The sequence below is a fragment of the Actinosynnema sp. NPDC004786 genome (assembly GCF_053601135.1).
This window is the reverse complement of the sequence record NZ_JBSGBG010000018.1, coordinates 42,699-98,097: the sequence shown is the minus strand read 5'-3', so window position 1 is coordinate 98,097 and position 55,399 is coordinate 42,699. Positions and strand designations below refer to the sequence as shown.

Below are 55,399 nucleotides of genomic sequence, written 5' to 3'. Positions count from 1 at the left end.
GTTCGGCGAGCGGCTGATCTACGTGCGTGAGCGGAAGAAGCGCCACGCCGTGCTGCTGCACTCTGATCTCGACTGGGAGCCGAAGCTCGTGACCGGTCCGCCCAAGGCGGGTGGAACCGACGAGCAGCTCCCGGCGGACGTCCGCCGGTTCCTGGACGACGTCCCCGTGGTGGGCGATTTCATCCTGGACCACCCCGAAGCGATGTGGCTCAAGGCGTGTCTGGCCGCGACTCAGGACTGGTGACACGTCACCCCTGAGCCGGGGTCGGCACGGGTTCGTCGGGGTGATGGGCGTGCGCTGGTTAGAGTGCGTCCGTGACGAGCATGTGGGGCGCACCGGTGTGGAAGAGGTGGCGCGGGTCGCGCCGCGACCCGGAGCAGGCCCGCTTCCTCACGCTCGCCTCGCTGCGCTGGGTGCTGCGCCACCGCGCGTACACGCCCTGGTACCTCGTGCGGTACTGGCGGCTGCTGCGGTTCCGCCTCGCCAACCCCCACGTGGTGCTGCGCGGCATGGTGTTCCTCGGCAAGAAGGTCGAGCTGCACTGCCGCCCCGGCTACGGGCGGCTGGAGATCGGGCGCTGGGTGCACATCGGCGACGGCAACGCCATCCGCTGCCACGAGGGGTCGCTGAGGATCGGCGACAAGGCCGTGTTCGGCAAGGACAACACGGTCAACTGCTACCTGGACGTGGAGATCGGCGCGGCCACGCTGATCGCGGACTGGGTCTACATCTGCGACTTCGACCACGTGACCGCGGACATCACCCGGCCGATCAAGGACCAGGGCATCGTCAAGTCGCCGGTCCGCATCGGACCCGACTGCTGGCTCGGCACGAAGGTCACCGTCACCCGCGGCACCCGGATCGGGCGCGGGTGCGTCGTCGGGGCGCACGCCGTGGTGCGCGGCGACGTGCCGGACTTCAAGATCGCCGTCGGCACGCCGGCCCGGGTCGTCAAGGACCGGCGGGCCGACTACGAGGCCGACGCCGAGCGCCGCGCCGCCGTGGAGGACATGGCCCGCAAGGCGCAGGAGGCCCTGGAGCGGTCACGCAACGGCTCGTAGCCACGCGCAGAAGTGCGGCCCGGCGGGCACGCGCGGCCGGCAGGATCAGCCGGACCCCGCCGTACCCCACCGTGGAGCGCCCGTGTCACGACCGGACCTGTTCACCTACACCGGCGCGCTGCGCGTCCTCGGCAGGTACGAGCGGCCGTTGTTCGACAAGGTCGACGTGGCGCTCGGCGGCGCGATCCTGCTCGGCGGCGTGCTCGGCGCGCCGGACGTGCTCGGCCTGATCGACCCGAAGAACGAGGCCATGTCGTCGCTGCGCAAGGTGCTCGACAAGGTCTCCGCCCGGCTCACCGGCCTGTCCGGCGCGCACCGCCAGGAACTCGTGGCCGCCGCGCACACGGTGATCGCGGTGAACTCGGTCTTCGACGCGTTCCGCGACCAGGTCGGCGACCGGTTCGACCTGCTGCGGGTCACCGACGCCGAGAAGTTCCGGGCGCTCGGCGTCGAGCCGACCGGGTCGACCGAGGCGGGCGCGCTGCCCGCGCTGTCCGAGCTGAACGTCCCGGCCCCCGACGCCACGCGGGGCTTCCAGCAGAACCTCGACGGCCCGCTGAGCACGTTCTTCTCGGCGGCGACGGCGGCGGTGGCCGAGTTCCTCGGCGGGCTCGCCGCCTGGCAGGCCCTCGCGGGCGGGCGCGACCTGGTCGTGCCGTCGCTGGTGGTCGAGCGGAGTCGCGAGCAGTACGTGCACCACTTCCTGGGGCTGGCGGCGTCGATCCCGGAGTTCGAGGTGTGGACGTTCATCGGCGAGCACTCGGCCACCCGCGCGGCCGTCGAGGCGGGCAACGACCGGCTGGCCCGGGCGCTGGCCGCGCAGACGGAGTCGCTGGAGCGGTTCGCCCGGCTGCTGGCGCGGTCCGCGCCGGGGCAGCTCGGGCCGGACCGCTCGTACCGGGCCAAGCTGGAGAAGGCGGCGCTGGCCACGCTGGGCAAGCCCTTGCTGCGGACCAACCCGGACACCCAGCCGGTCAACGCACGCTTCCCGTCCGTCGAGCGCGGGTTCGTCGCGCCCGGCTACCGCGTCACCGTGCACGACGAGAAGTCCGTTCCGTCGTCGGAGGAGTGGTGGTCGTCCAACACGGTGGTCGAGGAGGACATCGACGCCTTCCTCGCGGCCCACCTGGCGAGCCCGACGAGCACCGCGCGGCCGCTGCTGGTCCTGGGGCACCCCGGCGCGGGCAAGTCGCTGCTGATGGAGGTGCTCGCGGCCCGGCTGCCCGCCGCCGGCTACACCGTGGTGAACGTCCAGCTCCGCAAGGTGGACGCGGACGACAGCGTGCGCGGGCAGATCGAGACGGCGTTGACCGACGTGCTCGCCGAGAAGGTGGACTGGGGCAGGCTCGCCGACGAGTGCGGCGACAGCATCCGCGTCGTGCTGCTGGACGGCTTCGACGAACTCGTGCAGGCCAGCGGCGTGACGCAGTCCAACTACCTGCGGCAGGTCCTCGACTTCCAGGAGCGCGAGGCCGACCTCGGCCGGCCGGTGGCGGTCGTCATCACGTCGAGGACGCTCGTCGTGGACCGGGCCCGCATCCCGCACGGCGTGCCGATCGTGAAGCTGGAGGAGTTCGACGACGCCCGCATCGGCAAGTGGCTGGACGCGTGGAACCGCGCGAACGCCACCACCCCGGGCTTCCGCCCGCCGACCCCGGCCGACCTGCTCCGGCACGGCGACCTGGCCCGGCAGCCGCTGATCCTGCTGATGCTCGCCATCTACGCCGCCGACACCGGCAGCCGGCCGGACGACGAGGACCTGTCGCCGGCCGAGCTGTACGAGCGGCTGATCGACTCGTTCGTGGTGCGCCAGGCGCGGGACAAGGGCCGGGTGCAGCCGTCCGCCGCGCAGGTCGCCAAGCGGGTCAAGCAGAGCAAGTGGCAGTTGGGCATCACGGCGCTGGCCATGTTCAACCGCGGCCGGCAGTACGTGGAGGACGCCGAGCTGAAGCGCGACCTCGCGCCGTTCGCCCCGCCGCCGGAGGTCGTGCAGCGCACCACCTTCGACGACCCGCTCGACACCACGGACCGGATCGTCGGCGACTTCTTCTTCATCCACTCGGCGCAGGTGAACCAGCGGGACGACGCGGCCGGCCGTCGCCGGACCTACGAGTTCCTGCACGCCACGTTCGGCGAGTACCTGATCGCCGAGGTGACGGTGAAGCTGCTCCTGGCGATCCTGGACGACCGGGCCCGGCGCGAGTCCCAGCCGTTCGAGGACTTCGGGCTGCTGGACGACGCCCGGCTGTTCGCGCTGATCTCGCACCAGGCGTTCACCAAGCGGCCGCCGGTGCTGGACTTCGCGGCCGGGCTGTTCGGCGCGCTCGACGGTGAGGTGCGGGCCGGCCTGGTGGTCGTGCTGGACGAACTGATCCGTTCGGTGCACCACCGGGTGAAGCACGACCGGTACCCGACCTACGACCCATCCGGGGCCACGCTGGTGACGCGGGTGGCCGCCTACTCGGCGAACCTGGTGTGCCTCCGCGTCCACCTGGACGGTTCCCCGGTGCCGCTCGACAGCCTGTTCGGGGAGCTGCGCGAGTGGCAGTCGATGGTGCACCTGTGGCACTCCGGACTGGACGCGGACGGGTGGGAGAGCCTGTTCGACACGCTCACCCTCGATCACCAGGGAGATGCCCGGTTCATCACCCTGCGGGGGGCCGAGACAGGCGGGGAGCACGTGTTGGCGGCCCGGTTGCTGGGCGACCCGGCGGCCGAAGGCGCGCTGCGCACCGGGATCCACTTCGTGGGGATCGACATCGCCTCGGGGAGTGCCGAGCAGGAGTTGCTGACCGAGCTGTCCCGTTGGGTCATGTGGAACACGGGGATGGCCGACCTCAGGGTCACCCTGCCGTTCGACGTGAGGGAACTCGACCGCATCCTGGAGCAACTCGACGCCGGCGTGCCGCTGAACAGGCGGGCGCACACCATGCTCCTGTTCGCGTTGTCCCGCGAGTCGTGGCGACTGCCCACGGAGATGGTGTCGCGCGCAATCCGCCTGCTCGTCATGGACAAGCCCTCGTACGACAGCGCTTCCGAGATGTGCTCCGTCGTCTGCGCCCACCCGCGCTTGCTGGACGAGGTCAGCGGCTTGGTCGAGCACCTGGTCGACGCGGTGATCGCCGACCCGGCCAGCCGCCTGACCTGCCTGGTGATCGCCTGGCGCGCGAACGAGGCCGCGGGCGGTCGCCTGACAGGTCTCCGGCAGCTCGTCGACCGGATCGACAGGTCCGCGCGCCGCATCGAGGACGGGAAGTGGAACGACGCCTACTTCCCCGTGGAGTTCTTCGACTACCTGGCGGCTCCGGTCGGGGCGAACTGGGCGTTCGACCGCAGGCTGCTGGAGGAGTTGCGGCGGACGTCCGCAGGGGTCCTGGGCCTGGTCGCGCCGCGCCCCTTCTACGAGGTGGCCAAGAGGTTCATGGCGGGCAGCGCGCCGGAACAGGACATCCTGGACTTCGTCCACGAGTACGCCTACCACGCGCACGGGGTGAGCGAGCCGTACGAGGACCTGCCCGCCGCCATGCTCGCCCTGAAGCGGATGGCGGAGGGCTAGAGGAACACGTTGCCGGTCGGGATCTTGGGACGCCCCAGCGGCGGGTGGTCGCGCACGGTGGCGGCCCGGTAGACCGACGCCGTCCCGGCGGCGATCTTCACCCAGTCGAAGTCCGTGGCCAGGCGGGACTTCGCGGCCTTCGCCCGGCGCGCGGCGGCGGGCCGGTCGTCCAGCACGGACCGGACCGCGCCCGCCAGCGCCTCCACGTCGCCGGGCGCGAACGACAGGCCGGTCACGCCGTCCACCACCACCTCGCCGAGACCGCCGGCGGTCGAGGCGACGAGCGGCGTGCCGGCCGCCGCCGCCTCCAGCGCCACGATGCCGAACGGCTCGTACCGGCTCGGCAGCACGACGGCGTCCGCCGCGGCCAGCGCCGCCGCCAGCGCCCGGTCGGACAGGTGGCCCACGAAGTCCACCGCCCGGCGCACCTTGTGCTTGCGCGCCTGCTCCACCAGCCAGTCGCGGTGCGTGCCGGTGCCCGCCACGACCAGCCTCGTGCCGGGGTGGGCGCGGCGGATGCGGGGCAGCGCGGCGATCAGGTCCTGCACGCCCTTCTCCCACTCCAGCCGGCCGAAGAACAGCAGCAGCGGCGCGCCTGGGGCGCTGTGCGCGGCACGGGCGGCGGCCACGTCCGACGACCGGACCCGCCACCGGCGCGGCTCGATGCCGTTGTGCAGCACCGTGACCGACGACGGCTCCACCTCGAACAGGTGCGCCACCTCGGTCCGCATCGCGGCCGAGCACGTGATCAGCGCGTCGGCCCGGTTCGCCAGCCACCACTCGACCGAGTGGACCTGCTGGTTCAACGTCTGCGACAGCCACCCGCTGTGCCGCCCGGCCTCGGTCGCGTGCACGGTCGCCACCAGCGGCGCGCCGCACTGCTCCGCCAACGCGATGGCGGGGTGCGTGACCAGCCAGTCGTGGGCGTGCACCACGTCCGGCCGCCAGTCGCGCAGCAACGCCGACCCGGCCCGCGTCATCGCGTGCCCCATGGCCAGCGTCCACGCCACCAGGTCGCGCTCGAACACCAGGTGCGTGGGGTCCTCGGCGACCCGGATCAGCCGCACGCCGTCGACCACGTCGTCCGTCGTGGGGTGGGTGATCGCGTCCGTGCCGGCGGGTTGGCGGCACAGCACGACCACGTCGTGCCCCTGCGCGGCGAGGTGCCCGGCCAGCGCGTGCACGTGCCGACCGAGCCCGCCGACGACCACCGGCGGGTACTCCCAGGACAACATCAGCACGCGCATGGGCCATCCTCGCATCTCGGCTCCGCTACCCTGGCGGGACCAGGGAGAAGTGGGGGCACGGTCATGCAGCCTTGGGTCTGGACGATCCTGTTCTGCGCCGCGTTGCTCGTGATCGGGTTCGCGGTGGACCGGAGGGCCCGCGCGCGGCGCGCCGGCCTCGAACGACCGGCCGACACCCGGGGCCGCTCCAAGGCGGACCCGGTGGTCCGGGCGCGGACCGACAACCCCGGCGCGGCGGGCGTCACGCACCGGCAGCACGGCGATCCCGGCGTGGTGGGCGGCGTCAACTAGCCAGCCCTCGCGCGTCGAGCCGGCCGAACGGCCCGTCCACCCGGCGCAGCTCGGCCGCCCGGTCGTGCCCGCGCCCGGCCCGCCGCAGGGCGACCAGCTCGCGGAACCGGTCGGCGTGCGCCCTGGCCCGGTAGCGGGCGTAGTCGGCGGCCGAGTCCTTGGTGACCATGAACGCCCAGTCGCTGGACAGCGCCAGCAGCGCCTCCCGCACGGCCTGGTCCGCGACCGGGTCGCGCACGACGCCGGTCACGTCCAGCGCGAGCAGCTCCCGCTGGACCTCCTCGTTGCCCTGCACGATGTCGGCCACCTGCGGCCCGTTCCACACGTGCCAGTCCTTGCCCGAGCCCCACGACGACGGCGGCACCTCGACCGGCGCGCCCACGTGCCCGGCCTCGACCGCGCCGCGCAACGTGGTCACCCGCACGCCCGCCTCGGGCAGCAGCCGCAGCACCGCCTCCAGCCAGGCCGGCCCCTCGTGCCACCAGTGCCCGTACAGCTCGGTGTCGTACGCGGCCACCACCAGGGACGGCCGGCCGTGCTGCTCCTTCAACGCGCGCAGCCGCCGCACCACCGTGTCCACGAAGTCCGCCGCGTGCCGCCGCACGGCCGCCGCGGCGGGCTCCGGGTCGTACGGCCGCTTGTCCGCCGGGTCCACGTGCTTGCCCGTGACCCGCGACGGCTTGAGCCCGCTGGGGTGGTCGTAGGTGTGGAAGTCGCGGTAGGCCGGGTCGCCGGGGTAGCCGACCTTGGGCGACCACACCCGGTACGACACCTCCAGGTCGCGCCCGAACGCGATCACGTCCGACGTGCCGACCGGGCGGCCGGCGGCGGTGTCGCCGCGCAGCGACGGGCCGTCCACCAGGAACCGCCGCACGCCCGCCCGCGCGTAGTCGTGCTCCATGCCCGGCGCGTACGCGCACTCGGGGGCCCAGATGCCCTCGGGCGTCGAGCCGATCCGCAACGCGGTGTCGGCGAGCCCGGTGCGGAGCGAGAACGCCCGCAGCCGCGGGTCGAGCAGCGGCTGGAACGGGTGCGCGGCCGGGCCGCCCAGCAGCTCGATCGCGCGCGCGTCCACCAGGGACCGCAGCAGCGGCGAGAAGCCGTGCCGCCACCGCGCCTCGAACCGCTCCAGCGCCCACGCCGACGCGCGGTGCTCGCGCGCGGCCAGGTCCGGCAGCCGGAACGACGCGCCGTGCGCCCGCAGCTGCCAGTTGCCTAGCCAGTCGTGCAGGCCGCGCAGGCAGTGGGGGTCGTCCAGCTGCGCCGCCAGGACCGGCGTGACGCCCAGCGTGAGCACGTCCTCGCGGCCCTCGGCGGCGAACCGCTCCAGCAGGTCCACCACCGGCAGGTACGAGTGCGCCCACGCCTGGTACAGCCACTCCTCGCCGACCGGCCATGCGCCGTGGTGCGCGAGCCACGGCAGGTGGCTGTGCAGCACCAGGCAGAACGTGCCCTCGTCGCGGGTCACGGGCGCACCGCCACGGCGACCAGGTCCAGGCTCGCGTCCAGGTCGTCGGTGGTGACCTCGAAGTCCTCGTCGCGCACCGACGCCACGGCGGCCAGCAGGTCGTCCGGCCACGTGCCGCCGTCCACCACCACGGCCACCTGCGCGTCGATGACCGACCCGCCGAACCGCTCGTCCAGCGCCCGCAACGCCGGGCCGTGCCGCAGCCCGGCCAGCAGCTCGACCCGCAGGCCCGCGCCGACCAGCAGGTCGCGCAGCTCGGCGGCGGCCAGCTCGCGGGTGTGGAACGGGTTGAGCGGGGTGTCGCGGCCGGGGGAGAACGTGATCCGGTTCGGCGTGGTGACCAGGAGCCGCCCACCGGGCCGCAGCACCCGCGCGCACTCCGCCAGGAAGCCCTCCTGGTCCCACAGGTGCTCGATGACCTGGAGGTTCGCCACCACGTCCACGCTCGCGGAGCGCAGCGGCAGCGACGCGAGGTTGCCCCGCAGCACGGTCAGCTCCGGGTACGCGCGACTCGCGTGCGCCGCCGTCGGCTCGTCGTAGTCGAGCGCGACGACCCGCGCGGCGTGCCCGGCGATGAGCGCCGCGCCGTAGCCCTCGCCGCAGCCCGCCTCCAGCACGACCGCGCCCGCGCAGTGCCGGACGAGGTGCCGGTAGGCCGCCTCGTGGCGGCGGAACCAGTAGTTCTCCTCGGCGATCCCGGGCACGGTGCGCTCACCGGTGAGGGGCAGCGGCTCGACGGTCACCCGGCCAGCCTAGTTGCTCGTTACTCGCGGGTAGGCAGGGCCTGCCCTGTCGACCTTCACTGTTTCGTGTGAACCCCGGTTCCTCCGAGTGTGGGAAATTGTCGCCAGGTGCGGTGTCAATGCCGCGAATGCGTTCGATAAAACGACCCGATCGTGTGACTTGAATCGACTTCAGCTGGATCTTCCGCGATCGTGTTTCCGCAGCCAGCGGCGCGCATTGCCGCCGTTGTGCCGGGGTAGTCGTGGGTGGTCAGGTGCCGGTGGGGTGCTTTACGCTCGTACCCTCGGCCAATCTTCGAACGAGCGGGGCCGCCATGGTTGCGAAAGAGCCGGAGATTGTTCCGCTGCACGCTGGTTTCGACGTCGTCTACCGCGGTTTCCACCGCCGCCAGGTGATCGAGCACCTCGAGAACCTGGACGAACAGCTCAAGTACTGCAACCTCGACCGCGCCGAGGCGCTGGCCCAGGCCGCCGACCTGCGCAAGCTGCTGGAGATGACCCGCAACGACCTCGACCAGGCGCGGGCCCGGATCGAGCGGTTGGAGATGTCGCCGGACACGACGGCCGGCGCGTCCGAGCGGTTGCACCGGATGCTGACCCTCGCCGAGGACGAGGCGAACGACCTGCGGTTGCGCGCCGAGCGCGACGTGACGGCGTTGCGCGAGCGCACCGAGGCGGAGCTGGCGCAGCGGCGGCGTCAGCTGGAGGACGAGCTGGCCGCCCAGCGGGCCGAGGCCGAGGAGGAGGCGCGGCAGCAGCGCGACGCCGCCGGGCGGCGGGCCGCCGAGCTGGACCAGCGCGAGGTCGACCTGGAACGCCGCCGGGCCGAGGTGGAGGCGCACCTCGTGGCCCGCGCGGAGCAGGTCGAGGCCGAGTGCGCCGCCGCCGTGGCGAAGGCCGAGCAGGAGGCGGAGCAGGTGCTGCGGGCCGCGGCGGAGCGGTGCGCGCGGCTGGAGGCGGAGTCGGACGACAAGCGGGCCAAGGCGCAGAACTTCTTCGAGCTGACCATGAACCGGCGTCGCCACGAGGCCGAGCAGCACTTCGCCGAGCAGGAGGAGCTGGCCAAGGCGCGGGCCGCGTTCCTGATCAAGCTGGCCGCCCGCGAGGCGAACCGGCGCATCGACGAGATCCAGCGGCAGTCCGACGAGCTGCGCGAACTGCGCCACACCGTGGCCGCCCAGGTGGCCGCGGCCCGGGTCGCGCTGGACGAGGCGGCCGACCGCGTGCCCAACCTGATCCCGGAACAGACCACCGTCGAGCAGGCGAGCGGCGAGCAGGTGGCCGGGCAGCGGGAGGCCGGGCAGCAGGAGGCCGGTCAGCAGGTGAGCGCCCGGCAGGCGGGCGGCGACGGCAGGCGGGTGGACGCTTGACCGCGGCCGGCCGTGCGGGAACGGGAGTGGGGACGCGGTGATGTACGAAGCGGCCGTGGTGTTCGGGTTGTGCGCGTTGTCCTTCGCCGCGGGCTGCGTGCTGACGGCGGTCATGCTGCGGCGCGACCAGCCGCCGCCCGAGCCCGTGCCGGAACCCGCGCCGGCGCCGCGCGAACCCGAGTTCGCCGCGCCGTTCCCGCCGGAGGAGTACGTGACCAGGCCGATCCACCGCAACCCGGTGCTCGGCATGCCGACCGCCCTCGCGCCCGCACCGGCGCCGACGCGCCCGACCCTGGTGCTCGTGCCCACCCCGAGACCGGAGGCCGGCGACCGCGTGCCGCAGGACGAGGTGCGCCGGATGCGCGTGGTCCGCCTCGCCGCCGAAGCCGGGGGGACCGATCCCGCCGGAGCGGAGCCCGTCGAAGCGCGGCCCACCGGGACAGCCGAGCCGGCGGAACCCGAGCCCACCGCCGAAGCCGTGCCGGCTTCAGCCGAACCCGCGAAACCCGTGCCCGTCGCGGAACCCGTCGCCGCCGCCGAAGATCCGGCCGGACCGGAGGACGCCGCCGACCCGGCACGTCCCGCACCCGACCCCGGCACCCTCCCGCGCACGGCAGGAGCGGCCCGCCGCGACACCGGTCGCTAGCGGGCCGCCCCACGCCAAACCGCGGTCAGTGCCTGCCGCGGAACCGACGCAGCACCTGCTGCGCCTTGGCCTTGTTCCGGGGGTCGCGAGCCGCCTGCTTGACCTGCTCGGCGACCCGACGGCCCTGGGGACTGCGGGCGAAAGCGGCGAGCTTGCTGAACAGAGATGCCATGTACAACTCCTTCCCTGTTCGGCCAACGTTCAAACCCCGCAGGGAGTTCCTAAACGGGCGAAACGGTCACGCCGAGCGCGCCCGGGCCCACGTGCGCGCCGATCGCGGAACTGACCTGGGTCACCAGGAACCGGCGCACGTTGGGCAGCTTCGCCCGCAGCAGCTCCAGCACGGTCCCGGCCCGCTCGGCCGCGTCGAAGTGCTCGACCGCGATGTCCACCGCGTCCCGGCCCGCCTTCCCGGCCGCGATGTCGACCAGCTTGCGCACCGCGCGCTCCGCGCCGAGCGCCTTGTCCAGCGGCGCGATCCGCCCCTCGGCCACGGTCAGCAGCGGCTTCATCGACAGCGCCGAGCCGACCAGGGCGGCGGCCCGGCCGATCCGCCCGCCCCGCTGGAGGTACTCCAGCGTGTCCACGTAGATCAGCTCGGTGCTGCCCCGCACGACGTGCTGCGCGGCGGCCAGGACGCGGTTCACGTCCCCGCCCGCGGCGGCCGCCGTGGCGGCGGCCACGACCGCGTACCCGAGGCTCATGCCGCACGTCCGCGTGTCCACCACGTGCACCGGCACGCGCACCTGGCCGGCGGCCCGCCGGGCGGCCTCCACGGTCTGCGACAGGCCGGTGGACACGTGCAGCGACACGATCGCCTCCGCGCCCGCCGCCTCCGCGTCGGCGTAGGACCAGAAGAACGCGCCGGGGTCGGGCGGCGCGGTGGTGACGTCGAGCCGGTCGCGCAAGGCGTCCACGAGCTTCGGCACCGGCACGCGGACCTCGTCGTCCACCCAGTCGCCGATGCGCACCTGGATCTGCGCGACGGTCACGCCGAGCTTCTCGGTCAACTGCGGCGGCAGGCACGCGGTGGAGTCCGTGACAATCGCTACTCGCCGGGACATGCGCTCGAACCTAGCCCAATAGGGGGAGCGTCTGTAACGCCGTCGTGCGGAGAAGCGACATTGTCCGAATGGCCCGGAACGGCCAGTGAGCATCATCACCCGGTGGTGGTGCTTGCTGCTGTTTGCACCTCTGCTACCGGTGGGTAACATGCGGGTGGCCGACACCACCATGCCAATGCGGCGATGACATGGCAGGGTCACGAGCAATCCGGCGGCCACCGGCAACCACCGTCGCCGCACTCACATCGCCGCCCGTCCGCAGGAGGTCGAAGAGGACCCATGAACATTGTCGTCCTGGTCAAGCAGGTGCCCGACACCTGGTCCGAGCGCAAGCTCGCCGACTCCGACCACACCCTCGACCGCGAGTCCGCGGACGCCGTGCTCGACGAGATCAACGAGCGCGCCGTGGAAGAGGCGCTGCTGCTCCAGGAGGCGCACGGCGGCGAGGTGACCGTCGTCGCGATGGGTCCCGACCGCGCGACCGACGCGATCCGCAAGGCGCTCTCCATGGGCGCGGACAAGGCCGTCCACGTCTCCGACGAAGCCCTGCACGGCTCCGACGCGCTCACCACCGCGAAGGTCCTGGCCAAGGCCATCGGCACGATCGAGGGCGTCGACCTGGTCATCGCGGGCAACGAGGCCACCGACGGCCGCGCGGGCGCGGTGCCCGCGATGCTGGCCGAGCTGCTGGGCCTGCCGCAGGTCACGCAGGTGCGCAAGCTCACCGTCGAGGGCGGCACGGTCAAGGCCGAGCGGGAGACCGACGAGGGCGTGGCGCACCTGGAGGCGAGCCTGCCCGCGGTCGTCAGCGTGAACGAGAAGATCAACGAGCCGCGCTACCCGTCCTTCAAGGGCATCATGGCGGCGAAGAAGAAGCCGGTGAGCACGCTCACCGTCGCCGACCTGGGCCTGGACGCGGGCGAGGTCGGCCTCGGCGCGTCGTGGTCGCAGGTGCTGGAGTCGGCTCCGAAGCCGCCGCGCGGCGCGGGCCAGCGTGTCGAGGACTCGGGTGACGGCGGCGCGAAGATCGCCGAGTACCTGGTCGGCCAGAAGCTCATCTGAAGGCGAGGAGAAGCATGTCCGAGGTACTCGTCCTCGTCGACCACGTCGACGGCGAGGTCAAGAAGGTCACCTATGAGCTTCTATCCGCCGCGCGCCGTCTCGGCGAGCCGGCCGCGGTGGTGGTCGGATCGCCCGGCACGGCGGGCAAGGTGAAGGAGTCCCTGGGCCGCTACGGCGCGGTGAAGGTGTACGCGGCGGAATCCGAGGACGCGGTGAACCACCTGGTCACGCCGAAGGTGGACGCGCTCGCCGCGATCGCGGGCACCGCCTCGCCCGCCGCCGTGCTGGTCTCGGCGACGCTGGAGGGCAAGGAGGTCGCGGGCCGCCTCGCCGTGCGCCTGGGCTCCGGCCTGCTCTACGACGCCGTGGACGTCGACGGCGAGGGCGTCGCCACGCAGTCGATCTTCGGTGGCGCGTACGTGGTGAAGTCCAAGGTCACCAACGGCGTGCCGGTCATCGCCGTGCGCCCCGGCGGCGTCGAGGCGTCCGAGTCGCCCGCCGACCCGGTCGAGCAGGCCGTCGAGGTGCCCGCCGGCAACCCGGCGCTGGTCACCAGGGTCACCGGCCGCGAGCCGGTCGTCGGCGGCGACCGCCCGGAGCTGACCGAGGCGTCGGTCGTCGTGTCCGGCGGTCGGGGCGTGGGCAGCGCGGAGAGCTTCGCGGTCGTGGAGAAGCTGGCCGACAGCCTCGGCGCGGCGGTGGGCGCGTCCCGGGCCGCGGTGGACTCCGGCTACTACCCGCACCAGTTCCAGGTCGGCCAGACCGGCAAGACGGTCTCGCCGCAGCTCTACATCGCCCTGGGCATCTCCGGCGCGATCCAGCACCGGGCGGGCATGCAGACGTCCAAGACCATCGTCGCGGTCAACAAGGACCCGGAGGCGCCGATCTTCGAGATCGCCGACTTCGGTGTGGTGGGCGACCTGTTCGCGGTCGCGCCGCAGCTGACCGAAGAGGTCGCCAAGCGCAAGGGCTGACCCGAGCCCGCACCCGGGGGCCGCTCCGCACCGCGCGGGGCGGCCCCCGTCGCGCGTCCGGCCTCACCGGGGTTTAACCGACCTGCCACTGAGGCGTCATCGGAACGACCTGCTCCCGGTCGCCAAGCGGTCGGTAGACCAGACCCATGACGCAGCCGCAACTGCTTGTCAGCACCGGTGACGCCGCCTCCGACGCGCCGCGCTACTCCCTGCTGGTCGCGCGCGACAGCGACGAGGTCGTGGCCGCGCAACGGCTGCGCCACCAGGTGTTCGCCGCCGAGATGGGCGCCGTGCTGCACACCACCGTGCCGGGTCACGACGTCGACCGCTTCGACGCGTTCTGCGACCACCTCGTGGTGCGCGACGACCGCACCGGCGACATCGTGGGCACCTACCGGATGCTGCCGCCGGAACGCGCCGCCGAGGCTGGCGGCCTGTACTCCGACGGCGAGTTCGACCTCACCGCCCTGGACCCCCTGCGGCCGTCGTTGGTCGAGACCGGGCGGTCGTGCGTGCACCCGGACCACCGCAACGGCGCGGTCGTGTCGCTGGTGTGGGCCGGGATCGCCCGCTACATGCTGCTGTCCGGGCACTCGTGGCTGATCGGCTGCGCCTCGGTGCCGCTGCACGACGGCGGGTCGTTCGCGGCGGGCGTGTGGGACGCCGTGCGGGCCAGGCACTACTCCCCGGACGAGTACCGCGTCACGCCGCGGACGCCGTGGGACGTCGACGCGCCGGCGCGCCCGGACCGGACCGTGCTGCCGCCGCTGCTGAAGGGCTACCTGCGGCTGGGCGCGTGGGTGTGCGGGCGGCCCGCGCTGGACGCCGACTTCGGCGTGGCCGACCTGCCCGTGCTGCTCGGGATGGACCGGGTCGACCAGCGGTACCTGAAGTTCTTCCTGGGGGAGACGGCGTGAACAAGCACGCGTGGATGCCCGTGTCGCCGTGCGGCGACGGGTGCGTGGACCACTCGACCGCGTCGGTCGGCCCGGTCCGGGCGGCGTGGCGGGTGGTGGCGGCCTCGGCGGTGCTGCTGTGCGGGCCGCTGGTCGTGCTCGGCGTGCTGTGCGTGCGCGGACGGGCGCGTGCGGTGGTGCTGCGGCGGTGGTTCCGGGCGCTGCTGCGGGCCTTCGGGGTGCGGTTGCGGGTCGTCGGGCCGGTGTTCCAGGAGAACCCGGGACGCGGCGTGCTCGTGGTGTCCAACCACGTGTCCTGGTTGGACGAGCTGGCGATCGACGCGGTGCAGCCGATCCGGATGGTCGCCAAGCGGGACATCCGGGACTGGCCGGTGCTGGGCCGGCTGATCACCGCCGCCCGCACGGTGTACCTGGACCGGGAGCGGCTGTCGCTGCTGCCCGGGACGGTGGCCGAGCTGGCGGCGGCGCTGCGGGACGGCGCGGCGGTCGGCGTCCACGCCGAGGGCACGACCTGGTGCGGCGTGGCGTCCGGGCGCTACCGGCCCGCCCTGTTCCAGTCCGCGCTCGACGCGGGCGTGCCCGTGCGACCCGTGGTGCTGCGGTACCTGCAGGGTTCGGCGACGTCCACCCGGCCCGCGTTCATCGGGTCCGACACCCTGGTCGACTCGGTGCGGCGGGTGCTGCGCTCGCGCGACCTGGTGGTCGAGGTGCACGTGCTGGACGAGATCGCCCCCGGCCGCGCCGCGAACCGCCGTGAGCTGGCGGCCCTGGTGCAGCAGGAGGCCGAACGGGTCGCCTACGGCTCGCTCGACCTCCCCGCGCCCCGACCGCACGCCACCACATCGACCGCCGAGGCGGCCTGAGCCGGGACCGGGCGAGCGACGGACGACCACCGCGCCGACGCCGGTGGTCCGGTCGTCGGCGAGGCTTCGACCTGCGTCATATTGCCTTGACCTCGACCCCGGTGGAGGTTGAACCATTGAGCCGTGACGACGACGAGCGAGACCCCCGCGAGGAGCAACCTCTGGACACCCGAACGGCGGGGGCCGACGCTCGGGATCATCCTGCTCGTCACGTTGCTCGCGTTCGAGAACATGGGCGTCAGCACGGCGATGCCGCGCATGGTCGCCGAGCTGGACGGCAACGAGCTGTACGCGTGGCCGTTCCTCGCGTTCCTCGCCGCGAGCGTCGTCGCCACCGTGCTGTCCGGGCGGCTGAGCGACCTGCGCGGACCGCGGCCGTCCCTGCTCGTCGGGCCCGCCCTCTTCCTGGTGGGCCTGATCGTCGCGGGCCTGGCCCAGGACATGCCGCAACTGCTCGCCGGCCGGGTGCTCCAGGGCATCGGCGGCGGGGCGCAGGTGGTCGCCGTCTACGTGCTGATCGGCCTGGTGTACCCGGAACGCGACCGGCCCGCCGTGTTCGGGCTGCTGGCCTCGGCGTGGGTGGTGCCGTCGTTGGTCGGACCGGCGCTGTCCGGGTGGCTGACCGAGACGCTGAGCTGGCGCTGGGTGTTCCTGGGGCTCGCGCCGTTCGTGCTGCTGGGCGTGCTGCTGCTGGTGCCCGTGCTGCGGAACCTGCCGCCGCACACCCCCGACCGCAACACCCGCCGCGGGTTGCCGCTCGCGGCGCTGGGCGCGGGGTCGGGCGTCGCGGCGGTGAGCTGGGCGGCGCAGCACCCGACCGGTCTGGACCTGGTGATCGGCCTGGCCGGCCTGGTCGTGCTGGCGCCGTCCCTGCGGGTGCTGCTGCCCCGGGGCACGCTCACCGCCCGCCCCGGCCTGCCCGTGACGATCCTGTCCCGCGGCCTGCTCGCGGGCTCGTTCTTCGCCGTCGAGGCGTTCATCCCGCTCACGTTGACCTCCGTGCACGGGTACTCGGCCATCGCCGCCGGCATCCCGCTCACGCTGAGCGCGCTGGGCTGGTCCACGGCCGCCTGGTGGCAGTCGCGCAAGCCGGAGATCCCGCGCGAGAAGCTGGTCCGCTGGGGGTTCGCGATCAACGCGGCGGGTATCTCCGGAGTGACGCTCATCGCACCGTCCTGGGGTCCGGCCTGGGCGACGCCGGTGCTGTGGGCGGTCGCCGGCGCCGGGATGGGGATGGCCATGTCGAGTCTGAGCGTGCTCACCCTGGGCGCGTCCACCGAGGTCGACCGGGGGTTCAACTCCTCCGCGCTGCAGATCAGCGACATGCTGGGGTCGGCGCTGCTGGTCGGCCTCGGCGGCGTGCTGGTCACCACCTTCGCCTCGGCCGCCGCGCCCACGGCCGCCGTGGTGCCGTTCGACCTGCTGATGGCGGGGGTCGCGGTCCTCGGTGCGGTGCTCGCGGGCCGGCTCGGCCGGGCTACCCTGGGAAGCTGATGGCCTACTTCGACCACGCCGCCACGACCCCCATGCTCCCCGAGGCGATCGAGGCGATGACTCGGGCGTTGTCCACGACGGGCAACGCCTCCTCGTTGCACACCTCGGGCCGGCGGGCGCGGCGGGCGGTCGAGGAGGCGCGGGAGGACATCGCGGACGCCCTCGGCGCGCGACCGTCCGAAGTGATCTTCACCAGCGGTGGCACGGAGAGCGACAACCTCGCGGTCAAGGGCGTGTACTGGTCCCGCCGCACGTCCCGCCGCCGGCGCGTGGTGGCGTCGTCGGTGGAGCACCACGCCGTGCTCGACGCCGTGCAGTGGCTCGTGGACCACGAAGGCGCCGAGGTGACCTGGCTGGAGCCCGACGGGCTCGGCCGCATCCGGCCGGAGGCGCTGCGCGACGCGCTGGACGACGACGTCGCCCTGGTCACCGCGATGTGGGCGAACAACGAGGTCGGGACGATCAACCCGGTGCGCGAGCTGGCCGCGCTGGCCGCCGAGCGCGGGGTGCCGTTCCACACCGACGCGGTGCAGGCCGTGGGCGCGGTGCCGGTCGACTTCGCCGACTCCGGCGCGGCGGCGCTGACGCTCACCGGCCACAAGGTCGGCGGGCCGTACGGCGTCGGCGTGCTGCTGCTGGGTCGTGACGTGGCGACGACGCCCGTGCTGCACGGCGGCGGGCAGGAGCGGGAAGTGCGGTCCGGCACGCTGGACGTGCCGTCGATCGTGGCCTTGGCCGCGGCGGTGCGGCACGCGGTGGACCACCGCGCCGGGACCGCCGCCCGGGTGGCCGCGCTGCGCGACGAGCTGGTCGAGTCGGTGCGGCGGGTCGTGCCGGACGTGGCGGTGAACGGCGACCCGGTGCACCGGCTGCCCGGCAACGCGCACCTCACGTTCCCCGGCTGCGAGGGCGACAGCCTGCTGATGCTGCTGGACGCCAAGGGCATCGAGTGCTCCACCGGCTCGGCCTGCACGGCGGGGGTGGCGCAACCCAGCCACGTGCTGCTGGCCATGGGCGTGGACCCGGTGCTCGCGCGCGGCTCGCTGCGGTTCTCCCTCGGCCACACGTCCACGGCGGCCGAGGTGCGGGAACTGGCCGAGGTGATCGGTCCGGTGGTGGAGCGGGCCCGCACGGCGGGCATCGCGGGGTTGAAGCGGCTGGCGGGCAAGGCGACGGCGGAGGTGTGACGGGCATGCGGGTGCTGGCGGCGATGAGCGGCGGGGTGGATTCCGCCGTGGCTGCGGCGCGGGCGGTGGAGGCGGGTCACGAGGTGATCGGCGTGCACCTGGCGTTGTCGGCCAAGCCCGGCACGCTGCGCACCGGCGCGCGGGGCTGCTGCACCATCGAGGACGCCCGGGACGCGCGGCGCGCGGCGGACGTGCTCGGCATCCCGTTCTACGTGTGGGACTTCGCGGAGCGGTTCACCGAGGAGGTCGTGGACGAGTTCGTGGCCGAGTACGCGGCCGGCCGCACGCCCAACCCGTGCCTGCGGTGCAACGAGAAGATCAAGTTCGAGGCGCTGCTGGACAAGGCCATCGGGCTGGGCTTCGACGCGGTCTGCACCGGCCACTACGCCCGTCTGTCCACTGTGGACGGAGTAGTGGAGTTGCGCCGTTCGGCGGACGACGGCAAGGACCAGTCGTACGTGCTGGCGTCGTTGACGCACGAGCAGTTGGCGCACGCGATGTTCCCGCTCGGCGACTCGACCAAGGCGCAGGTGCGGGCCGAGGCCGCCGAGCGCGGCCTCCAGGTCGCGGACAAGCCCGACAGCCACGACATCTGCTTCATCCCCGACGGCGACACGCGCGGCTTCCTGACCAGCCGGCTCGGCGAGCAGCCCGGCCTGCTGGTGGACGACGAGACCGGCGCGGTGCTCGGGCGGCACGTCGGCGTGCACGAGTTCACCGTGGGCCAGCGCAAGGGCCTGGGCATCGACGCGCCCGCGCCCGACGGGCGACCCCGGTACGTGCTCTCGCTGGAGCCGGTGAGCGGCACCGTGCGGGTCGGCGCGGCGGAGCGGCTGAAGGTCACCGAGATCGTCGCGCGGCGGCCCGTGACGAGGATCTCCTTCGACGGCCCGGTCGAGTGCGTGGCCCAGGTCCGGGCGCACGGCGGCCTGGCGCCCGCGGTGGCCGAAGTCGTGGACGGCGAGCTGCTGGTGCGCCTGCGCGAGCCGCTGAGCGGCGTCGCGCCTGGTCAGGCGGTCGCGGTGTACCGGGAGGACGCGGCGGCGGGCGATCTCGTGCTCGCCAGCGCCACCATCGCCGCGACTCGGTGAAGTCCGGCTTGTGGTTTTGTCGGTGTCGCCTGCGACACTGCGTGCGTGCCGTATGACAACGCACGACGCCGGAGGTCGCTGGTGGACATCGGGACCCGGGTGAGGGTGCTCTCGAGCAAGCTCGACCACCCGTCCGCGCAACGTCTCGACGAGGAGCAGTTCGAGCGGCTGCGCGCGGAGGTGCGCACGCTGCGCTGGGTGGTCCGGGAGCGCCTGCACCGGCCCGAGTGGGCCGAGCTGATCGAGCAGGTGGAAGCCATGGTCGAGCGGGTCGAGAAGCTCGACCCGGCGCTCGCGCGCGAGGTCGAGGTGCCGCCGCAGGCCGGCATGGCGCAAGGGGGCGTGGCGCGCCCGCGCGTGTCGCCGGACCTGGGGCGGGTGACCGAGAGCCGTTGACCGGACGGATGGGGGAGTTGTAGGCCGCCGCGGCAGGCGGTGGGAGACGAGGGCGACGGTCCGGGCACCGCGGTGCCCGGACCAGGTCGCAAGGCGGCCCGCCGTGCGCGGGTGCCGCGTGCTAGGGCGTCCAGTCCGTGTTCGCGCCGCACAGCACCACGCACGGCAGCTCGCCCGGCACCCGCCCGGCCAGCCACGCGGCGAACGGCACGGCCGCCGCCGGTTCCACGGCCAGCCGGAACTCCTCCCACAGCCGGTCGCGGGCGGCGAGGAGTTCGGCGTCGGTCACGAGCACGGACGTCACCGGGTGCGTGCTCAGGATCCCGAACGGGACCTCGCCCACCCGCGTGGCGCCCAGCGCGGACGCCGCGACCGAGTCCACCTCGGCGTCCACCGGCCCGCCCGCCGCCAGCGCGTGGTGCAGCGCGCAGCACCGCTCCGGCTCGACCGCGACGGTCGGCAGGCCGGAGGCCAGCGCCGTGCCCGCGGCCAGCCCGCCGCCCCCGACGGCGACCGCGATCGCGTCCACGTCCGGCGCGTCCGCCACCACCTCGGCGGCGACGGTGCCCTGACCTGCGACGACGGTCGGGTCGTTGTACGCCTCGACGTAGAAACCGGGCGTCTCGCGGGCCGCCAGCACCGCTTCGGCGTACGTGTCGCCGTGCCGGATCAGCTTCGCGCCCGCCGCCTCGATCCGCCGGACCTTGCCCTCCGGCGCGCCCACGGGCACGAACACGGTGGCGTGCAGCCCGAGGAGCTGCGCGGCCTTCGCCACGCCGAGGCCGTGGTTGCCGCCGGACGCCGTGACCACACGATCGGGTGAGTCGGCGGCGATCAGGGTGTTCAACGCGCCGCGCAGCTTGAACGAGCCGGTGAGCTGGAGGTGCTCCAGCTTGAACACGACGGGCCGGCCGTCCACCTCCGTGCGCCAGGTCGGCGTGCGGCGGGCGTGCGGGCGGATGCGGTCAGCGGCGGCGGCGACTTCGGGGGTCATGCACCCAGCATGCGCTCAGCCCGTGAACCACCTGTAGACCCCCATGACGAGCGTCACCGCGCCGACCACGAAGCAGAGCAGCACGACCACCAGGCCGACCAGCACCAGCACGTTCGTGCCCCACGAGGAGTCGCGGTCGTCGGCCACCGACAGCTCCGCGCGCAACTGCTCGTTCGCCGCCTCCTGCAACGCCACCAGCCGCTGCCGCGCGGTCTCGGTGGCCGCGCCCGCCTCGCCGCCGACCCAGTTCATCGCCGCCAGCCGGGCCATCGGCGTGCGGTAGGCGCGTTCGAACGCCGCCACCTCGGCCTCGTCGCGCACCTCGGACAGGTAGCTCCAGCGCCCGGCCTGCGCCGCGTCGCCGAGCAGCCGGTACACCGCCGCGAGCCGGTCCCGCAGGTCCAACCGGTCCGGGTAACTGGTGACCAGGCCGACCAGCCGCTGCCGTGCGCGCAGCACACTGGCCAGATCGCCGCGTTCAACCTCTTCGGCGGCCCTGCGGAGCGTCAGCTCGACCGGCATGGACCACATGGTCCCAGCCGGCGCAACCGTAGGATTTCCGGGTGATCGCGGTGTCGGTGGTGACCTTCGGCCTCGCCTGGTGGCTCGGCCTGTACCTGCTCGTGCGCGATCACCGCAAACCCCTGCTCCGGCGGGCGGCGGTCGGGCTGCTCGCCTACGCCCTGGTGATCGCCCTCCCGCTGCCGGCGGTGGCGCTGGCGGTGCCCGCGGTGGCGTGGACCGGGGTCGTCGTGTGCTGGCTGCCGGTGCGGTACGACCGGTGGTGGCGCTGGAGCGCGGCGCCGTTGCTGGTCGCGGCGTACTTCGTGCCCCTGGTGGTGTTGGCCCCGTTGGCCGTCGCGGTGGTGCTGTGCCTGCGGCTGCGGCGGGCGTTGCCGGGCGCGGCGACGGTGCTGTTCGGGCTGAGCTGCGCGCTGCTGCTGGTGGACGTGCTGCCGGAACCGCTGGTGATCGCCTCGGCCGGGGTGGACCTGCTGGTGTTCGGGGTGCTCGTGGCCGTGGCGGACGCGTTCGACGAGGGCGAGGCGATCCGGGCGGACGTGGTGCGGTCGCTGCTCACGTCGGCCGGGTTGGCGGCGGTGTTCGGCGGGCAGGTGGCGTTGTTCCTGGACGACCGGCTGGTGCCGCTGCTGTACGGCACGGTCGCCGCCGCGATCGCGGTGCAGGTGCTGGCCAACCCGCTGGCGCTGCTGGTGGACAAGGTCGCCGTGCCGGAGGTGGCCGCGACCCGGGCCGAGCTGCGCGAGGCGGCCGACGCCCTGCCCCGGCGCGCGCCGCTCGACCAGGCCGAGCTCGTCAAGCTGACCAGGCGGGCGTTGAGCAACTACGGCGACCTCGGCAAGCTGGTCGCGAGCCCGTTGACGGAATTGCCGGTGATCGACGCCCGGCTCGCCGCCCGGGGCGCGTCCGACCAACCGCTGGAACGTGCGGCGGAATTGAAGGCGTTGTTGTCGGAGGGCATCCACCGGCTCAAGCCGCGCGACGGTGAATTCGGCACCAGCGACGAATGGCGGCACTACAACGCGCTGTACTTCTACTACGTGGTCGGGATCCGGCCGTACAGCAGGCGGACCAAGCGCGAGGACCTCGACCCGGTGGCGCGGCGGGCGTTGGCGTGGTTCGTGGACCAGGTGCCGGAGCGGACGCTGCACAACTGGCAGAACGCGGGGGCGAAGCTGATCGCCGAAGACCTGGCCGCGCAGGTCGAGGCGGTGTGACCGGCAGTCGATGGCAGCGTTCGGCGTACCGCCGGCAGGAGCGCCGGGCCTAACTTCCGGGCCATGACGACAACTCGCGTGCACCACGACGGCCTGCTCCGCTTCGCCCTCAAGCTCGACGGCGTCGCCTCGGGCGGGCTCGGCCTCCTCGCCCTTTTCCTCGACCTGCCCACGGGATTGCCGCGCGGTCTGGTGATCGGGCTCGGCGCATTCCTCGTCGCTTACGGCGCGGGCGTTTTCGCGCTCGGCCTGCGACCCGTTCGGCCAGTGGTCGCGGTGGTGATCGTCGGTAATTCGGTGTGGGTGCTGGACAGCTTCCTCACCGCTTTTGCCGGGTGGTTCCCCGTGACCGGGCTGGGCGTGTTCCTGATCGTCGCCCAGGCGATCGCGGTGGCGGGCTTCATCACCCTCCAGGTGCTGGGTCTGCGCCGTTCGGCCTGAGCGTCCGGCTGCGGCCGCGGAACTCGGCCACCACCTGGTCACCCCGGCGCACGGTGATGTCGTAGATGCCGCTGCGCCCGAACCGGGCCCGTTCCACCGCCTCGGCCACCAGCTCGTCCCCCGCGTGCACGGGGGCGATGAAGTCGATCTCCGCCTGCGCCGCCACGGTCACCGAGCCGTGGCGGTTGCACGCGCAGGCGAAGGCGGTGTCCGCGAGCAGGAACACGTACCCGCCGTGCCCGATGCCGTGGCCGTTGACCATCAGGTCGGTGATGGTCATGGCGAGCCGGGCGGTGCCCTCGCCGAGTTCGAGCGCCCGGATGCCGAGCGCGGTCGACGCGGCGTCGTTGGCGAGCATCTCCGCGGGTCCGTTCATGCCTGCACCTTAAGGTTCGCTGGTGCTGGACATCATCCGTGCGATCGGGCTGTTCGCCGTGACGAACGTGGACGACATCGTCCTGCTGGCGCTGTTCTTCGCCCGGGGCGTGCCCGCGTGGCGCGTCGTGCTGGGCCAGTACCTCGGCTTCGCCGCCATCCTGGCCGTCTGCGTGGCGGCCTCCCTGGGCGCCACCCTCCTGCCCGCCGCGGTCCTGCCGTGGCTGGGCCTGCTGCCGTTGGCGCTGGGCGTGAAGGCGGCGTGGCAGGCGTGGCGGGGCGGCGACGACTCCGAGCCGGCCGCCACGGGCGCACTGGGCGTGGCCGCCGTGACGTTCGCCAACGGCGGCGACAACATCGGCGTCTACGTCCCGGTCTTCACCACCACCGGCATCACGACCTACGTGGTGGTCTTCCTGGCCCTGGTCGCGGTGTGGTGCGCAACCGCCCGCCACATCGCCACGCGTCCCACCATCACCAAACCCCTGACCCGCTGGGGTCACATCCTCCTGCCGGTCGTGCTGATCGGCATCGGCGTGCTGATCCTGGTGAGCGGCTAGCGTGCAGCGGTGGGGCGTTCCGCTGAACGCCCCACCGCAGCACGGTCAGGCCGTGAAGCCCTTGAAGATGTTGGTGAATTCGTACTGCGACTGACTGATGCTGCTGCACGTCGGCGAGATGCCGCCGCCGGGGCAGCCGCCGTTGTCACGGCCCACGGACCAGAAGCCCAGCAGGCCGATCCGGTTCGTGTTCGCCCAGGTCACGAGCTTGCGCGCGTGCGCCTGGGTGAAGACCTTGCCGTTGAAGTTGCGGCCGATCATCGGGGTCACGCCGAGCAGTCGCTTCAGCTCCGCGTCCGACTTGGCGGGCCAGATCTGCTTCATCTGCCGCAGGCTGCTCTCGGCGGCGGCGATGACGGCGTCGCCCCAGTCCGGGCGGGACGAGCCGAACTCCATCGTCATCGGGTTCACCAGCACGGTCAGGCCCTTGGCGGCGGCGTTCTGCAGGATCTGCACCGAGTACGGGTCCATGCCGTAGTCGTCGCCCTGCACGCGCATCGTGTAGCTGATCGACGTGCCGCGCTCGGTCTGCAGGCGCTTCAACGCCGTGTTGACCATGTCGTGCGGGATGGAGGCTTCGACGTCCACGTCCAGGTGGTTGCTGCCCACCGCGTCGAGCACCTTCTTGTACGCCGCCAGCAGCGCGTCCGCGGTGGAGCACGAGTACTCCAGGTACGGTCCGGCCGCGCCGCCGGTCGCCACGACGACGTCACCGCCCAACGCCTTGAGCGCGCGCACGTCGTTGATGATCCGGCTGTCGTTCAGCGGGATCGTGCCGCCCCACGCCGGGTTGCAGCCGGTGCTGTCCGCGAGCGCGAAGGCGAGCGTGAACACCTTCTGCCCCGTGGCGCGGGCGACCGACTCCAGCGACGGCGTCGGCATGGTGATGTCGACGTACGGCGCGGACTTCAGGCTGCCGGGCGGCGGGGGCTGGTCCGAAGTGGTGGTGGTCGTCGTCGTAGTGGTGGTCGTGGTCGTGGTTCCACCGCCGGCGCACGGCTGGCCGTTGAGCTTGCAGTTGGCGGGCAGGCCCGTGCCGTTCACCAGGAACCCGAACGACGTGGACGCGCCGGCCGCGAGGCTGCCGTTGTACTCGCGGTTGGTGAACGTGTGGTGGGTGCCGCTGCTGGTCAGCGCGGCGTCCCAGTACGAGCCGGGCGTGGTGCCCGCCGGCAGGTCGAACTCGACCTTCCACCCGGACAGCGCGGCCGTGCCGGCGGTGATGGTGAACTTGCCCTGGTACCCCGAACCCCACGTGGAGTCCTGGGTGAACACGGCGGTGGGGGTCGGCGCGGCGCCCGCGGGGGCGGCCAGCAGCAGACCGGCGGTCAGGACCGCGGTGACGCCCGCCGCCAACGCGGCCAGGCTCTTGCGCTTGCGGGACATCGGCACCTACTCCCGTGCAGGGGGGACGGGGTGGAGGTGGTGTGGGGGCGCGGGGCGCGGCACGCCCCCACACCACGTCGTGGCGGCGCCGCTCGACACTGTCGGCACCGACACCGTGACGGTATGTGGTCTGGACCATGTCGTCAATGGGTCTAGACCTTTTCGCCGTCGAACGGCCGACCGGCGGTGGTGGGAGACTGTGCGCGTGGATGCCCTCCCTTGGTCCGCCGGCGCCGCCACCGGCATCGGCTCGCTACCCGGAAACGACCCGCTGGAGGCCGCCAGGATCGTGCTCGGCGAACTCCCCGACCTGCCCCACCTGCCCGAACTGCCCGCCCGCGGCGTCGGCGCGGACATGATCGGCCGCACCGCGGCGCTGCTGGTCGACCTGCCGGTGGAGGTGGTCCCCTCCGGCTGGCGGACCACCGCGCACCCCGGTCGGGACCACCGGCGCGCGGTGGACCTGCTGCGCCGTGACCTGGACGCGTTCGAGGAGGCCGCCGACCCCGTGGGGCCGCGGGTGGTGAAGGTGCAGGCGGCCGGGCCGTGGACGCTCACCGCAAGCGTCGAGCTGGCGCGCGGCCACCGCGTGCTCACCGACCGGGGCGCGTTGCGCGAGTTCACCGAGTCCCTGGTCGAGGGCGTCAACCGGCACGTGGCCGAGGTGGGCAAGCGGACCGGGGCGAAGGTCGTCGTGCAGCTCGACGAACCGGGGCTGCCCGCCGTGCTCCGGGGCCTGCTGCCGACCCCGTCCAAGCTGGGCACGGTCCCGGCCGTCCCGGAGCCGGACGCGCGGGCGGTGTTGCAGACCGTCATCGACGGCCTCGACGCCGACGTGATCGTGCACTGCTGCGCGCCGAAGCCGCCGGTCACGCTGCTCCGGCAGGCGGGCGCGCGGGCGGTCTCGTTCGACGTCACGGTCCTGGACGACGCGGTGTGGGACGAGATCGGCGAGGCGTGGGAGGAGAAGACCCAGCTGCTGCTGGGCCTGGCCCCGAGCACCGACCCGGCCACGCGGCCGGCGCTGAAGTCGCTGGCCCAGCCCGCGCTGGACCTCGTGGACCGGCTCGGGTTCCCGCGGTCGATCCTGGGCACGCACGCCGTGCCGACGCCGACGTGCGGCATGGCGGGGGCGAGCGAGGCGTGGGCGCGACGCGCCCTGGCGTTCACCCGCGACCTGGCCAAGGCGTTCGTCGAACCACCGGAAACCTGGTAACCCCCGGCGGCGCGAGAGTCCAACGTTCACAACGCGAGAGTCCAACGTTCGGCGCACGTGAATTCAACGCTCGGCATACCGCGTGGTCGGTCCAGTGTTGAACTCACCGCACGTGGGCGTTGGACTCTCGCGCGTTGAGGGTTGGACTCTCGCGTCGGTTAGGGGGTGGCCAGGTGGACGCCCGGGGGGAGCGGGGCGTCGCGGAGGAAGGACAGCAGGACGCTGCGGAACGCGCGGCCGGCCGTGGTCGGGGCCACGTCGGTCCGGTGGGCCAGCGCCACCGTCCGCGTCGTGGCCGGCGTGAGCGGGGTGCCGTGCAACGACCGGGTCGCCAGCACCGTGCTCGGCACGATCGCCACCCCCAACCCCACCTCCACGAACCGCAGCACGGCGTCCATCTCCCCGCCCTCCACCGCGAACCCCGGCTCGAACCCCGCCTGCCGGCACGCCGCCAACGTCGTCTCCCGCAGGTCGTACCCCGGCCGGAACATCACCAGCGGGTGCTCGCGCAGGTCCGTCAACCGCATCCGGGCCACGCCCAGCGGCTCGGCCGACGCCACCACCAGCTCCTCCCGCAGCACCGGCACCACGGTCAACGCCCGGTCGGCGTCCGCCGGCGACACGATCACCAGCGCCAGGTCGAGCTGACCCGCCTCCAACGCCGCGACCAGGTCCCGCGACCCGCCCTCGGTCACCGACACCTGGATACCGGGGTACGCGTCGTGGTACCGCTTGATCACGTCCGCGAACAGGCTGCCGCACAGGCTCGGCGTCGCGCCCACCCGCACCCGCCCCCGCCGCAGCCCCACCAGCTCGGCCACCTCCAGCCGCGCCGTGTCCACATCGGACAGGATCCGCTGCGCCACGGGCAGCAGCGCCTCGCCCGCCGGCGTCAGCGCGACGTTCCCGCGCGCCCGGCTGAACAGCTCCGCCCCCAGCTCCTTCTCCAACGCGTGGATCTGCTTGGACAGTGAGGGCTGCGCCACACGCACCTCCGCGGCGGCCCGGGTGAAGTGCCGCGTCCGGGCCACTGCCAGGAAGTACACGAGCTGCTGGAGCGTCATAGCCCGAGGCTATCCTCCGCCAGCTCACGATGTATTGGACGACTCGTCACACCCGTTCCTAGCGTCATCGACGTGGACACGATCGGGCTCTACCGCACCACCGTCGGCAAGAAGGTCGTCATGGCGGTCACCGGCGCCGGGCTGCTGCTCTACGTCGTCGTGCACATGCTCGGCAACCTGACCGTCTTCTCCGGCGCGGAGGCGATCGACGGCTACGGCCGGTGGCTGCGCGAGATCGGCGCGGTCTGGCCGACCCGGGTCGCGCTGCTCGCCTGTGTGGCGCTGCACTTCCTCGCCGCCTACCAGCTCACCGCCCGCGCCCGCCGGGCCGGGGGCCGCTACGAGCACCGCAGGCGCGTCCAGGGCAGCTACGCCGCCCGCACCATGCGCTGGGGCGGCGTGATCATCGCCCTGTTCGTCGTCTACCACCTGCTCGACCTCACCGTCGGGTGGCTCAACCCCCACGGCGTGCCCGGCGAGATTCACGCGAACGTGGTCGCCGACTTCCGGCACTGGTACGTCGTGCTCGCCTACACCGTCGCCGTGCTCGCCCTGGGCTTCCACATCCGCCACGGCGTGTGGAGCGCCACCCGGACCCTCGGCGTCACCACCTCGCGCGTGATCGGACTCGGCGTCGCCGTGGTGGTCTGCGCCGGGTTCCTGTCCGTCCCCTTCGCCGTTTTCACCGGATTGGTGAGCTGACATGCCCTACACCGAAGGCGCTCCGATCGCCGACCACCGCGTGCCGTCCGGGCCGATCGAGTCCCGCTGGGACCGCCGCCGCTTCTCGGCCCGCCTGGTCAACCCGGCGAACCGGCGCACCCGCAGCGTGATCGTGGTCGGCACGGGCCTCGCGGGCGGCTCGGCCGCGGCGACGCTGGCCGAGCTGGGCTACCGCGTCAAGTCGTTCTGCTACCAGGACAGCCCGCGCCGCGCGCACAGCATCGCCGCGCAGGGCGGCATCAACGCGGCCAAGAACTACCGCAACGACGGCGACAGCGTGCACCGCCTGTTCCACGACACCGTCAAGGGCGGCGACTTCCGCTCGCGCGAGTCGAACGTGTACCGGTTGGCGCAGATCAGCGTCGAGATCATCGACCAGTGCGTGGCGCAGGGCGTGCCGTTCGCCCGCGAGTACGGCGGCCTGCTGGACACCAGGTCGTTCGGCGGCGCGCAGGTCTCCCGCACGTTCTACGCCCGCGGCCAGACGGGGCAGCAGCTCCTGCTGGGCGCGTACCAGGCCCTGGAGCGCCAGGTCGCCGCCGGGCGCGTCGAGACGCACCCGCGCACCGAGATGCTGGACCTGGTCGTGGTGGACGGCCGGGCGCGCGGGATCGTCGTGCGCGACCTCGTCAGCGGCGCGGTGTCCACCCACTTCGCCGACGCCGTCGTGCTCGCGACCGGCGGTTACGGCAACGTGTTCCACCTGTCCACCAACGCCAAGGGCTGCAACGCCACCGCGATCTGGCGGGCGCACCGGCGGGGCGCGCTGTTCGCGAACCCGTGCTTCACCCAGATCCACCCGACGTGCATCCCGATCAGCGGCGACCACCAGTCGAAGCTCACCCTGATGAGCGAGTCGCTGCGCAACGACGGCCGCGTGTGGGTGCCGCGCGACCCGCACGACACGCGTGCGCCCAACGACATCCCCGAGGCCGACCGCGACTACTTCCTGGAGCGCATGTACCCGAGCTTCGGCAACCTGGTGCCGCGCGACATCGCGTCCCGGGCGGCGAAGAACATCTCCGACGAGAAGCGCGGCGTGTACCTCGACTTCGCCGACGCCATCCGGCGCCTCGGCGCGCACGCCGTCGAGCAGCGCTACGGGAACCTGTTCGAGATGTACCAGCGCATCACCGGCGACGACCCCTACCGGACGCCGATGCGCATCTACCCGGCCGTCCACTACACGATGGGGGGACTGTGGGTCGACTACGACCTGCGCTCCACGATCCCCGGCCTCTACGTGATCGGCGAGGCCAACTTCTCCGACCACGGCGCGAACCGCCTGGGCGCGTCCGCGCTGATGCAGGGCCTGGCGGACGGCTACTTCGTGCTGCCCGGCGTGATCGGCGACTACCTGGCCGACGCGCCGTTCGAACCGGTCGACGAGAGCCACCCGGTGGTCGCGGACACGATGTCGGAGGTGCGCGGCCGGGTGAAGACGCTGCTGGCCGTGGACGGCGACCGCACGGTCGAGTCGTTCCACCGCGAGCTGGGCAGGCTGATGTGGGACGAGTGCGGCATGGAGCGCGACGCGGCGGGGCTGCGCAAGGCGCTGGAGCGCATCCCGGAGCTGCGCGAGGAGTTCTGGGCCCGGGTCAAGGTGCCCGGCGACGGCGAGCGGCTGAACCAGGAGCTGGAGAAGGCGGGCCGGGTCGCGGACTTCCTCGAGCTGGCGGAGCTGATGTGCGTGGACGCGCTGCACCGCGAGGAGTCGTGCGGCGGCCACTTCCGGTCGGAGAGCCGGACCCCGGACGGCGAGGCGCTGCGGGACGACGCGAACTTCTCCTACGTGGCCGCGTGGGAGTACACGGGCGTGGGCCGACCGCCCGTGCTGCACAAGGAAGAACTGGTCTTCGAGCACGTCACCCCGAGCACCCGGAGCTACGCGTGAAACTCACCCTGCGGATCTGGCGGCAGAGCGGCGCGACCGGGCGGCTGGTGGAGTACGCCCTGGACGACCTGTCGCCGGACATGTCGTTCCTGGAGGCGCTGGACGTGCTCAACGAGCGGCTGATCACGGCCGGGCAGGAGCCGGTGGCGTTCGACCACGACTGCCGCGAGGGCATCTGCGGCGCGTGCGGGATGATGATCAACGGGGTGGCGCACGGGCCGGAGAAGGCGACCACGGCCTGCCAGCTGCACCTGCGGCACTTCCGCGACGGCGACGTGGTGACCGTCGAGCCGTGGCGGGCGCGGCCGTTCCCGGTGGTGCGCGACCTGGTGGTGGACCGGTCGGCGTTCGACCGGATCGTGGCGGCCGGCGGGTACATCAGCGTGCCGACGGGGTCCGCGCCGGACGCGCACGCCACGCCCGTGCCCAAGCCCGACGCGGACACGGCGTTCGAGGCGGCGGCGTGCATCGGCTGCGGTGCGTGCGTGGCCGCGTGCCCGAACGGGTCGGCGATGCTGTTCACCGCCGCGAAGGCCACGCACCTGGGCGTGCTGCCGCAGGGGCAGCCGGAGCGGTACTCGCGGGCGCGGGACATGGTCGCCGAGCACGACGCGGCCGGGTTCGGCGGCTGCACGAACACCGGCGAGTGCACGTCGGCGTGCCCCAAGGGCATCCCGCTGACCACGATCGCCCGCCTGAACGCCGACCTGCTGCGCGCTCACACCACCCGCAGCGACAGGTAGCCCGTCCCGCACACCAGCAGCGTCGAGAGCAGCCCCAGCAGGAGCGCCCGCGGGCCGGTCCGCAGCAGCGCCCGGGGCCGCACGGCCGTGCCGAGGCCGAACAGGGCGACGGCCAACACGACCGTCGTCGCGGTCTCGGCCACGCCCAGGACGGCGGTCGGCAGCAGCGGGCCGACCGCCACCGCCGCCAGGAACCCGAGCAGGAAGCCGGGCACCGGCGGCGCGCCCCGGCGGCCGACGCAGGCCACGATCGGCACGAGCAGCGCCACCCGGCCGAGCTTCACCGCCATGGCCGTGGCCAGACCGCCGGCGGGCGCGGCGGCGGCCACCTGCGCGACCTCGTGCACGCTGAGCCCGATCCACTGCGGCGAGGCCCCCAGCAGCGGCAACGCGACCATGGCCAGGGTGCCGTAGAGGGTGACGAGGGCGACGCTCGCGGCCACGTGCCCGTCCTCCCGGTCCACCCGGCCCTCGACGGCGGCGATGGCCGACGCGCCGCAGATGGCGAAACCGCCGGCCACGAGCACGGTGAGGCCGCGCGGCAGGCCGAGGCAGCGGCCGAGCGCCAGCGTGCCGAAGAACGTCACCGCGACCGTGACCACGATGGCGACCAGGACGCCCGGTCCCAGGCCCCACAGCTGCGGGACGGACAGTTGCAGCCCGAGCAGGACCACCCCGACGCGCAGCAGCACGCGGGTGGCGCCCGCCACGTCGGGCACGCGTCCGCCCACCACCACACCCAGGACCAACGCGGCGATCAGCACACCGCCCACCCTCCGTCCGGGCGAACGTTCCCGGTAGCCGGCGTCCGGGTCTGGGGTCATACCCTGTGGCTATGACCCCGGACCTCGAGTCGCTGCGCCTGCTGGTGCTGGTCGGGGAGCTGGGCAGCCTCGGGCGGGCCGCCGAGGAGCTGGGCATCGCGCAGCCCTCGGCGAGCAAGCGGCTGTCCACGTTGGAACGCAGGCTCGGCGTGGTGCTGGTCGACCGGGGGCGGCGCGGGTCCGTGCTGACCCCGGCCGGCGTGGTGGTGACCGAGCGCGCGCGGCGGGTGTTGGACGAGGTCGCGGGCCTGGTCGAGGGCGCGCGGGCGCTGCGCTCGGCGCAGGAGGCCGAGCTGCGGGTGGCCGCGAGCATGACCGTGGCCGAGCACCTCGCGCCGGGCTGGATCGGCGAGCTGCGCCGGACCCGGCCCGAGCTGCGCGTCGGCCTCCGGGTGACGAACTCCGGGACGGTCGTGGCGCTGGTCCGCGACGGCGCGGTGGACCTGGGGTTCGTCGAGGCCCCGGGCCCGCTGCCGGGGCTCTCCACGCGCCGGGTGGCCGTGGACCGGCTGGCGCTGGTCGTCGCGCCGGGGCACCCGTGGGCCCGCCGCCGACGCCCGCTCACCGCCGCCGAACTGGCCGCGACACCCCTGGTCGTGCGGGAACGCGGCTCCGGCACCCGGGACACGCTGGACCGGGCGCTGCCCGACGCGTGCCCGCCCGCGCTGGAGCTGGGCTCCACCACCGCCGTGCGCGGCGCGGTCGTCGCCGGGGTCGCGCCCGCCGTGCTCAGCGTGCTCGCCGTGGCCGTCGACCTCGCCGAGGGGCGGCTGGCCGAGGCGCCCGTGGAGCTGGACCTGCGCCGCGTGCTGCGGGCCGCGTGGCCTGCCGACCGCAGGCTCGTGGGACCCGCGGCGGAACTGCTCGCGGTGGCCTGCCGCCGTAGTTCAATGGAGCCATGAGCTGGTTCCGCCGCCGCACCGAGCCCGAACCCGAGCCGGTCCACCTGCCGAACCCGGACGAGGCCGCGGCCGCCTTCTGGCCGGCGTGGTTCGAGCTGCTGCCGACCGTGAACGCGGCCCTGGGCGACGGCGAGCCGCACCGGGTGGAGGGCGCGCTGGGCGCGCTGGTCGCCGCCATGCACCCGGACCTGGAGTTCTCCCTCGAACGCGGGCACCGCGCCATCTACGCCCTGGTGATCACCAGCCGCGAGGACCCCCGGCTGCGCCCCTACACCGACGCGTGGATCGGGGCCGCGCCGGCGGAGGACATGATCTGGGAGTACCACGACTCGGTGCCCGCCGTGCCCGACCCGACCCTGGTCACGGTCAACCTCGGGCCGCGCCGCATCCGGCTCGCCGACGTGCGGGTGGCCGCGCAGGTCTCCGACGGCCTGGTCGACGTCGCGGTCTACCACCCCGAGTTCGCCGCGCTCGAACCGGCGGCCCGCCAGACCCTCACGTTCCTGCCGCTGGACGTCACGCTCGGTGAACGGCTGGCGGGTGAACGGCTGGGCCGGGTGGAGACGGCGTCCGCCGAGCCGGAGGGCGCGATCGACCTGCTGGAGTTCCGCGACCTGGTCCGCTCGATGGGCGGGGAGCGGTCCTGAAATCGTCGGACCACCTGGTTACGCTCATGCCGTGACCAGCGACGACTCGTTGAACCCGACCTACGCCCCGGCCGAGGGCGTCGAGGACGTGCCCGCCGCCGTGCGGGAGGAGCACGCGGCGCTCGCGGAGGAGGTGCGCGGCCACCAGTTCCGCTACTACGTCCTCGACTCGCCGACGGTCAGTGACGGCGAGTTCGACGCGTTGCTCCGTCGGTTGGAGGCGTTGGAGCGGGCCCACCCCGGGCTCGCCACCCCCGACTCGCCCACCCAGCTCGTCGGCGGCACGTTCTCGACCGAGTTCACCGCGGTCGACCACCTGGAGCGGATGCTCAGCCTCGACAACGTGTTCTCCCCGGACGAGCTGCGGGCCTGGTTCGACCGGGTGCGCAAGGAGGTCGGCGAGGACGCGCACTTCCTGTGCGAGCTGAAGATCGACGGGCTGGCCGTCAACCTGCTCTACGAGCAGGGCCGGCTGGTGCGCGCGCTCACCCGCGGCGACGGCCGGACCGGGGAGGACGTCACGCTCAACGTGCGCACCCTCCAGGACGTGCCGGAGACGTTGACCGGCACCGCCGAGCACCCCGTGCCCGCGCTGGTCGAGGTGCGCGGCGAGGTGTTCTTCGCGGTGGAGGACTTCCTGGAGCTGAACGCGCGGCTCGTGGCGGCGGGCAAGCCGCCGTTCGCGAACCCGCGCAACACCGCCGCCGGGTCGTTGCGGCAGAAGGACCCGAAGGTCACCGCGTCGCGCCGGCTGCGCCTGATCTGCCACGGCCTCGGCAAGCGCGAGGGGTTCGAGCTGGCCCGGCAGTCCCAGGCGTACGAGGCGCTGCGCGCGTGGGGGCTGCCGGTGTCGCCGCACACGAAGGTGCTCGACGCGTTCGACGACATCGCCGAGCACGTCTCGTACTGGGGCGCGCACCGGCACGACGCCGTGCACGAGATCGACGGCGTGGTCGTGAAGGTGGACGAGGTGCCGTTGCAGCGGCGGCTGGGCAGCACCTCGCGCGCGCCGAGGTGGGCCATCGCGTTCAAGTACCCGCCGGAGGAGGCCACCACCACGTTGCTGGACATCAAGGTGCAGGTCGGCCGCACCGGCCGGGTCACGCCGTACGCGGTGATGGAGCCGGTGAAGGTGGCGGGCTCCACGGTGGCCCGCGCCACCCTGCACAACGCGAGCGAGGTCCGGCGCAAGGGCGTGCTGATCGGCGACCGGATCGTGATCCGCAAGGCCGGTGACGTGATCCCCGAGGTGCTCGGCCCGGTGGTCGACGCCCGCCCCGCCGACGCGTACCCGTTCGAGATGCCCCTGACCTGCCCGGAGTGCGGGCACGTGCTGCGGCCGATGAAGGAGGGCGACGTCGACATCCGCTGCCCCAACGCGGCCGGCTGCCCCGGTCAGCTCCGGGAGCGGCTCGCGTACCTCGCGTCCCGGTCGGCGCTGGACATCGAGGTGCTCGGCTTCGAGGCGGCGGCGGCGCTGGTCGACTCGCCGGTGTACCGGGACGAGGGCGACCTGTTCGACCTGGACGCGGACGCGCTGGCGCAGGTCGACCTCTTCCGCACCAAGGACGGCGAGCTGACCGCGAACGCGGTGAAGCTGCTGGACAACCTGGAGCTGGTCAAGCAGCGTCCACTCTGGAGGGTGCTGGTCGCGCTGTCGATCCGGCACGTGGGCCCCACCGCGGCCCGCGCGCTGGCGCGGGAGTTCGGCTCGCTGGACCGGATCGTCGCCGCGACGGAGGAGGAGCTGGCCGCCGCCGAGGGCGTGGGCCCGACCATCGCGACGGCCGTGCGGGAGTGGGTCGAGACGCCCTGGCGGCAGGCGGTCGTCGCCAGGTGGCGGGCCGCCGGGGTGCGGATGGCCGAGGAGCGCGACACCTCGGTCCCGCGCCACCTGGAGGGGTTGTCGATCGTGGTCACGGGTTCGCTGGAGACGTTCTCGCGGGACGAGGCGAAGGAGGCGATCCTGTCGCGGGGCGGCAAGGCCGCCGGGTCGGTGTCGAAGAAGACGGCCTTCGTGGTGGTCGGCGAGTCGCCGGGCAACAAGGCCGACAAGGCGGTGCAGCTCAAGGTCCCGGTCCTGGACGAGGCGGGCTTCCGCGTCCTGCTCGCGGACGGCCCGGAGGCCGCCCGCGCGGTCGCCACCGTCGCCGAGGACGACGCCCCCGAACCCGCGCCCTGACGTCACTGGGCGCGTCGCCGGGGACCGGTGCGCGTGCGGTTCCCCGGCGAGGCGGGCTCAGTCGTGCGGGAAGCGGGCCACCCACCGCTTCTGCCACGGCGTCTCCACCGCACGCCGGTGGTAGTGGGCCCGCGTCCACGCCACGGCCTCCGTGGACGGGACGCCCGCCAGCACGGCCAGGCAGGCGACCACCGTGCCGGTCCGCCCGATGCCGCCGCCGCACGCCACCTCGACCCGCTCCCCGGACCCGGCCCGCGCGTGCAGGTCGCGGATCAGCGCCACGGCCCGCTCCGTCGACGCGGGCAGCCGGAAGTCCGGCCACTCCAACCACTCGTGGGGCCACGGCGGGGCGTCCGGGCGGGCCATCACCTTCTGCCGCATCTTCGGCGAACCGAGGTACAGCGCGTAGTCCGGGACGCCGTCCGGGGTCGGGTTGCGCAGCCCCCGGCCGCGCACCCGGGAACCGTCGGGCAGTTCGATCGCACCGGGGAGTGTCATCGCCACATCATCGCGCCCGCGGTCGGGAGGCGTTCGGTTGGGCCGTCCGGCCGAATCTCGGTCGAACGCCTGCCGGCGCGGTCGGGTGGACGACAATCGGGACGTCCGACGACGTGGAGGGGAACCAGATGGCCGACATCGTGGTGAGGCCCGCGAGGGAAGACGAGTGGGCGGCGGCGGGCGCGGTCACGGTGGCCGCCTACCGGGCCGACCGGCACATCGACAGCCACACCGGCGGGTACGCCGACACGCTGGTCGATGCGCGCACCCGTGCCCGCGAGGCGGAACTGCTGGTGGCGGTGGACGTCGCGGACACCGTGCTCGGCACCGTCACGGTGGTCCGCCCCGGCACCCCGTACGCCGAGGTCAGCCGGGACGGCGAGGTCGAGTTCCGGATGCTCGCGGTGAGCCCGACCGCGCGCGGCCGCGGGGTGGGGGAGGCGCTGGTGCGCGCGGTGATCGCGCGGGCCCGCGAACTCGGCGCGCGGCGGCTGGTGATGAGCAGCTCCGAGCACATGACCACGGCGCACCGGCTCTACCGGCGGCTGGGCTTCCAGCGGCGGCCCGACCGCGACTGGCAGCCGGTGCCGGGCGTGGACGTGACCGCGCTCGGGTTCAGCCTCGAACTCGCATGATCTCGTCGCGCAGCGCGTGGTCGCGGGCGGCCCGGTCGTAGAGCAGCTCCACCAGCTCGGCGTGGTCCAGTTCGGCGAGGCGGGCGCGCAGCTCCTCGTCCTCCGCGTCCGGCGGCGGCACGGTCAGGCCGCGGTCCAGCAGCACCAGGCCGACCGCGACGCAATGCTTGCAGAAGAACCCCTGCGACCCGTACGGGCAGGTGCACGCGCCGGCCAGCCGGGTGTCCTCCCACCTCAGCGCGACCCGATACTCGGCCGCGCCCACCACGACGCCGTCCACGTGCCGCGAGCGCACGGCCAGCTCGACCACGGAGTCCCGGTAGGTCAACCCGCGCCAGTACGACTTCGCGCCCGCGTGGTGGCGCAGCAGGGCTGGGGTCAGCGTCGGCATGGCGGTATCCAACACCTTGTGGTTCGGTGGGTTCCGTGCTCCAGGCTTGTCTGAACGGCGCCCGTGAGCCGGGCAGCCACCCTAGTCTGCCGATCACCCCGCAACAGCTGGCGGCCGACGCCGCGGCGTGCGCCGAGCTGGGCGTGACGTCGTTCCACCTGCACCCGCGGGACGTGGTGGGCCTGGAGGTGCTGGCCGGTCCGGAGGTCGCGACCGCGGTGTCCGTGGTGCGGGCGGCGGCGCCGGGGGCGGAGCTGGGGGTGACGACCGCCGCGTGGATCGTGCCGGACCCGGTGCGGCGGGCGGAGCTGGTGCGCGGGTGGGCCGGGCTGGCCGCCGGGCGTCCCGACTTCGCGTCGGTCAACGTGCACGAGGACGGGTGGCGGGACGTCGCGGCCGCGTTGGGCGAGGCGGGCATCGGCATCGAGCTGGGCGTGTTCCACGAGGAGGCGGCGCGGGCGCTGCTGGCGGCGGGCGTGCCGGCGGGAACCGTCCGGGTGCTGGCCGAGGTGCAGCCGGGGGAGACCGTGGCGCACGCGGAGCGGCTGGTCGACCTGCTGGGGCCGCTGGGCGTGCCGATCCTGCTGCACGGCGAGGACGACAGCGCGTGGCCGGTGCTGGACTACGCGTCGGCGCGCGGCCTCGACACCCGCATCGGGTTGGAGGACACGCTCGCGCTGCGTGACGGGAGGGTGGCGGCCGGGAACGCGCAGTTGGTCCGGCTGGCCCGCTGACCGGGCGAAAAGCGCTGTTAGCGGGGGCGTCCGGCGTGGTTTCGTGGCGCCATGGTGCCCACAGACCGGCTCATCGCCTTCGCGGCCATGTCGTTCCTGCTGATCGTGATCCCCGGACCGAGCGTCCTGTTCGTGGTGGGGCGGGCGCTGGCGCAGGGCCGCCGGGCCGCGTTGATCACCGTGCTGGGGAACACCCTCGGCGCGTACGCGCTGGTCGTGGCCGTGGCGTTCGGGGTCGGGGCGGTCGTGGAGCGGTCGGCGGTGGTGTTCACCGCGTTGAAGCTCGTCGGCGCGGTGTACCTGGTGTACCTGGGGGTGAAGGCGTGGCGGCAGCGCGGGGCGCTGCACGCGTCGTTCGCCGAGGGCGGTCCGGCGCGGGGCGGTCTGCGCACGCTGTGGGAGGGGTTCGCGGTGGGCGTGGCGAACCCGAAGACGATCGTGTTCTTCGCCGCCGTGCTGCCGCAGTTCGTGGACCGGGCGCAGGGGCACGTGGCGGCCCAGATGCTGCTGCTCGGCCTGGTGTTCAACGTCATCGCGCTGGCGTCCGACAGCGTGTGGGGCCTGGTCGCCGCGACGGCCCGCACCTGGTTCGCCCGCTCACCCCGCCGCCTGTCCGCCGTGGGCGGCGCGGGCGGCCTGACCATGATCGGCCTGGGCGTCACCATCGCCACCACGGGCCGCCACCCCTGACCCGCGCGTGTCCTACGTCCGCGTCACGCGTGTCCTACGTTCGGAACACCCGAGTTGAACGCTCAGAACAAAATCGACCGTCCCGAGCGTTCAACTCGGGGTACGCGAACGTAGGACACTCGCGTTCCGAACGTAGGACACTCGCGTTCTGGACGTAGGACACGCGGGTTAGTCGGGGAGGACGACGGAGACGATTCCGGCCAGGTGGGCCAGGCGGGCGACCTCGGCGGCGCGGAACATCGGGCCGCCCGGACGGCCCACCAGCAGGACCCGGTCCGGCTTGCCCAACGGGGTCGCGGCCAGTTCGGTGCCCAGTTGCCGCCACGTCTCGGGCACCCAGTCGTCCTCGCCGTCCAGCACGGTGGCACGGGCCAGCGGCAGCCACGGCGGGGTCGCGAGCCTGGTCTCGGGCGCGGCCGACGACGAGGTCAGCCGGTGCACGGCACTGCCGTCCCACGACACCACCACCGCCCACCCGGCCCGGATGATCTTCGGCACGCCCTCGGTGAACACGGCCAGCCCGGTCGACGGCTCCTCCGCGACCTCCTCCACCAGCTCCAGCTCGCGGTGGGTGTCCAGCACGCCCGCGTACGGCCGCACCGCGTCCACCTCGACGCCCTCGATGGACTCCGCGGCCGTGATCAACACGTCCGGCAGCCGCCCGGAGGGCAGCTCGACCACCAGGTCGTCGATGGCCAGGCCGGACCCGCGCTCCACCACGTCCACGCTGAGGATGTCGGCCCCGATCTCGCCGAGCGCGGAGGCGACCGCGCCCAGGGTGCCGGGACGGTCCGGGAGCTGGACCCGGATCAGGAAGGACACGGTGCACGCCTCCAAACGGCTGTGGTGGAGCATCGACGTGGAAACTCGCCGGTCGATGATTCTCGCAGACGCAGCTTCGCTTTCCGACCCACCAGTCGCGTTGCGCGCGGGTAAAATCGCGCCCCTGCGCGCGCGGGCGCGGGTAACCCGCTCGGAGCCCCGCCTGACCAGCCAATAGACTCGGCAGGTCCAAAATCCGACATCCGACCCACGGGGGTTGACGAGGTGCCCAGCATCTCCCGCGACGAGGTCGCGCACCTGGCCCGCCTGGCGAGGCTCGCCGTCACCGACGACGAGCTGGACCTGTTCGCCGGCCAGTTGGACGTGATCCTCCAGTCGGTGGCCACGGTGGGCGACATCGCCACCGCGGACATCCCGCCCACTTCGCACGCCGTTCCGCTGACCAACGTGTTCCGCGAGGACGTGGTCCGTCCCAGCCTCGGTCAGCAGCAGGCGCTCGCGGGCGCCCCCGCCGCCGAGGAAGGCCGCTTCCGCGTCCCCCGGATCCTGGGGGAGGAAGCATGACCGCCGACGTTATCTTCCGCGCGGAGGCGGAATCATGACCAGTCTGATCCGCAGCACCGCCGCCGAGCTGGCGGCCAAGATCGCGAGCCGCGAGGTCTCCGCGGTGGAGGTCGCGCAGGCCCACCTCGACCGGATCGCCGAGGTCGACGGCACGATCAACGCGTTCCTGCACGTCGATGCCGAGGGCGCGCTCGCCGCCGCCCGCAAGGTCGACGAGGACATCGCCGCCGGCGCGCCCGTCGGCCCGCTGGCCGGCGTGCCGGTCGGGCTGAAGGACGTGCTCACCACCGAGGGCGTGCCGACCACGGTCGGCTCGAAGATCCTCGAGGGCTGGGTGCCCCCCTACGACGCCACGGTGACCCGCCGGCTCAAGGAAGCCGGCCTGGTGATCCTGGGCAAGACCAACATGGACGAGTTCGCGATGGGCTCCTCCACCGAGAACTCCGCCTACGGCCCGACCCGCAACCCGTGGGACACCGACCGCATCCCCGGCGGCTCGGGCGGCGGGTCGGCGGCGGCGCTGGCCGCGTTCGAGGCCCCGCTGACGATCGGCACGGACACCGGCGGCTCGATCCGCCAGCCCGGCGCGGTCACCGCCACGGTCGGCGTGAAGCCCACCTACGGCGGCGTCTCCCGGTACGGGCTGGTGGCGTTCTCGTCGTCGCTGGACCAGGCCGGACCGTGCGCCCGCACGGTGCTGGACGCCGCGCTGCTGCACGAGGTCATCGCGGGCCACGACCCGATGGACTCCACCTCCATCAACGCCCCCGTGCCGCCGGTGGTCGCGGCGGCCCGCGAGGGCGCGAACGGCGACCTGTCCGGCGTGCGCGTCGGCGTGGTCGCGCAGTTCGCCGGCGAGGGCTACCAGCCGGGCGTGGTGCGCAGCTTCGAGGCCGCCGTGGCGCAGCTCAAGCAGCTCGGCGCGGAGGTCGTCGAGGTGTCGTGCCCGAGCTTCGACTACGCGCTGCCCGCGTACTACCTGATCGCGCCCAGCGAGGCGTCGTCCAACCTGGCCCGGTTCGACGCGATGCGCTACGGCATCCGGGTGGGCGACGACGGCACGCGCAGCGCCGAGGAGGTCATGTCGCTGACCCGCGAGGCCGGGTTCGGCCCCGAGGTGAAGCGCCGCATCATGATCGGCACGTACGCGCTGTCGTCGGGCTACTACGACGCCTACTACGGCTCGGCGCAGAAGGTGCGCACGCTCATCAGCCGCGACTTCGACGCCGCGTTCGCCACCGTGGACGTGCTGGTCTCGCCGACCACGCCGACGACCGCGTTCCGGATCGGCGAGCGCACGAACGACCCCATCGCCATGTACCAGGCGGACCTGTGCACGATCCCGGCGAACCTGGCCGGCAACGCCGCCATGAGCGTCCCCAGCGGACTGTCCGACGAGGACGGCCTGCCGGTGGGCCTGCAGATCATGGCCCCCGCGTTGCAGGACCACCGCATGTACCGGGTGGCGGCGGCCTACGAGGCGGCGCGCGACGCGGCCCTGGGCGCGCCGGTGCTCAGCGGCGTGCCGCAGTTGGCGGGTGCGCGATGAAGAAGGCTCGGACGCTCCTCGCGCTGGTCGGGGCCGCGGGCGCGGCCACCAGCGCGTTCTCCACGCTGAAGTCGGCCCGCGGCAAGAACGACAAGCTCGCGCTGGCGAACGCGGCGGCGAGCATCCTGGTGGCGATCACCGGCGCGGCGCTGGCCGTGCGGGGTCTGCGGAAGGACGGGAAGGCATGACGTCGGTGGACGAGCTGATGGACTACGCCGAGGTCATCGAGCGCTTCGACCCGGTGCTGGGCCTGGAGGTGCACGTCGAGCTGCACACCAGGACCAAGATGTTCTGCGGCTGCGCGAACGTCTTCGGCGGCGAGCCGAACACGCAGGTCTGCCCGACCTGCCTCGGCCTGCCCGGCGCGCTGCCCGCGGTCAACGGCAAGGCGGTGGAGTCGGCGATCCGGATCGGGTTGGCGCTCAACTGCGAGATCGCGGAGTGGTGCCGGTTCGCCCGGAAGAACTACTTCTACCCGGACATGCCGAAGAACTTCCAGACCTCGCAGTACGACGAGCCGATCGCGTTCAACGGCCACCTCGACGTGACGCTGGACGACGGCTCGCTGTTCCGGGTCGAGATCGAGCGCGCGCACATGGAGGAGGACACCGGCAAGTCGCTGCACGTGGGCGGCGCGACCGGGCGCATCCACGGCGCGGAGCACTCGCTGCTCGACTACAACCGCGCCGGCGTGCCGCTGATCGAGATCGTGACCAAGCCGATCACCGGCACCGGCGAGCGCGCGCCCGAGGTGGCGCGGGCGTACGTGACGGCGTTGCGCGACCTGCTGAAGGCGCTCGACGTGTCGGACGTGCGGATGGACCAGGGCTCGCTGCGGTGCGACGCGAACGTGTCGCTGATGCCCAAGGGCGCGACCGAGTTCGGCACCCGCACCGAGACGAAGAACGTGAACTCGCTGCGCAGCGTCGAGCGGGCGGTGCGGTTCGAGATGACCCGCCAGGCGGCGCTGCTGGCCGCGGGCGGGAAGGTCACCCAGGAGACGCGCCACTTCGACGAGTCGTCCGGCAGCACGTCGTCGGGTCGCACGAAGGAGACCGCGGAGGACTACCGGTACTTCCCGGAGCCGGACCTGGTGCCCGTCGCGCCGTCGCGCGAGTGGGTGGAGGAGCTGCGCGGGACGCTGCCGGAGCTGCCGTGGGAGCGCCGCAAGCGGGTGCAGCAGGAGTGGTCGCTGACCGACGCCGAGCTGCGCGACCTGGTCAACGCGGGCGCGGTGGACCTGGTGGCGGCCACGGTCGACGCGGGCGCGACGCCCGCCGAGGCCCGGTCGTGGTGGGCGGCCTACCTGACCAAGGAGGCCAACAACCGGGGCGTGGAGCTGGCCGAGCTGAACATCACGCCGGCGCAGATCGCGCGGGTGATCGCGCTGGTGAACGCCGGCGAGCTGACGAACAAGCTGGCCCGCGAGGTGGTCAGCGTGGTGCTGGAGACCGGCGAGGAGCCCGAGGCGGTGGTCGAGGCGCGCGGCCTGAAGGTCGTGTCCGACGACTCCGTGCTGGAGCGGGCCGTGGACGAGGCGTTGGCGGCGCAGCCGGACGTGGCGGCGAAGATCCGCGACGGCAAGGTGGCCGCGGCGGGTGCGATCGTCGGCGCGGTGATGAAGGCGACGAAGGGCCAGGCGGACGCGAAGCGCGTGCGCGAGCTGGTCATCGCCCGCTGCTCGTAGGGCTGTCGGGAACGGCGGTGGGGCGGGGCTGCGACGCGGTCCCGCCCCACCGCCGTTCCGCGTCCGGACGGGGTCATTCCAGGTCGCGCGGGTTGCGCGGGGTCGCCCTATTGCGGACCCCTCGATGCCTGCACTCTGTTAACACGTTCGTCCATTCGAGTGGTAACGACTTCCGAAGTGGTGCTCCCATGCTGGTCAGCGAGGGCCAAGATCGAGCCGTTCGTCGCTCTCGGTAAATTTCCCCCTCTCAGATGCGTCCATCTGTGTAAGGCTTGAGCCCGTTCGGCAGGTCGGGGGGCCGCCGAACCCACCCGAAGCTCAGCCGCAGAGGATGCCCCGTTCAGGGGTCCCGTTGTAGGGGAGGCAACGCCATGTCCCGAACCGACCCGAAGCTGGTCGCGGAGATCGACGCCATCGAGGACCGCCTCGCCGACGAGGCGCCCGTCGCGGAGCCCGGTGAGGTCGTGCCGATCGAGGTCCTGCCCGACGACGCCGTGCCCGGCGAGGTCGCGCCCGGTGACGTCGTGCCGATCGAGGTCGGGCCCGGCGAGGTCGTCCCGATCGAGGTCGTGCCGGGCGACGGCGAGCCGGGCGACGGCGGCGTCGTCGAGCCCACCGGCGGTCCGTACAAGCCGACGGGCGACCCGGTGGACGAGCCGCTGGTGCGGCCCATGGGAGGCCCGTACAAGCCCACGAGCGAGCCGACGGCCGACCCGCTGGTGCGGCCGATGGGTGGTCCGTACAAGCCGACCGGCGACCCGGAGCCCGAGCCCAACGGCGGCCCGTACAAGCCGACCACCGACGAGCCGGCGGCCGTCGCGCAGGCCCAGTGACCCGGCGCCGACGAGGGCGCTGAAGTGATCGTGGATGCCGCCGGCCACGGGCCGGCGGCATCCCCTTGTTCCCTGTGATCTCATATGAGCGTGCCTGCGAAAAACCCTGGTCGCGGACGTCGCGGCGCCCCCGGACCGGGGCAGGCGGTCAGCCTGGCCCGGCAACTGCACCGCAGCGCGCTGGAGGCGGCCACGGCGGACCGGCACCCGTCCGCCATCCGGCAGATGCGCGAGGGCCTCGCGCTGCTGGAGACCCCGGGCATCGACCCGCAGGAACGGCTGGAGGTCCGCACCCGGCTGCGCAACACGCTGGCGTTCTGCCTCGCCGAGACCGGCAAGGTCGACGACGGCCTGACCCAGCTCGCGGGCGTCGACTCCGAGCTGGCCGGGCTGCGCGACGAGGCGTTGCGGGCGCACCTGTCCACGCTGGTGAACCTCAACCGGGCCGCCCTGCTGTGCCGGGTGGGCCGCATCGACGAGGGCATCGCCCAGCTCGACCGGGAGATCGAGCGCAGCGAGCGGCGGCTCGCCGCGCACGCCGACCCCGAGTCCGTCGACCTGCTCGCGCTCGCGCTGTCCAACCGCGGCAACGCGCACGGCGAGGTGCACCGGCACGACAAGGCCGTCCGCGACCTCAACCGCGCGGTCGAGCTGGCCGACGCGCACGACCTGCCGCTGCGCGCCGCGATCGCCAAGCACGCGCTGGGCAACGCGGTGCAGCGCGCGGGCGACATCCCGTCCGCGCTGCGGCACTACCACGAGGCCAACCGGGCGTTCCAGGAGCTGGAGCCGGGCCTGCTGCTGCGGCTGCGCATCGACCAGGCCGAGGCGATGATCAGCGTCGGCCTGGCCGACGAGGCGGGCCGGCTGCTGGACGAGGTGCTGCCGGACCTGCGTCGCCAGCGCATCGGGCAGGACGTGGCCGAGGCGGAGCTGTTCCGCGCCGCGGCGGCGTTGCAGGACGGCGACCTGGTGCTGGCCCGGCGGACCGCGGTCTCGGCGCAGCGCAAGCTCGTGCGGCGCGGCAGCCCGGCGTGGGCGGCGGTCGCGGGGCTGATCGCGCTGCGGGTGGACGTGGCCCGCGTGCGCGGGTCGCGGCGGACGGGCGGGGCGGTGGTGCGCCGGGCGCTGGAGCTGTCCGCCGAGCTGTCCGCGCTCAAGCTCGCCGACCAGTCCGTGTTCGCGCGGGTGCTGGCGGCCCGGCTGGAGATCCGGCGCGGCGACCCGGACCGCGGCGCGGAGCTGCTGCGCGGCGTGCCGAAGTCGCGCCGCCGGATCGCGCCGATCGACCACCGGATGCTGCTGCGGCTGTGCCGCGCGGAGCTGGCGCTGGCCCGCGGCAACGAGCGGGTGGCGTTGGCGCAGGCCAAGGCGGGCCTCGCGGAGCTGGGCCGGATGCGGGACCGGCTGGGCGGGCTGGAACTGGTGTCGGGCACCGCCGTGCACGGCCGTGAGCTGGGCGAACTCGCCGTGCGGCTGGTGCTGCGCGGCCGCGACTCGACGGCCAACGCCAAGCGCCTGTTCACCTGGCTGGAGCGCACCAGGGCCCAGCTCTACCGGTACGACCCGGCCGAGTCCACTGTGGACACGGAGCTGGGCGAGCGGATCGCCGACGTGCGTCGGCTCAGCCGCGCCCTGCTGCGCGCCCGCCTGGACGGGCTGCCGACCGCCGAGCTGGAGGAGCGGCTGCGGGCGAGCCAGCGCGCCGCCACCCGGATGGGCTGGAGCGCGAGCCCCTGGGGCACGCCGCGCCCGGTCGTCCGGCCGGAGGAGGTGCTGGCCCGGCTGGACGGGCGGGCGATGGTGAGCTTCGCGGTGTCCGGCGACGAGGTGGTGGCCGTGGTCCTGGCCGGCGACAGGGTGCGCATGGTGCGCCTCGGGTCGGCCGCCGCCGTCACCGAGGGCGCGCGCCGCCTGCACGCCGACCTGAACGCGATCGCCCCCGACCACCTGCCGGCGGGGCTCGCGCAGGTGATCTCCGCGTCGGCCCGCCGCGAGGCGGAGAAGCTGGACCGGCAGCTCCTGCGCCCGCTCGCGCCGATGATCGGCGACCGGGAGCTGGTCGTGGTGCCGACCGGCGCGCTGTACGTGGTGCCGTGGGGCGTGCTGCCGACGTGCGCGCAGCGGCCGACGACCGCCGTGCCGTCGGCGACCGCGTGGGTGTCGGCGACCCGCGAGGCGCGGGAGCCCGCCGAGGGCGTGCTGCTGGTGCGGGGACCGGGGTTGCAGGCCGCGCAGGCCGAGATCGACCGGCTCGCCGGCTACCACGCCGACGCGAAGCTGCTCAACGTCGCCGAGGCCAGGGTCGGCGCGGTGCTGGAGGCGTTGGACGGCGTCGAGCTGGCGCACATCGCCGCGCACGGCGAGCACGAGCCGGAGAACGCGCTGTTCTCCCGGCTGGAGCTGGTGGACGGCGCGCTGTTCGCGCACGAGGTCGGCCGGGTGCGCCGGCCGCCGCGGCAGGTCGTGCTGGCCGCGTGCGAGCTGGCGCTGAACCGGGTGCGGCCCGGCGACGAGCCGCTGGGGTTCGCGGGCGCGCTGCTGGCCGCCGGCGCGCGGACGGTGATCGCCGCGTCCAGCCGGGTGGGTGACGAGCCCGCGGCGGCGGCCATGGCCGACTTCCACCGCATCCTGGCGGCCGGCGCGTCACCGGCGGTGGCGCTGGCCGAGGCGGTCGCGGTCGACCCGATGCGTCGCCCGTTCGTGTGCCTGGGTTCGGGATGACCCCGCCTACCAGCCGTTCGACCGGTTGACCGGGATCGCGCGGACCCACTACCCAGGGTGGAGGAGTTCCTTCGGCGATCAACCCCAGGGGGTCCGGTGCGCTGGTTCTCGCTCACGGTGCTGTTGCTGGCCACGATGACGACCCCGGCGACCGCCGCGCCGGCCGCCGGGCGGTCCCACGAACCGGGCAACGGCCCGGAGCGCAACCAGGTCGCCGCCGTCGACGCGCTGCCGCTCGCCGCCACCGCGCGCGGCGACAACCGGCCCGACGCGCACACCGGCTACCCGCGCCGCACGCGGCTGCGCGTCTACCCCGAGGACCGGTCCGACCGGTCGATCAAGCTCGGGCTCGCGCCGTACCACTCGCTCGCCCCTCGCCTGAACGAGCTGCAACGCCGCAGCGACCGGGTGTCGGTCGAGGTCGTCGGCCGCTCGTCCGCCGGCCGGGACCTCTACCTGGTCACGCTGACCGCGCCGGAGAGCCCCGCGCAGAGCCGGCGGCAGGACGCGTGGCGCGAGGAGATCGAGAACGACCCCGCGTCGGCCGCCCGCGACCTCTTCCTCCGCGGCGGCTACAAGGCCCCGGTCTGGATCAACGCCAACATCCACGGCGACGAGTGGGAGGGCACGGACGGCGCGCTGCGGGTGATCGAGGACCTCGCGCTGGCCGGCGACGACGCCACGCGCGAGTTCCTGAGCCGCCACCGGGTGCACGTGAACCTGACCGCGAACCCGGACGGCCGGGTGGCCGGCACCCGGGCCAACGCGCGCGGCTTCGACCTCAACCGCGACTTCGTCACCTCCTCGCAGCCCGAGTCGCGGGCCATGCGGGACGTGGTCAAGCGCCTCCAGCCGCTGCTCGTGCTCGACGAGCACGGGTACGTGGCCAACACGCTGATCGAGCCGACCACCCCGCCGCACGGCCAGAACTACGACTTCGACCTCTACCTGCGGCACGGCTACGCGAACGCGCTGCGCATGGAGGCCGCCGTGCAGGCGCTGGGCCACCTCGAGACGGCCGCGCCGGAGATCCCGTTCCGGGACTACGAGCCGGGCGTGTGGGACGGCTGGGCCCCGATCTACACCGCCCAGTACTCGATGTACCACGGCGCGGTGGCCTACACGATCGAGATCCCCCTGCGGGTGAACCGGGGCGAGTACACGACGCAGCCGGTGACCGAGCTGCGGCGGCGTTCGGCGGTCAACACGGACGTGGTCGAGGCGACGATCCGCAGCGCCCTGGCGTACGTGGCGGAGAACCGCGCATCGCTGCTGGCGAACCAGATCGAGCTGTTCCGCCGGGGCCTGGCGGGCGAGCCGCTGCGCGAGCTGCCGGACGGCTTCGTGCCCGGCTTCGGCCCCGAGGACCGCTACACCACGCGGTTCCCGAGCGCGTACGTCATCCCGGCGGGGGACGGGCAGCGGTCCGCCCCCGCGGCGGCGCGCCTGGTCGACCACCTGGTCGCGCACGACGTCCGGGTGAAGCGGGCCGACCGGCCCTTCACGCTGGGCGACCGGTCCTACCCGGCCGGGTCGTACGTGGTGGACCTGCGCCAGCCCAAGCGGGCGTTGGCGAACGTGATGCTGGAGGCCGGCCGGGACCTCTCCGACGCGGTCGACGTCATGTACGACATCAGCGGCTGGAGCCACCGGCTGCTGTGGGGCGCCTCGGTCGACGTGGTGCCCGACGGCCCGGTGGACGTGCGCGGGCGCGACGTGGTCGCGGCCTCGCCCACGGGCGGGGTGCGGGCTCCGGCGGGCGCCGACCTGGCGCTGGCGCTCCTCGACGGCAAGGACGCGGCGGCGGTGAACGACCTGCTCGGGCGCGGGCTGGAGCTGCGCCGGCAGGACGACGGCACGATCGTGGCGCCGGCGGCGGCGCGACCGGCGGTCGAGGAGGTGGCGGACCGGTACGGCGTGCGGTTCACCGCGGCCCGGCCCGGCGGCGCGCCGTTGCGGCGGCCCGTGGTGGCCGGCGCGGTGGCGGCCGACGAGCTGAAGGCGCTGCGCGAGATGGGCTTCGACGTGCGGCCCGTGTCGACGGAGGCGCTCGACCGCGGGTTCGACCTGTCCGGCGTCGACGTGCTGCTCGTGTCGTCCGGGCTGCGGTACGACCTGCTCGGCGCGCCGGCCAGGGCCGCCGTGGACGCGTTCCTCACCCGCGGCGGCGTGGTGACCCGCGGCGCGACCGGCGCGCGGTTCAACGCCGAGGCGGGCGTGCTGCCGGTGCGGGCGGTCGCGGGCCGCGAGGACGCCAACGGGGTCGTCTCGGTCGTGGACGCGGCGGGCGCGGTCGACCACTCGTTCGTGTACGCGCCGCACTGGTTCACCGACCTCGGCCCGGGGGTGGCCGCCCGGCAGCGGTACCAGGACCTGGTCGCCGGGCACTGGGCCGCGCGGCCCGACGGGTCCGGCGGGCGGCAGGAGGCGGCCGGTCAGGCGGCGGTCGTGGCGGGCACGTCGCCGAAGGGCGCGCGAGCCGTGCTGTTCGGCACCGAACCGCTGTTCCGCGACCACCCGAAGGGCCTGTACCGGCAGGTCGCGGACGCCATCTACGGCACCGCGGCCGGCCCGTGACGGGTCAGTCCTTGCTGCCGACCTCGTTGCCCTGCCGCACGACGATCACCACGCGGTCGTCGCTGGACACCGGCGTGCCGCCCGGGGCCTTGTTCACCGTGCCGACCAGGGCGGTCGTGTCGTCCAGCATCACCATCGGGCCGAGCCGGCCGAAGCCCTCGGACCCGTCCAGGCTGACCTCCGGCTTGCCGGAGAAGCTGCCGTCCGGGTTCATCGACAGGTTGAGCATGCCGGGGCTGTTGGCGGTGGCCACCGACACCATGTTCGAGAACGACGCGCAGCCGCCGACCCCCGGCCGCTCGGGCCACGACCACGCCGGGTCGCCCAGCGGCTTGCCCGCCTCCAGGCGGTACAGCAGGTCCGCGGTCGCGCCCGCGTCGGTCACCCACGCCTTCGCGCCGTCGCCGGACACGCACAGCCCGCCCGGCGACCGGAGCCCGCTCGCCACCACCCGCGAGCCCGCGGTCGGGTTGCCGCGCGCCGGCTGGCCCGCGCCGTCGATCCGCAGCACCTTGCCGGCCAGCGAGTTCGGGTCGGCCGCCGCCGCGGGGTTGCCCGCGTCGCCGGTCGCCACCAGCAGCGCGCCGGTGCGGTCGTGCGCGAGCGCGCCCCGGTTGCCGCTCGGCCCCTTCGGGATGCCGGTGAGCACCGGTTTCGGCACGTCACCGGGCGCGAGCCGCATCACCCGGTTGTCGGTCGCCGTGGTCACGTACACGTAGACGAGCTGGTCCTCGGCGTAGGTGGGGGACAGCGCGAGGCCGGTGAGCCCGCCGTCGCCCGCCGCGTCGACCTCGAACCGCGCCACCTCGGCCGGGTCCACGTCCTTGGTCACCCTGAGCAGCCGCCCGGTGGTGCGCTCGGTCGCCAGCGCGGTCACCGCGCCGGTGGTCTGGTTGACGTCGGTCAACGCCACCCCGGAGATCGGGGCCAGGCACGTGCCGACCACGGCGGGGTTGAAGTCCTTGCAGCCCTGGGGCGGTGGCACGGACGCGGGCGGCTGGCCGGGCTGCTGGCCCTGCGCGGGCCCCTTGGGCAGCTCGCCCGGCAGCTCGGGCACCGGCCCGGCCTGCGGCGTCAACTGCTGGGCCGCGCTCCACCCGGCCGGCGACGGCTGCTCGGGGAAGCTCGCGCAGCCCGCGGCCAGCAGGCCGAGGGCGGACCCGATCAGCACTCCACGCAGTCGTGACACGCGCTCCAGGTTAGGCGCGCGGCCGTGAACGCGGGGTGAGCGGCCCTTCCACGTCCTCGTGCACGGCGCGGCGCACCGCCTCGGCCCGGTCCAGCAGCAGTTCCAGCTCGTCCACCACCACCCGCGGGTCCTCCAGCGGCAGGAAGTGCGTGTTCGGCAGCACCCGCACCCGCGCCTGCGGCAACGCCGCCACCGCGCCGAGCACCCCGTCGGTGGCGGCCAGCGGGTCGTACCGGCCCGCCAGCACCGTTGTGGGGCAGGTCACGCCGGCCAGGTCGAGCCGGGGCGTGCGGCCCAGGGCCAGGGCCAGGGTGAAGTACCAGCGCCAGTCGTGCTGGAGGTACCGGCGCACCGACCGCACCAGCGGCCCGCCGACGTCCGGCACCGGCACGCGGTGCAGCACGGCGTCCAGCAGCGGCCCCGCCGCCTTCAACGCCGTCGCCCCGCCCACCCCGATCAGCCGCCGCACCGCCGGCGGCACGCCCGGCACGCCCAGCACGCCCGCGAACGTGTCGCCGGGCGCGCCCGCGACCAGCATCAGCCCGCTGACCCGGTCGGGGTGCCGCAGCGCCAGCGCCGCCGCCACCGTCACGCCCATCGACCAGCCCATCACCACGCACCGCTCGATGCCGCCGTCGTCCAGCACGGCCAGCGCGTCCGCGACGTGGTCGGCCAGCTCGATGCGGCCGGGGTCGGCGGGGCGGTCGGAGTCCAGCGTGCCGCGGTGGTACCAGCTGTGCACCCGCGCGCACGGCAGCTCCGGCCACACCGAGGGCACCGCGCCGAGCCCGGGGCTGAGCAGCACGTCCGGCCCTTCCGCGTCGGTGCGCCACAACCTGATCCGCGTGCCGTCCGCGGAGAAGACGTCGTGCTCCCGCATGGCGGCCAGTGTGCCGTAACGTGCGGTCCCGTGAGCCTTACCGTGCTGGTCCCCGACGACCTGGGTGTCCGCGTGCTGTCCGACGTGGAGGGTGTGCGACCGGTCCGCTACGAGCCGGGGCAGCCGCTGCCCGCCGAGGCCGCGCGGGCCGAGGTGCTGGTGCCCAAGTTCCTGCTGGGCGACGACCCTCGGGAGGTGTTCGCCCGGCTGCCGTCGCTGAAGCTGGTGCAGCTGCTGTCGGCGGGTGCTGAGCGGTTCATCGGGATCGTGCCCGAAGGGGTGATGCTGTCGACGTGCCGCGGCGCGCACGGCGGCAGCACGGCCGAGTGGGCGATCGGCGCGCTGCTCGCGATCTACCGCGACTTCCCGGTGTTCGAGCGGGCCAGGCAGGAGCGGCGCTGGGACTACCACGTCACCGACACGCTGCAGGGCAAGAAGGTGCTCGTGGTGGGCGCGGGCGACCTGGGCGAGCAGTTCCGCCGCCGGCTGGAGCCGTTCGACGCGACCGCGACCCTGGTCGGCCGCACCGCGCGCCCCGGTGTGCACGGCGTGGCGGAGCTGCCCGAGCTGCTGGGCGACTTCGACGCGGTGCTGGTCGTCGTGCCGCTGACCGAGGAGACCACCGGGATGGTGGACGCCGAGTTCCTCTCGCGCATGAAGGACGGCGCGATCCTGGTCAACGCGGCCCGGGGCGCGGTGGTGGACACCGACGCGCTGCTGGCCGAGCTGACGTCGGGGCGGCTGCGCGCGGCGCTGGACGTGACCGACCCCGAGCCGCTGCCGCCGGACCATCCACTGTGGACGGCTCCGGGCCTGTTCCTCACGCCGCACGTGGCCGGCAGCTGCACGGGCCACGCCGAGCGGGCGTACGCCGTGGTGGCCGCCGAGGTCGCCCGGTTCGCGCGCGGTGAGCTGCCGGCGAACCTGGTCAAGGGCGAGTATTAGCCCGTTCGGGTGAGCCGACGCCGCGAAACGGACGCTCGCGGACGTCGGCCGAACCTCCTAACGTGCGGGTGCGTGGCTACTCACGACGACCGCTCGAGGGCTTCGGGCGGCTACTCCGACGACGGGTACTACTCGACGAGTGGCGTGGGCGGAGGAGTGCACCACTTCGACGACGGCACGCGGGCGATCGACGGCGACGCGTTCGGCCAGGACACCAAGAGCTTCGACACCACCGGCTACACGCCGGTGGCGGACTTCGAACGGCCCTCCCACCACGACGACTTCGAGGACGAGCGCAGGCCGTTCGGCTGGACCGGGAGCGCCGACCTCGGCCTGCTGGTGCTGCGCCTCGCGCTGGGCGGCGCGTTCGTCGCGCACGGCCTGCAGAAGGTGTTCGGCCTGTTCGGCGGGCCCGGCATCGACGGCTTCACCCGGTACCTGGAGTCCGCCGGCTTCCGCGAGGCGCGGATCCTGGCCTGGGTCACCGGCGTGACCGAGCTGGGCGGCGGCGCGCTGCTGGTCCTCGGCCTGTTCACGCCCCTGGCGGCGGCCGGCGTGCTCGGCGTGATGGCCAACGTCATCGCGCTCAAGTACCGGGGCGGCTTCTTCGCGCCGGACGGCGTGGAACTGGAGGTGGCGTACGCGGCCATGGCGTTCGCGGCGCTGTTCGCGGGCCCCGGCCGGGCCGCCCTCGACCGCAACCGCAGCTGGTTCCGCCACCCGCTCACGGCGGGCCTCATCTGCCTGGTGCTCGCGGCGGGCGCGACCGCGGCGACCCTGTACGTCTTCCGCTGACCCCCGGTGCTCCGCCGCGACGGCCGCCGCAGGCGCGGTGAACCAGCGGGTCTCGGCCCGCGGCGATGCTCTCCGCAGGCGAGGACCGGCCGAACGGACGCCGCCGGCCGGTCCTCCGCGATCCGCTACTTGGTGACGTCCCGCACCGCGCCCGTGGACGCGTCGGTCGCCATCCGGGCGTAGGCGCGCAGCGCCGCGGTCACCGGCCGCTGCCGCTCGACCGGCTGCCAGGGCCGCTCCGACGCCTCCATCTTCGCCCGCCGCTCGGCCAGCACCTCGTCGTCCACCAGCAGCTCCAGCCGCCGCTCGTGCACGTCGATGAGGATCCGGTCGCCGTCCTGGACCAGGCCGATCACGCCGCCGCCCGCCGCCTCCGGCGAGACGTGGCCGATCGACAGGCCCGACGTGCCGCCGGAGAACCGGCCGTCGGTGATCAGCGCGCACTTGCGGCCCAGGCCCGCGCCCTTGAGGAACGCGGTCGGGTGCAGCATCTCCTGCATGCCGGGACCGCCCGCGGGGCCCTCGTAGCGGACCACGAGGACGTCGCCCGGCTGGATCTCCTTCTTCAGGATCGCCGAGACGGCCTCCTCCTGGGACTCCACCACCCGGGCCGGGCCCTCGAAGTGCCACAGCTCCTCGTCGATGCCCGCCGCCTTGATGACCGCGCCGCGCTCGGCCAGGTTGCCGTGCAGCACGGCCAGGCCGCCGTCCTTGGTGTAGGCGTGCTCGACGTCCCGGATGCAGCCGCCCACCGCGTCCGTGTCCAGCTTCGACCACCGGTTCGACGTGGAGAACGCCTCGGTGGTGCGCACACCGCCCGGCGCGGCGTGGAACAGCTCGATCGCCCGCTGCGACGGCGACTCGGCGCGGATGTCCCACTCGCCGAGCCACGAGGCGACGTCCGGGCTGTGCACGGTGTGCACGTCCTCGTTGAGCAGCCCGGCCCGCCACAGCTCGCCCAGCAGCGCCGGGATGCCGCCCGCCCGGTGGACGTCCTCCATGTGGTAGTCCGAGTTCGGCGACACCTTCGACAGGCACGGCACCCGCCTGCTCAGCGCGTCGATGTCGGCCAGCGTGAAGTCGACCTCGCCCTCCTGCGCGGCGGCGAGGATGTGCAGCACCGTGTTCGTGGAGCCGCCCATCGCCATGTCCAGCGCCATGGCGTTCTCGAACGCCTTGCGGTTGGCGATCGAGCGCGGCAGCACCGACTCGTCGTCCTGCTCGTAGTACCGCTTGCACAGGTCCACGATCGTCCGGCCGGCCTCGGCGAACAGCTCGCGGCGCGCGGAGTGCGTGGCCAGCGTGGAGCCGTTGCCCGGCAGCGCCAGGCCCAGCGCCTCGGTGAGGCAGTTCATCGAGTTCGCGGTGAACATGCCCGAGCACGACCCGCAGGTCGGGCACGCCGACCGCTCGACCTCGGCCAGCCCGGCGTCGTCCACGTCCGGCGAGGCCGACGCGGAGATGGCCGTGATCAGGTCGGTCGGCGCGACGGCGACGCCGTCCACCACGACCGCCTTGCCCGCCTCCATCGGCCCGCCGGAGACGAACACGACCGGGATGTTGAGCCGCATCGCCGCGTTGAGCATGCCGGGCGTGATCTTGTCGCAGTTGGATATGCACACGATCGCGTCGGCCTGGTGCGCGTTGACCATGTACTCGACCGAGTCGGCGATGATCTCCCGCGACGGCAGCGAGTACAGCATCCCGCTGTGCCCCATCGCGATGCCGTCGTCCACCGCGATCGTGTGGAACTCGCGCGGCACGCCGCCCGCCTCGCGGATCGCCTCGGCCACGATGTCCCCGAGGTCGCGCAGGTGCACGTGCCCCGGCACGAACTGCGTGTACGAGTTGGCGATGGCCACGATGGGCTTGCCGAAGTCGCCGTCGGTCATGCCGGTCGCGCGCCAGAGCGCGCGGGCCCCCGCGGCGTTGCGGCCGTGGGTGGTGGTGCGGGAACGGAGCGGTGGCACGGCTCCTCCAGAAGTCTCTGCCAGGGAATTCGCGAACGACGCGCGCGGGGTGTGGGGGCGCGGGAGGTGGGAGCGGTGCCTCAGAGGTTACTCCGCCGCAGCGCGCCGGTGACCAGCACGGCGGCGAGCGCGAGCGTGATGACGTGCACGGCCGTGCACCAGGGGCAGATCTTCCCGATCAGCAGGAACTCGGCGGCGACCAGGTACACCACGAACAGCACGCCGAGGCCGATCGCCATCAGCCGGGTCCAGTGCAGGGTCTCGTTCCGCCAGGCGAACGGCAGGCAGATGACGGTCAGGAACGCGTAGAACGCCAGGCCGAGGACCGCCACCGGCACGCCGAACAGCTCGGACTGGGGGCTGGTGGTGACCGTGCCGCAGTCGAGCACCTCGCCCTCGGCGCACAGCAGCGCGCCCGCGGTGTAGTGCGCGACCGTGAGGTAGGCCGAGACGGCCAGGCCCGCGACGGCCAGCACCAGGCTGACGACCGGCACCCAGCCGGCGGTCCGCGTGTTCGAACTCACTCCCCGGACTCTACGGAGGTCGGCGTTGCGTCCCGGTCAGGCCCGGGACGGGTCGGTTCCCCCGGCCTCGCCCTTCCCGGCGTTCCCGGCATTCCGGGCGGCGTCGGTCCCGGCTTCCCCGGTCCCGGGCTTCGTCCCGTCGCGCTCCGCGGCGTCGGCCTCCGCGGTCCCGCGCTTCGCGGTGTCGTGCTCGGCGGTGTCGTGCTCGGGGGTGTCGTGCTCGGGGGTGTCGTGCTCGGGGGTGTCGTGCTCGGGGGTGTCGTGCTCGGGGGTGTCGTGCTCGGGGGTGTCGTGCTCGGGGGTGTCGTGC

55 protein-coding genes and 1 pseudogene (1 of these 56 running past the window's edge) are annotated in these 55,399 nt (G+C 73.7%); 36 read left to right on the top strand and 20 right to left on the bottom strand.

Annotation, left to right across the window (positions count from 1 at the left end):
• The 3 genes from ACWEFJ_RS18465 to ACWEFJ_RS18455 form a co-directional block, all read left to right on the top strand.
• Nucleotides 1-244, top strand: the 3' portion of a protein-coding gene (locus ACWEFJ_RS18465) for a hypothetical protein (RefSeq protein ID WP_449714445.1). 98 nt of this gene lie to the left of the window's left edge; the window shows 244 of its 342 coding nt (coding positions 99-342); its start codon lies beyond the left edge, outside the window; its stop codon occupies nt 242-244.
• Between the two features lie 71 nt (nt 245-315).
• Nucleotides 316-1,062, top strand: a complete 747-nt coding sequence (locus tag ACWEFJ_RS18460) for an acyltransferase (RefSeq protein ID WP_449714444.1) — start codon at nt 316-318, stop codon at nt 1,060-1,062.
• 82 nt (nt 1,063-1,144) lie between these two features.
• The gene (locus tag ACWEFJ_RS18455) at nt 1,145-4,618 is read left to right on the top strand and encodes an NACHT domain-containing protein (protein WP_449714443.1); all 3,474 of its coding nucleotides are present in this window, start codon (nt 1,145-1,147) and stop codon (nt 4,616-4,618) included.
• Here the strand turns inward: ACWEFJ_RS18455 and ACWEFJ_RS18450 are convergent.
• On the bottom strand, nt 4,615-5,865 hold the full coding sequence (locus ACWEFJ_RS18450; RefSeq protein ID WP_449714442.1) for a glycosyltransferase family 4 protein: 1,251 nt from the start codon (nt 5,863-5,865) through the stop codon (nt 4,615-4,617). The genes ACWEFJ_RS18455 and ACWEFJ_RS18450 overlap by 4 nt on opposite strands.
• 63 nt (nt 5,866-5,928) lie before the next feature.
• Between ACWEFJ_RS18450 and ACWEFJ_RS18445 the strand changes: the two genes are divergently transcribed.
• On the top strand, nt 5,929-6,156 hold the full coding sequence (locus ACWEFJ_RS18445; RefSeq protein WP_449714441.1) for a hypothetical protein: 228 nt from the start codon (nt 5,929-5,931) through the stop codon (nt 6,154-6,156).
• Here the strand turns inward: ACWEFJ_RS18445 and ACWEFJ_RS18440 are convergent.
• From ACWEFJ_RS18440 to ACWEFJ_RS18430, 3 genes are all read right to left on the bottom strand, one after another.
• Nucleotides 6,149-7,624, bottom strand: a complete 1,476-nt coding sequence (locus ACWEFJ_RS18440) for a 1,4-alpha-glucan branching protein domain-containing protein (protein ID WP_449714440.1) — start codon at nt 7,622-7,624, stop codon at nt 6,149-6,151. The genes ACWEFJ_RS18445 and ACWEFJ_RS18440 overlap by 8 nt on opposite strands.
• Nucleotides 7,621-8,367: a class I SAM-dependent methyltransferase gene (locus ACWEFJ_RS18435; protein WP_449714439.1), complete on the bottom strand. Its 747-nt coding sequence runs from the start codon at nt 8,365-8,367 to the stop codon at nt 7,621-7,623. The genes ACWEFJ_RS18440 and ACWEFJ_RS18435 overlap by 4 nt, the downstream gene beginning before the upstream one ends.
• A gap of 116 nt (nt 8,368-8,483) precedes the next feature.
• Entirely contained in the window at nt 8,484-8,771 is a 288-nt protein-coding gene (locus tag ACWEFJ_RS18430) for a hypothetical protein (protein WP_449714438.1), read from the bottom strand.
• Here ACWEFJ_RS18430 and ACWEFJ_RS18425 point away from each other — a divergent pair.
• Nucleotides 8,760-9,737 carry a hypothetical protein gene (locus ACWEFJ_RS18425; protein WP_449714437.1) on the top strand — a complete coding sequence of 326 codons (978 nt, stop codon included), beginning with the start codon at nt 8,760-8,762 and terminating at the stop codon, nt 9,735-9,737. The genes ACWEFJ_RS18430 and ACWEFJ_RS18425 overlap by 12 nt on opposite strands.
• Nucleotides 9,738-9,777: 40 nt before the next feature.
• Nucleotides 9,778-10,383, top strand: coding sequence for a hypothetical protein (locus ACWEFJ_RS18420; RefSeq protein ID WP_449714436.1), 606 nt, complete (start codon nt 9,778-9,780; stop codon nt 10,381-10,383).
• A 25-nt stretch (nt 10,384-10,408) separates the two neighbouring features.
• Here ACWEFJ_RS18420 and ACWEFJ_RS18415 read toward each other — a convergent pair whose 3' ends face one another.
• Together ACWEFJ_RS18415 and ACWEFJ_RS18410 are read right to left on the bottom strand one after the other, a co-directional pair.
• Nucleotides 10,409-10,555, bottom strand: coding sequence for a hypothetical protein (locus tag ACWEFJ_RS18415; RefSeq protein ID WP_378085470.1), 147 nt, complete (start codon nt 10,553-10,555; stop codon nt 10,409-10,411).
• Between the two features lie 49 nt (nt 10,556-10,604).
• Nucleotides 10,605-11,447: a DegV family protein gene (locus ACWEFJ_RS18410; RefSeq protein ID WP_449714435.1), complete on the bottom strand. Its 843-nt coding sequence runs from the start codon at nt 11,445-11,447 to the stop codon at nt 10,605-10,607.
• Nucleotides 11,448-11,726: 279 nt separating this feature from the next.
• Between ACWEFJ_RS18410 and ACWEFJ_RS18405 the strand changes: the two genes are divergently transcribed.
• From ACWEFJ_RS18405 to ACWEFJ_RS18370, 8 genes are all read left to right on the top strand, one after another.
• Entirely contained in the window at nt 11,727-12,509 is a 783-nt protein-coding gene (locus ACWEFJ_RS18405) for an electron transfer flavoprotein subunit beta/FixA family protein (protein WP_378085466.1), read from the top strand.
• 14 nt (nt 12,510-12,523) lie between these two features.
• The gene (locus ACWEFJ_RS18400) at nt 12,524-13,483 is read left to right on the top strand and encodes an electron transfer flavoprotein subunit alpha/FixB family protein (protein WP_378085464.1); all 960 of its coding nucleotides are present in this window, start codon (nt 12,524-12,526) and stop codon (nt 13,481-13,483) included.
• A gap of 146 nt (nt 13,484-13,629) precedes the next feature.
• Nucleotides 13,630-14,400 (top strand): GNAT family N-acetyltransferase, encoded by a 771-nt coding sequence (locus ACWEFJ_RS18395; RefSeq protein WP_378085462.1) that lies wholly within the window; start codon nt 13,630-13,632, stop codon nt 14,398-14,400.
• Complete coding sequence (locus ACWEFJ_RS18390) at nt 14,397-15,263, top strand: lysophospholipid acyltransferase family protein (RefSeq protein ID WP_449714434.1); 867 nt, start codon at nt 14,397-14,399, stop codon at nt 15,261-15,263. The genes ACWEFJ_RS18395 and ACWEFJ_RS18390 overlap by 4 nt, the downstream gene beginning before the upstream one ends.
• A gap of 123 nt (nt 15,264-15,386) precedes the next feature.
• A complete protein-coding gene (locus ACWEFJ_RS18385; RefSeq protein WP_449714433.1) occupies nt 15,387-16,757 on the top strand; it encodes an MFS transporter in 1,371 nt (456 codons plus the stop codon).
• Nucleotides 16,757-17,944, top strand: a complete 1,188-nt coding sequence (locus ACWEFJ_RS18380; RefSeq protein ID WP_378085456.1) for a cysteine desulfurase family protein — start codon at nt 16,757-16,759, stop codon at nt 17,942-17,944. The genes ACWEFJ_RS18385 and ACWEFJ_RS18380 overlap by 1 nt, the downstream gene beginning before the upstream one ends.
• A 5-nt stretch (nt 17,945-17,949) precedes the next feature.
• On the top strand, nt 17,950-19,035 hold the full coding sequence (gene mnmA / locus ACWEFJ_RS18375) for a tRNA 2-thiouridine(34) synthase MnmA (protein WP_378085454.1): 1,086 nt from the start codon (nt 17,950-17,952) through the stop codon (nt 19,033-19,035).
• Nucleotides 19,036-19,134: 99 nt separating this feature from the next.
• Nucleotides 19,135-19,431 (top strand): hypothetical protein, encoded by a 297-nt coding sequence (locus ACWEFJ_RS18370; RefSeq protein ID WP_378085452.1) that lies wholly within the window; start codon nt 19,135-19,137, stop codon nt 19,429-19,431.
• Between the two features lie 121 nt (nt 19,432-19,552).
• On the opposite strand, the gene ACWEFJ_RS18365 is transcribed toward ACWEFJ_RS18370, so the two are convergent.
• Together ACWEFJ_RS18365 and ACWEFJ_RS18360 are read right to left on the bottom strand one after the other, a co-directional pair.
• Entirely contained in the window at nt 19,553-20,425 is an 873-nt protein-coding gene (locus ACWEFJ_RS18365) for a serine/threonine dehydratase (protein WP_449714432.1), read from the bottom strand.
• Between the two features lie 15 nt (nt 20,426-20,440).
• Entirely contained in the window at nt 20,441-20,947 is a 507-nt protein-coding gene (locus ACWEFJ_RS18360; protein WP_449714431.1) for a DUF6584 family protein, read from the bottom strand.
• Nucleotides 20,948-20,988: 41 nt separating this feature from the next.
• On the opposite strand from ACWEFJ_RS18360, the gene ACWEFJ_RS18355 reads away from it, so the two are divergent.
• Both ACWEFJ_RS18355 and ACWEFJ_RS18350 read left to right on the top strand, forming a co-directional pair.
• Nucleotides 20,989-22,164: a hypothetical protein gene (locus tag ACWEFJ_RS18355; protein WP_449714430.1), complete on the top strand. Its 1,176-nt coding sequence runs from the start codon at nt 20,989-20,991 to the stop codon at nt 22,162-22,164.
• 78 nt (nt 22,165-22,242) lie between these two features.
• Complete coding sequence (locus ACWEFJ_RS18350; RefSeq protein WP_378085444.1) at nt 22,243-22,605, top strand: hypothetical protein; 363 nt, start codon at nt 22,243-22,245, stop codon at nt 22,603-22,605.
• On the opposite strand, the gene paaI is transcribed toward ACWEFJ_RS18350, so the two are convergent.
• Nucleotides 22,568-22,981 (bottom strand): hydroxyphenylacetyl-CoA thioesterase PaaI, encoded by a 414-nt coding sequence (gene paaI / locus ACWEFJ_RS18345; protein ID WP_378085442.1) that lies wholly within the window; start codon nt 22,979-22,981, stop codon nt 22,568-22,570. The two genes, ACWEFJ_RS18350 and paaI, sit on opposite strands and share 38 nt — an antisense overlap.
• 19 nt (nt 22,982-23,000) lie before the next feature.
• Between paaI and ACWEFJ_RS18340 the strand changes: the two genes are divergently transcribed.
• Nucleotides 23,001-23,540, top strand: a complete 540-nt coding sequence (locus ACWEFJ_RS18340) for a cadmium resistance transporter (protein WP_378085553.1) — start codon at nt 23,001-23,003, stop codon at nt 23,538-23,540.
• A 45-nt stretch (nt 23,541-23,585) separates the two neighbouring features.
• On the opposite strand, the gene ACWEFJ_RS18335 is transcribed toward ACWEFJ_RS18340, so the two are convergent.
• Entirely contained in the window at nt 23,586-24,926 is a 1,341-nt protein-coding gene (locus tag ACWEFJ_RS18335; protein ID WP_449714429.1) for a cellulose binding domain-containing protein, read from the bottom strand.
• A gap of 205 nt (nt 24,927-25,131) precedes the next feature.
• On the opposite strand from ACWEFJ_RS18335, the gene ACWEFJ_RS18330 reads away from it, so the two are divergent.
• Nucleotides 25,132-26,142, top strand: a complete 1,011-nt coding sequence (locus tag ACWEFJ_RS18330; RefSeq protein ID WP_378085438.1) for a methionine synthase — start codon at nt 25,132-25,134, stop codon at nt 26,140-26,142.
• Between the two features lie 158 nt (nt 26,143-26,300).
• Here the strand turns inward: ACWEFJ_RS18330 and ACWEFJ_RS18325 are convergent, their stop codons facing one another.
• The gene (locus tag ACWEFJ_RS18325; RefSeq protein WP_378085436.1) at nt 26,301-27,206 is read right to left on the bottom strand and encodes a LysR family transcriptional regulator; all 906 of its coding nucleotides are present in this window, start codon (nt 27,204-27,206) and stop codon (nt 26,301-26,303) included.
• Between the two features lie 72 nt (nt 27,207-27,278).
• Here ACWEFJ_RS18325 and ACWEFJ_RS18320 point away from each other — a divergent pair, with 72 nt between their 5' ends.
• From ACWEFJ_RS18320 to ACWEFJ_RS18310, 3 genes are read left to right on the top strand one after another with little or no spacing between them, the layout of a single operon-like run.
• Nucleotides 27,279-27,908 carry a succinate dehydrogenase cytochrome b subunit gene (locus tag ACWEFJ_RS18320; protein WP_449714428.1) on the top strand — a complete coding sequence of 210 codons (630 nt, stop codon included), beginning with the start codon at nt 27,279-27,281 and terminating at the stop codon, nt 27,906-27,908.
• Nucleotide 27,909: 1 nt separating this feature from the next.
• A complete protein-coding gene (locus tag ACWEFJ_RS18315) occupies nt 27,910-29,823 on the top strand; it encodes a fumarate reductase/succinate dehydrogenase flavoprotein subunit (RefSeq protein ID WP_449714427.1) in 1,914 nt (637 codons plus the stop codon).
• Nucleotides 29,820-30,566, top strand: coding sequence for a succinate dehydrogenase/fumarate reductase iron-sulfur subunit (locus ACWEFJ_RS18310; protein ID WP_378085430.1), 747 nt, complete (start codon nt 29,820-29,822; stop codon nt 30,564-30,566). Before ACWEFJ_RS18315 ends, ACWEFJ_RS18310 begins: the two co-directional genes overlap by 4 nt.
• Here the strand turns inward: ACWEFJ_RS18310 and ACWEFJ_RS18305 are convergent.
• Complete coding sequence (locus ACWEFJ_RS18305) at nt 30,542-31,390, bottom strand: YeiH family protein (RefSeq protein ID WP_449714426.1); 849 nt, start codon at nt 31,388-31,390, stop codon at nt 30,542-30,544. The genes ACWEFJ_RS18310 and ACWEFJ_RS18305 overlap by 25 nt on opposite strands.
• Nucleotides 31,391-31,401: 11 nt before the next feature.
• Between ACWEFJ_RS18305 and ACWEFJ_RS18300 the strand changes: the two genes are divergently transcribed.
• From ACWEFJ_RS18300 to ligA, 3 genes are read left to right on the top strand one after another with little or no spacing between them, the layout of a single operon-like run.
• On the top strand, nt 31,402-32,292 hold the full coding sequence (locus ACWEFJ_RS18300) for a LysR family transcriptional regulator (RefSeq protein ID WP_378085426.1): 891 nt from the start codon (nt 31,402-31,404) through the stop codon (nt 32,290-32,292).
• The gene (locus ACWEFJ_RS18295) at nt 32,289-32,939 is read left to right on the top strand and encodes a hypothetical protein (protein WP_449714425.1); all 651 of its coding nucleotides are present in this window, start codon (nt 32,289-32,291) and stop codon (nt 32,937-32,939) included. Before ACWEFJ_RS18300 ends, ACWEFJ_RS18295 begins: the two co-directional genes overlap by 4 nt.
• A 31-nt stretch (nt 32,940-32,970) precedes the next feature.
• On the top strand, nt 32,971-35,121 hold the full coding sequence (ligA, locus tag ACWEFJ_RS18290) for an NAD-dependent DNA ligase LigA (protein WP_449714424.1): 2,151 nt from the start codon (nt 32,971-32,973) through the stop codon (nt 35,119-35,121).
• Nucleotides 35,122-35,178: 57 nt separating this feature from the next.
• On the opposite strand, the gene ACWEFJ_RS18285 is transcribed toward ligA, so the two are convergent.
• On the bottom strand, nt 35,179-35,619 hold the full coding sequence (locus ACWEFJ_RS18285) for a protein-tyrosine phosphatase family protein (protein ID WP_449714423.1): 441 nt from the start codon (nt 35,617-35,619) through the stop codon (nt 35,179-35,181).
• Nucleotides 35,620-35,747: 128 nt separating this feature from the next.
• On the opposite strand from ACWEFJ_RS18285, the gene ACWEFJ_RS18280 reads away from it, so the two are divergent.
• Nucleotides 35,748-36,254 (top strand): GNAT family N-acetyltransferase, encoded by a 507-nt coding sequence (locus tag ACWEFJ_RS18280; protein ID WP_378085418.1) that lies wholly within the window; start codon nt 35,748-35,750, stop codon nt 36,252-36,254.
• Here the strand turns inward: ACWEFJ_RS18280 and ACWEFJ_RS18275 are convergent.
• Nucleotides 36,235-36,645 carry an SWIM zinc finger family protein gene (locus ACWEFJ_RS18275; RefSeq protein ID WP_378085416.1) on the bottom strand — a complete coding sequence of 137 codons (411 nt, stop codon included), beginning with the start codon at nt 36,643-36,645 and terminating at the stop codon, nt 36,235-36,237. The genes ACWEFJ_RS18280 and ACWEFJ_RS18275 overlap by 20 nt on opposite strands.
• A gap of 26 nt (nt 36,646-36,671) precedes the next feature.
• On the opposite strand from ACWEFJ_RS18275, the gene ACWEFJ_RS18270 reads away from it, so the two are divergent.
• On the top strand, nt 36,672-37,379 hold the full coding sequence (locus ACWEFJ_RS18270; RefSeq protein ID WP_449714422.1) for a 3-keto-5-aminohexanoate cleavage protein: 708 nt from the start codon (nt 36,672-36,674) through the stop codon (nt 37,377-37,379).
• Between the two features lie 51 nt (nt 37,380-37,430).
• On the top strand, nt 37,431-38,069 hold the full coding sequence (locus tag ACWEFJ_RS18265) for a LysE family translocator (RefSeq protein ID WP_449714421.1): 639 nt from the start codon (nt 37,431-37,433) through the stop codon (nt 38,067-38,069).
• A 168-nt stretch (nt 38,070-38,237) separates the two neighbouring features.
• Here ACWEFJ_RS18265 and ACWEFJ_RS18260 read toward each other — a convergent pair whose 3' ends face one another.
• Complete coding sequence (locus ACWEFJ_RS18260; protein ID WP_378098182.1) at nt 38,238-38,891, bottom strand: ACT domain-containing protein; 654 nt, start codon at nt 38,889-38,891, stop codon at nt 38,238-38,240.
• Between the two features lie 225 nt (nt 38,892-39,116).
• Between ACWEFJ_RS18260 and gatC the strand changes: the two genes are divergently transcribed.
• The 7 genes from gatC (at nt 39,117) to ACWEFJ_RS18225 (ending at nt 48,786) form a co-directional block, all read left to right on the top strand.
• Complete coding sequence (gene gatC, locus ACWEFJ_RS18255; protein WP_015804727.1) at nt 39,117-39,416, top strand: Asp-tRNA(Asn)/Glu-tRNA(Gln) amidotransferase subunit GatC; 300 nt, start codon at nt 39,117-39,119, stop codon at nt 39,414-39,416.
• A 34-nt stretch (nt 39,417-39,450) separates the two neighbouring features.
• Nucleotides 39,451-40,965 (top strand): Asp-tRNA(Asn)/Glu-tRNA(Gln) amidotransferase subunit GatA, encoded by a 1,515-nt coding sequence (gene gatA, locus ACWEFJ_RS18250; RefSeq protein ID WP_378098187.1) that lies wholly within the window; start codon nt 39,451-39,453, stop codon nt 40,963-40,965.
• Nucleotides 40,962-41,153 carry a hypothetical protein gene (locus ACWEFJ_RS18245; RefSeq protein WP_378098190.1) on the top strand — a complete coding sequence of 64 codons (192 nt, stop codon included), beginning with the start codon at nt 40,962-40,964 and terminating at the stop codon, nt 41,151-41,153. Before gatA ends, ACWEFJ_RS18245 begins: the two co-directional genes overlap by 4 nt.
• Complete coding sequence (gene gatB / locus ACWEFJ_RS18240) at nt 41,150-42,652, top strand: Asp-tRNA(Asn)/Glu-tRNA(Gln) amidotransferase subunit GatB (RefSeq protein WP_378098193.1); 1,503 nt, start codon at nt 41,150-41,152, stop codon at nt 42,650-42,652. Before ACWEFJ_RS18245 ends, gatB begins: the two co-directional genes overlap by 4 nt.
• 371 nt (nt 42,653-43,023) lie before the next feature.
• Nucleotides 43,024-43,485 carry a hypothetical protein gene (locus tag ACWEFJ_RS18235; protein WP_378098506.1) on the top strand — a complete coding sequence of 154 codons (462 nt, stop codon included), beginning with the start codon at nt 43,024-43,026 and terminating at the stop codon, nt 43,483-43,485.
• Nucleotides 43,486-43,575: 90 nt separating this feature from the next.
• Nucleotides 43,576-46,209: a CHAT domain-containing protein gene (locus ACWEFJ_RS18230; RefSeq protein ID WP_449714420.1), complete on the top strand. Its 2,634-nt coding sequence runs from the start codon at nt 43,576-43,578 to the stop codon at nt 46,207-46,209.
• Nucleotides 46,210-46,305: 96 nt separating this feature from the next.
• Nucleotides 46,306-48,786, top strand: coding sequence for a M14 family zinc carboxypeptidase (locus tag ACWEFJ_RS18225; RefSeq protein ID WP_449714419.1), 2,481 nt, complete (start codon nt 46,306-46,308; stop codon nt 48,784-48,786).
• Between the two features lie 4 nt (nt 48,787-48,790).
• Here ACWEFJ_RS18225 and ACWEFJ_RS18220 read toward each other — a convergent pair whose 3' ends face one another.
• Nucleotides 48,791-49,975 carry a PQQ-dependent sugar dehydrogenase gene (locus ACWEFJ_RS18220; RefSeq protein WP_378091243.1) on the bottom strand — a complete coding sequence of 395 codons (1,185 nt, stop codon included), beginning with the start codon at nt 49,973-49,975 and terminating at the stop codon, nt 48,791-48,793.
• Nucleotides 49,976-49,985: 10 nt separating this feature from the next.
• Nucleotides 49,986-50,855 carry an alpha/beta fold hydrolase gene (locus ACWEFJ_RS18215; RefSeq protein ID WP_378091245.1) on the bottom strand — a complete coding sequence of 290 codons (870 nt, stop codon included), beginning with the start codon at nt 50,853-50,855 and terminating at the stop codon, nt 49,986-49,988.
• 30 nt (nt 50,856-50,885) lie between these two features.
• Between ACWEFJ_RS18215 and ACWEFJ_RS18210 the strand changes: the two genes are divergently transcribed.
• On the top strand, nt 50,886-51,800 hold the full coding sequence (locus ACWEFJ_RS18210) for a 2-hydroxyacid dehydrogenase (RefSeq protein WP_449714418.1): 915 nt from the start codon (nt 50,886-50,888) through the stop codon (nt 51,798-51,800).
• Between the two features lie 72 nt (nt 51,801-51,872).
• Complete coding sequence (locus ACWEFJ_RS18205; protein WP_378091249.1) at nt 51,873-52,595, top strand: DoxX family protein; 723 nt, start codon at nt 51,873-51,875, stop codon at nt 52,593-52,595.
• Nucleotides 52,596-52,720: 125 nt separating this feature from the next.
• Here ACWEFJ_RS18205 and ilvD read toward each other — a convergent pair whose 3' ends face one another.
• The 3 genes and pseudogenes from ilvD to ACWEFJ_RS18190 form a co-directional block, all read right to left on the bottom strand.
• Nucleotides 52,721-54,565 (bottom strand): dihydroxy-acid dehydratase, encoded by a 1,845-nt coding sequence (gene ilvD, locus ACWEFJ_RS18200; RefSeq protein ID WP_449714417.1) that lies wholly within the window; start codon nt 54,563-54,565, stop codon nt 52,721-52,723.
• 80 nt (nt 54,566-54,645) lie between these two features.
• Nucleotides 54,646-55,089, bottom strand: a complete 444-nt coding sequence (locus tag ACWEFJ_RS18195) for a vitamin K epoxide reductase family protein (RefSeq protein WP_378091253.1) — start codon at nt 55,087-55,089, stop codon at nt 54,646-54,648.
• Between the two features lie 36 nt (nt 55,090-55,125).
• Nucleotides 55,126-55,399 (bottom strand): annotated as a pseudogene (locus ACWEFJ_RS18190) (hypothetical protein); the annotation flags it as partial.

Bases quoted from the DNA above. Each gene is read 5' to 3' on its own strand.
- ACWEFJ_RS18365 (WP_449714432.1), bottom strand. From the start codon at position 20,425: ATGACCCCCGAAGTCGCCGCCGCCGCTGACCGCATCCGCCCGCACGCC.
- ACWEFJ_RS18235 (WP_378098506.1), top strand. From the start codon at position 43,024: ATGTCCCGAACCGACCCGAAGCTGGTCGCGGAGATCGACGCCATCGAG.
- ACWEFJ_RS18420 (WP_449714436.1), top strand. From the start codon at position 9,778: ATGTACGAAGCGGCCGTGGTGTTCGGGTTGTGCGCGTTGTCCTTCGCC.
- ACWEFJ_RS18410 (WP_449714435.1), bottom strand. From the start codon at position 11,447: ATGTCCCGGCGAGTAGCGATTGTCACGGACTCCACCGCGTGCCTGCCG.
- ACWEFJ_RS18300 (WP_378085426.1), top strand. From the start codon at position 31,402: ATGACCCCGGACCTCGAGTCGCTGCGCCTGCTGGTGCTGGTCGGGGAG.
- ACWEFJ_RS18380 (WP_378085456.1), top strand. From the start codon at position 16,757: ATGGCCTACTTCGACCACGCCGCCACGACCCCCATGCTCCCCGAGGCG.
- ACWEFJ_RS18445 (WP_449714441.1), top strand. From the start codon at position 5,929: ATGCAGCCTTGGGTCTGGACGATCCTGTTCTGCGCCGCGTTGCTCGTG.
- ACWEFJ_RS18295 (WP_449714425.1), top strand. From the start codon at position 32,289: ATGAGCTGGTTCCGCCGCCGCACCGAGCCCGAACCCGAGCCGGTCCAC.
- ACWEFJ_RS18325 (WP_378085436.1), bottom strand. From the start codon at position 27,206: ATGACGCTCCAGCAGCTCGTGTACTTCCTGGCAGTGGCCCGGACGCGG.
- ACWEFJ_RS18405 (WP_378085466.1), top strand. From the start codon at position 11,727: ATGAACATTGTCGTCCTGGTCAAGCAGGTGCCCGACACCTGGTCCGAG.
- ACWEFJ_RS18395 (WP_378085462.1), top strand. From the start codon at position 13,630: ATGACGCAGCCGCAACTGCTTGTCAGCACCGGTGACGCCGCCTCCGAC.
- ACWEFJ_RS18335 (WP_449714429.1), bottom strand. From the start codon at position 24,926: ATGTCCCGCAAGCGCAAGAGCCTGGCCGCGTTGGCGGCGGGCGTCACC.
- ACWEFJ_RS18400 (WP_378085464.1), top strand. From the start codon at position 12,524: ATGTCCGAGGTACTCGTCCTCGTCGACCACGTCGACGGCGAGGTCAAG.
- ACWEFJ_RS18285 (WP_449714423.1), bottom strand. From the start codon at position 35,619: ATGACACTCCCCGGTGCGATCGAACTGCCCGACGGTTCCCGGGTGCGC.
- ACWEFJ_RS18360 (WP_449714431.1), bottom strand. From the start codon at position 20,947: ATGCCGGTCGAGCTGACGCTCCGCAGGGCCGCCGAAGAGGTTGAACGC.
- gatA (WP_378098187.1), top strand. From the start codon at position 39,451: ATGACCAGTCTGATCCGCAGCACCGCCGCCGAGCTGGCGGCCAAGATC.
- paaI (WP_378085442.1), bottom strand. From the start codon at position 22,981: ATGAACGGACCCGCGGAGATGCTCGCCAACGACGCCGCGTCGACCGCG.
- ACWEFJ_RS18245 (WP_378098190.1), top strand. From the start codon at position 40,962: ATGAAGAAGGCTCGGACGCTCCTCGCGCTGGTCGGGGCCGCGGGCGCG.
- ACWEFJ_RS18415 (WP_378085470.1), bottom strand. From the start codon at position 10,555: ATGGCATCTCTGTTCAGCAAGCTCGCCGCTTTCGCCCGCAGTCCCCAG.
- ACWEFJ_RS18280 (WP_378085418.1), top strand. From the start codon at position 35,748: ATGGCCGACATCGTGGTGAGGCCCGCGAGGGAAGACGAGTGGGCGGCG.
- mnmA (WP_378085454.1), top strand. From the start codon at position 17,950: ATGCGGGTGCTGGCGGCGATGAGCGGCGGGGTGGATTCCGCCGTGGCT.
- ACWEFJ_RS18315 (WP_449714427.1), top strand. From the start codon at position 27,910: ATGCCCTACACCGAAGGCGCTCCGATCGCCGACCACCGCGTGCCGTCC.
- gatB (WP_378098193.1), top strand. From the start codon at position 41,150: ATGACGTCGGTGGACGAGCTGATGGACTACGCCGAGGTCATCGAGCGC.
- ACWEFJ_RS18215 (WP_378091245.1), bottom strand. From the start codon at position 50,855: ATGCGGGAGCACGACGTCTTCTCCGCGGACGGCACGCGGATCAGGTTG.
- ACWEFJ_RS18305 (WP_449714426.1), bottom strand. From the start codon at position 31,390: ATGACCCCAGACCCGGACGCCGGCTACCGGGAACGTTCGCCCGGACGG.
- ACWEFJ_RS18275 (WP_378085416.1), bottom strand. From the start codon at position 36,645: ATGCCGACGCTGACCCCAGCCCTGCTGCGCCACCACGCGGGCGCGAAG.
- ACWEFJ_RS18450 (WP_449714442.1), bottom strand. From the start codon at position 5,865: ATGCGCGTGCTGATGTTGTCCTGGGAGTACCCGCCGGTGGTCGTCGGC.
- ACWEFJ_RS18265 (WP_449714421.1), top strand. From the start codon at position 37,431: ATGGTGCCCACAGACCGGCTCATCGCCTTCGCGGCCATGTCGTTCCTG.